Here is a 55,503-nt window from a genome sequence, read left to right on the forward strand (position 1 = left end):
CGCAGCGGTCGTGGGAGAGAAATTGCGCAACCTGTGACCCAACGGTTACGCCGCCGGCCACTACTGTCGTCAGGCATGTCCGCGTTGAGTCCCGACCAGATCAGCGCCATCGACGCCGCCCACCTCTGGCACCCGTACAGCACGATCGGCGCCGAGACCCTGCGCCCCGCGGTGGTGCTGGGCGCCCGCGGCGCGTATCTGACGCTGGCCGGCGACGACGCGGAACACGACGTGCTCGACGCGATGAGTTCCTGGTGGGCGGCGATCCACGGCCACGGCCACCGGGCCCTGGATGAAGCGGCCACCGCACAGCTGGCCACCATGAGCCACGTGATGTTCGGCGGGCTCACCCATGAGCCGGCCGCCCGGCTGGCCAAGCTGCTGGTCGAGATCACCCCGGCCGGGCTGGACACGGTGTTCTTCTCCGATTCCGGGTCGGTGTCGGTGGAGGTCGCAGTCAAGATGGCGCTGCAGTACTGGCGCGCTCGCGGCCGCCCCGCCAAACACCGGCTGATGACCTGGCGCGGTGGTTACCACGGGGACACCTTCACCCCGATGAGCATTTGCGACCCCGACGGCGGCATGCACTCGCTTTGGCGCGACGTCCTGGCAGACCAGGTGTTCGCCCCACAGGTGCCGCGCCACTACGACCCGGCCTACAGCGCCGCCTTCGAGGCCCAACTGGAACAGCACCGCGACGAGGTGGCGGCAGTGGTCGTCGAGCCGGTGGTGCAGGGCGCCGGCGGCATGCGGTTCCACGATCCGCGCTACCTGACCGATCTGCGGGACGCCTGCACCCGCCAGGGCGTGCTGCTGATCTTCGACGAGATCGCCACCGGTTTCGGCCGCACCGGCGAACTGTTCGCCGCCGACCATGCCGGGGTCAGCCCCGACATCATGTGCGTGGGCAAGGCGCTGACCGGCGGCTACCTCAGCCTGGCCGCAACGCTGTGCAGCGCGGAGGTCGCCCACACCATCAGCAGTGGCGAGGCCGGCGCCCTGATGCACGGCCCGACGTTCATGGCCAACCCGCTGGCCTGCGCGGTCTCGGTCGCCAGCACCGAACTGTTGTTGAGCCAGGACTGGCGAGCGGCGGTCGCCGGGATCGGGGCCGGGCTGACCGACGCCCTGGACCCGGCACGGGAGCTGCCCGGCGTCGCCGACGTCCGGATCTGTGGCGCCATCGGGGTCATCGAATGCCGGCAACCGGTGGACCTGGCCGTCGCCACGCCGGTGGCACTGGAGCATGGGGTGTGGCTGCGGCCCTTCCGCAACCTGGTCTACGCGATGCCACCGTATGTGTGTACGCCCGACGAGATCGCCCGCATCGGCGGCGCGATGGTGGCCGTGGCGCATGCCTTAGCCTGAACGGTGTTCAAGTCGCCTCGAGACAGCACAGGGAGCACCGCGTGACCCGCACCGATCTGTCACCACTGGCCTGGCTGGCCGAGGTGGCGAAGCGGCGCCGGCAGGACGGCCTGCGGCGTTCCCTGCGGGTGCGGCCCGTCGTCGCGACCGAGCTGGACCTGGCGTCCAACGACTACCTGGGCCTGGCCACGCACCCCGCCGTCATCGCCGGGGGCATCGAGGCCCTGCAGACCTGGGGTGGCGGCGCCGGCGGGTCGCGGCTGGTGACCGGCAACACCGAACTGCATCAGCGCTTCGAACAGCGGTTGGCCGACTTCGTGGGCGCGCCCGCCGGGCTGGTCTTCTCGTCGGGCTACACCGCCAACCTGGGGGCGGTGGTCAGCCTGTCCGGCCCGGGCGCACTGGTGGTGTCCGACGCCTACTGCCACGCCTCCTTAGTCGACGCGTGCCGGCTGTCCCGGTCCCGGGTCGTCGTCACCGAACACCGCGACGTCGACGCTGTGGCCGCCGCGCTGGCCTCGCGCACCGAAGACCGCGCCGTGGTCCTGACCGAGTCGGTGTTCAGCACCGACGGAGCGCTGGCCCCGCTGCGGCAGCTGCACGAGGTATGCCGTCGCTACGGCGCGCTGCTGATCGTCGACGAGGCGCACGCGCTGGGGGTGCGCGGCACGGGCGGCCGCGGGCTGGTGCACGAATCCGGGCTGGCCGCCGCACCCGACATCGTGATCACCACGACCTTGTCCAAGGCGCTGGGCAGCCAGGGCGGGGCGGTGCTGGGGCCGGTGGAGGTGCGCGACCACCTGATCGACACGGCCCGCTCGTTCATCTTCGACACCGGTCTGGCCCCGGCGGCGCTCGGCTCGGCCTCGGCCGCCCTGGACGTGCTGGTCGCCGAGCCGTCGCGCGCCACCGACGTGCTGCGGAACGCCGCCGTGCTGGCCGAGATCTGCGGGGTGGGCTCGCAGCCGGAGTCCGCCCCCGAATCCGTCCCCGAATCCGCTGTGGTCTCGGTCGTTCTGGGCGACCCCGAGGTGGCGGTGGCGGCCGCGGCCGCGTGCCTGGATGCCGGCGTGCGGGTGGGCTGCTTCCGGCCGCCGACCGTGCCGGCCGGCACGTCGCGGCTGCGGTTGACCGCGCGGGCGTCGCTGACCGATGCCGATCTGGAGCTGGCCCGACGGGTGCTGCAGCAGGTCCTGCGCGATCACCCCGCCGTGGCATCGTCATGACCGTTCTGGTCATCACCGGCACCGGCACCGGGGTGGGCAAGACGATCGCGACCGCGGCACTGGCCTGCGCCGCCCGCCAGGCGGGCCTGGATGTGGCGGTCTGCAAGCCGGTCCAAACCGGCACCGCCGACGGCGACGACGACCTCGCCGAGGTCGGCCGGCTGTCGGGGGCGACCGAACTGTTCGCCGGCGCCCGTTACCCGGCGCCGCTGGCCCCGGCAGCCGCGGCCGAGCAGGCCGGGTTGGCACTGCCGAGCCGCACCGCCCTGGTGACGATGATCCGGGCCGCCGACCGCCCGAACCGGCTGACCCTGGTGGAGGGCGCCGGCGGTCTGCTGGTCGAGCTGGCTGCCGACGGGGTCACCCTGCGCGACGTCGCTGTGGATCTCGGCGCGGCCGTGCTGGTGGTGGTCGGCGCCGAACTGGGCACCCTCAACCACACCGCGTTGACCCTGGAAGCGCTTGGCAACCAAGGGCTGTCGTGTGCCGGATTGGTGATCGGCAGTTGGCCCGAGCGGCCCGATCCGGCGGCCGCCGGCAACCGCGGTGCGCTGACCCGCCACGCGACGGTACGCGCGGTGCTGCCGGCCGGATCCGCGGCACTGGATGCCGCGCAGTTCGCCGCCATGAGCAAAGCCGCGTTCGATCCCGACTGGGTGCGCAGCCTGGCGGGCTGATGGTCCACTCGATCGAGCTGGTCTTCGACGCCGACACCGAGACCGCGGTGCGGCGGAGCTGGAGCGAGCTGGCCGCGGCCGGCCTGCCCGGCCAGGCCCCGACCGCTCGACCGCACGTCACCCTTGTGGTCGCCGAGCGCATCGATCCGGGCGTCGACGCCGCGCTGGCCGCGGCGGCCCAACGCCTGCCCGTGGACGCCCGGCTGGGTGCGACGCTGATCTTCGGCCGCTCGCACGCCGTGCTGGCCCGCCTGGTGGTGCCGACGGCCGAACTGCTGGCCCTGCACGAGCTCGTCTACCGGTTGTCGGCACCGCATCTGGAACCCGGCCCGCTGGCTCACGTGGCACCCGGCCAGTGGACCCCGCACGTCACGCTGGCCCGCCGGGTCGGCCCGGCCCAACTGGGCGCGGCGCAGCGCATCGCCGGCCGCCCCGAGGTCACCGGCCGGTTTGTCGGGTTGCGGCGCTGGGACGGCAACGCCCGCACCGAGACGCCGATCCCGGCGAGCCGGCGCGAAAGCTAGCGCACGGTCAGCCCGGCGCGCATCGCCAGCCCGTCGATCAGCAAGCCCAGCCCGAAGCCGAACGCGGCGCTCGGGTCGGCGTCGCGAGTGATGTCGGCGGCCCCGGCGGAATCCCACTGCAGGCGGGACTGCTCATCGGCGGTGAACCCCAGGACGTAGTAGACGACGGTCCGGCCGACCTGCCCGGCCTGATCGGGCGGCACGCCCGCCGCCGTCGCCGAGTCCGCGAGCAGCGCCAGGATCGCCGTGGCCGCCTGCGACTGACCGGCCGCCATGCTGGCCGACACCAGCTCGGCGCCGTCGGTGTGCGACAGCAATGCGTCGCGCAGGCGTTGGCCCACGGTCTCGATCCGCCACTGCCAGCTGCCCGGTCCGGGGTCTGCGCAGGCCGGCGCCAGCACCCGATCGGCGACCGCGCCGAGCAGTTGCTGCTTGTTGGCGAAATGCCAGTACAGCGCGCTGGGGCTGACGTTGAGCTCGCGCGCCAGCCGGCGCATCGACAGGTCGGCGATGCCGTAGTCGTCCAGGATGGCGGTCGCCGCGGCGACCACGTCAGGTTTGTGCAGCTGCACCCGGCTAGCCTAACCTGAACACCGTTCAAGTCTTGATGGGAGCACGCGTGACCCGCGGCGCCGACGACGCAGAGCGAAGCGATGAGGAGGAGCGGCGCGCATGACCGACGACATCCTGGCGCTGGCCAGGGAGCAAGTACTCGAGCGCGGTGAGGCGTTGCGGCGGGATCAGGTGCTCGAAGTGTTGCAGCTGCCCGACGACCGGCTCGAGGAGCTGCTGTCGCTGGCGCACGACGTCCGGATGCGCTGGTGCGGGCCGGAGGTCGAGGTCGAGGGCATCATCAGCCTGAAAACCGGCGGCTGCCCTGAAGATTGCCACTTCTGTTCGCAGTCGGGCCTGTTCTCGTCGCCGGTGCGCAGCGCCTGGCTGGACATTCCGAGCCTGGTCGAGGCGGCCAAGCAGACCGCCAAGTCCGGGGCCACCGAGTTCTGCATCGTCGCCGCGGTGCGCGGCCCCGACGAGCGGCTGCTGGCCCAGGTCGCCGCGGGAATCGAAGCCATCCGCAACGAGGTCGACATCCAGATCGCCTGCTCGTTGGGCATGTTGACCCAGGAGCAGGTGGATCAACTGGCCGCCATGGGCGTACACCGCTACAACCACAACCTGGAGACCGCCCGGTCGCACTTCTCCAAAGTCGTCACCACCCACACCTGGGAGGAGCGCTGGGAGACCCTGCGCATGGTGGGCGAAGCCGGCATGGAGGTGTGTTGCGGCGGCATCCTCGGGATGGGGGAGACGCTGGAGCAGCGGGCCGAGTTCGCCGCCGACCTGGCCGAACTGAACCCCCACGAGGTCCCGCTGAACTTCCTCAACCCGCGCCCGGGCACCCCGTTCGGCGACCTGGAGGTGCTGCCGGTGGCCGACGCACTGCGGGCAGTCGCCGCATTCCGGCTGGCGCTGCCGCGCACCATGCTGCGGTTCGCCGGCGGCCGGGAGATCACGCTGGGCGACCTGGGCGCCAAGAAGGGGATCCTGGGCGGCATCAACGCGGTCATCGTCGGCAACTACCTGACCACTCTGGGCCGGCCCGCCGAAGCGGACCTGGAACTGCTCAACGACCTGCAGATGCCGATCAAGGCTCTCAACGCCACCCTCTGATGCTCTGCGACCTGCCCGTTGCCCTGAGTGCCGGCGTCTTCAACGTCTACACCGGCGTACGCATCGACGATCCCGCCGGCGGGTCGCTGCCCACCGCGGCGCAGTTGGGCCTGGAGGCGCCGCGCTTCTGCGCCTCCTGCGGGCGCCGGATGATGGTGCAGGTTCGCCCGGACGGCTGGTGGGCCAAGTGCTCGCGGCACGGCCTGGTGGACTCCACCGACCTGGACCCGCAACGGTGATGAGCACCGCCGCTCCGCGGTTGACGCGCAGAGGGGCCGGCCTGAGGCTGGCCGCCGGACTGACGGTCATCGGGTTGCCGGTCGGGGCGGTGTGGGCGTGGATCGCCCCACCGATCCATGGCGTGGTGGCGCTGACGCGCAGCGGCGAACGGGTGCAGGCCTACCTGGGCAGCGAGGCCGAGAACTTCTTCATCGCGCCGGTCCTGCTGATCGGGCTGCTCGCCGCGGTGGCCGTGGTGGCGGCCGCTCTGGCGTGGCAGTGGCGGGCGCATCGGGGACCGGGCATGGTGCTGAACCTGACCGCCGGGCTGATCGGCGGGGCAGCACTGGCGGTGCTCACCGGAGCCGTCCTGGTCCAGCGCCGCTACGGCGCCATCGACATCGAGGCCGCTCCGGTCAGCCCCGAACACCGGGTGCACTACGTGGCCGAGGGGCCGCCGGTGTTCTTCGGGCACACCGCGCTGCAGATCGGCGCCTCACTGCTGCTGCCGGCGGCCACCGCGGCCCTGGTGTACGGCGGATGCGCCATGTGGAGCACCCGCGACGACCTGGGCGGTTATCCGCCCGAACCGCCGGCCGGCCTCAGAGGCGGCGGCGGCCCAGCGCCCCTCCCGTGACGACGCGGGTCGCCACCAGGCCCAGGCGGGCCAGGCCGAGGTAGGTCCTGGGGTTCAGCAGTGCCGGCCACGCGCTGCTGACCGCGGACTGGCGCAGCGGCCGGTCGGCGAACCGGTCGCGCAACCACTCCAGCACCATCGGCACCGACAACGGGTGCAGCGTCGCATGCTCGCTGAGCAGGTCGCGATGGTAGGTGAGCCGCGCGCCGCCGGTCACATAGGCCTCGGCCAAGTGGTCGATGTGCACGACTGAAATCACCTGGTCGTGAACGGCCTGCAACATCAGTAACGGTGGTTTCGGCGCATGGTAGCCAAGCTTGGTGTCGTCGAAGACGTGTTGCACCGCAGGGAGTTCCACCACGTCTTGGAGCGGCTGGTCGATGAACTCCTCGAGTGACTTGTGGCGCATCCGCATGATGGCGCCGAGCGTGGTCATCGATTCCAGTGAACGCAGCAAAGCCTTGCCCTCGGCGGTGGCATGGTCGTCGATCACCTTCTGTAAGTCGGGGTAGACCTTCGCCAAGGTGGCAATCATCACCGCGGGCAAGCCGGAGAAGAACGTCCCGTCCAACCCGAGGAAAGTGTGCCCGAGGTCACCCACCGGCGACCCGAGCACCGCACCCACGATGTTGAGTTCGGGGGCGTAATCGCCGCAGACTTCCGCCGCCCAGCCGGTGGCCAGGCCGCCGCCGGAATAGCCCCACAGGCCCACCGGGGCGTCCGGGGACAGTTCCAGCCGCTCGGTCCCCAGCGCGGCCCGCAGCCCGTCGAGCACGTAGTAGCCGGGCTCCTTCGGCGCCCCCCAGTGGCCGTCGCGGCCCTCATGGTCGGGGACCGATACCGCCCAGCCCTGGGCCAGAATGGCCGCGATCAGCACGATCTCGAGTTGGGTGAACGAGCCGTGACCCCTGGCCCGGCGCCGCAGCGCATACGACGGGAAGCAACGGCCGTCGACGGCGTCGATCGCGCACTGGTAGGACACGATCGGGCAGTGCGGGCCGCGGTCGGCCGGAACCAGCACCGTCGTCACCCCCGCCTGCGCGACGTCGTTACGGTCGGTGGTCCGGTAGAGCAGTTGGGTGGCACGCATCTGTTGCGGGATCAGCCCCAGAAACGCCAGTTCGACGTCGCGCGAGCGCAGCACCGTGCCGGGCGCCGCGTGGGCAAAGCCGGCCGGTGGGTCGTAGAACGGATCGTCGGCCGGCAGCAGGGGGCGAGCGCCGGGTCGTGCCGGCTCGTGCGGAGCCTGCCCGATCCACTCGACAGAACTTTCTCGGGCCAGGCTGTCGAATTCCACTCGGCCATTGTCTCTTAAGAGGGCGTTAAGATTCCAGTCGACTCACCCGGGCGGTCGCAGTGCGGCGAATTCGTCGGTGACCCGTAATTCGGAGTCGGTGAACCGGTAGCGGGCCGCCGGACGGCCCCCGCTGCGCCCGGAGCGGGCGGTGGTGCCGGTGCGGGTGATCACCCCGCGGCGTACCAGCACCCGTTGCAGGTTTGTCGCGTCGACCTGGTAGCCCAGCACCACGCTGTAGATGTCTCGCAAGGTGGACAGAATGAATTCCGTTGGCGCCAGGCCGAATCCGATGTTGGTGTAGGACATTTTGGCGACCAGGCGACTGCGCGCGTGCTCCACCATGGGCCCGTGGTCGAACGCCATCGGCGGTAAGTCGTCCACGGGATGCCAGTGCGTGTCGCTCGGCAGCTCCGGGACGGCGGGGGAGGGCACCAAGCCCAGAAACGTCGACGCGATGGTGCGTACCCCGGGCACCCGGCCGGGGTCGGAGAACACAGCCAGCTGCTCAAGGTGGGCGATCTCACGCAGATCGACCTTTTCGGCGAGCTGGCGGCGGGCCGATGCCGTGACATCCTCATCGGTGCGCAACAGGCCGCCGGGCAACGACCACCGGCCGGACTGCGGCTCGCGGGCGCGTTCCCACAGCAGCACGTTGAGCTGGGGGCGGCGCTGATCCAGGCCGCCAACCTGGAAGACCACGGTGAGCACCTCGTGGGCGGTGCTAGTATGAACCATGTTTTCGATTATAAGTCGAAAACCTGTTTTGAGAGGAGTCACCATGACCACCCTCACCGACACCGGTGTGCAGGCGGGCAGCCTGACCGGCCGCATCGTGAACTCGCCGGCCGGTTACAGCGGTGTCGAACCCGATGCGGAGTGGGTGGCCGAGGTGCTCCGGCTCAAGAAGGAACGCAACGCGACGATCCTGGCCCACAACTACCAACTGCCCGAGATCCAGGACATCGCCGATCACGTCGGGGACTCCTTGGCGCTGGCCCGCATCGCGGCCACCGCTGCCGAGGAGACCATCGTGTTCTGCGGGGTGCACTTCATGGCCGAGACGGCCAAGATCCTCTCCCCGGACAAGACGGTGCTGCTGCCCGACACCCGGGCGGGCTGTTCGCTGGCCGACTCCATCACCGCCGAGGAACTGCAGGCCTGGCGCGACGAGTTCCCGGACGCGGTCGTGGTCTCCTACGTCAACACCACGGCAGCGGTGAAGGCTCTGACCGACTACTGCTGCACGTCGTCGAATGCCGTCGACGTGGTCAACGCGATCGATCCGGACCGCGAGGTGCTCTTCCTGCCCGACCAGTTCCTGGGCCAGCACGTCAAGCGCGTCACCGGCCGCGACAACATCCGCATCTGGGCCGGTGAATGCCACGTGCACGCCGCCATCAACGGCGACGAGCTTGAGGCGATGGCGCGGGCCAACCCCGAGGCCGAGCTGTTCGTGCACCCCGAGTGCGGGTGTGCGACGTCGTCGCTGTACCTGGTCGGCGAAGGTCATTTCCCCGCCGAGCAGGTCAAGATCCTCTCGACCGGCGGCATGCTCGAAGAGGCCGCGCGTACCGGGGCCACCAAGGTGCTGGTCGCCACCGAGATCGGCATGATTCACCAGCTGCGCAAGGCCGCGCCGCAGGTGGATTTCGAGGCGGTCAACCGCAAGGCGGCCTGCAAGTACATGAAGATGATCACCCCGGCCGCGCTGCTGCGCTGCCTGACCGAGGGTGCCGACGAGATCCATGTCGACCCCGAGACGGCACGGCTGGCCGCGCGTAGCGTGCAGCGGATGATCGCGATCGGACACTCCGTCCCGGTCAGCAAGTGACCCCTGGTCCCAGCTGGCAGCAGCGGGCCGATGTCGTCGTCATCGGCACCGGTGTCGGTGGGCTGGCGGCCGCTCGCGCCGCCCACCGGGCCGGGCGCGACGTCGTGGTGCTCAGCAAATCCGCCGCCGGCGCGGCCGCCACGGCGACCCACTACGCCCAGGGCGGGATCGCGGTGGTGCTGCCCGACACCGACGACTCGGTGGCCGCCCACGTCGCCGACACCGTGGCCGCCGGCGGCGGATTGTGCGACCGCGACGCGGTGACCTCCATCGTGGCCGACGGGTATCGCGCCGTCCGCGACCTGGCCGCCGCCGGTGCACAGTTCGACCGGGCGCGAGACGGCCATTGGGCGCTCACCCGCGAAGGGGGGCACTCGCGGCGCCGCATCATCCACGCCGGCGGCGACGCGACCGGTGCCGAGGTGCAGCGCGCACTGGATCAGGCGGCGGCCGCACTGGACGTTCGCGGCGGCCAGGTGGTGCTGCAGATCCTGCGCGACGCCGATCAGGTCACCGGTGTGCTGGTGGCCAACGCCGACGGGATCGGCGTGATCCACGCCCCCTCGGTGGTGCTGGCCACCGGCGGTCTGGGCCACCTGTACCGGGCGACCACCAACCCCGGCGGGGCGACCGGCGACGGCGTGGCCCTGGCGCTGTGGGCCGGGGTGGCTGTCAGCGACCTGGAATTCATCCAATTCCATCCCACGATGCTGTTCTCGGGCGACGGCGCCGGACGCCGGCCGCTGATCACCGAGGCGGTGCGGGGGGAGGGCGCGCGACTGGTCGACGCCCGCGGTGCGGCGATCACCGACGGCGTGCACCCGATGGGGGATCTGGCGCCCCGCGACGTGGTGGCGGCAGCCGTCGACGCCCGCCTGCGCGAGACCGGTGACCGGTGCGTCTTCCTCGACGCTCGCGGGATCGCCGGCTTCCCAGACCGCTTTCCGACCGTCACCGCGGCCTGCCGCGAGGCCGGTATCGACCCTGTCCGGCAACCGATTCCGGTGGTCCCCGGCGCCCACTACAGCTGCGGAGGGGTGCTCACCGACGTCACCGGCCGTACGGAGCTGCCGGGTCTTTTCGCCGCCGGGGAGGTCGGCCGTACCGGCATGCACGGAGCCAACCGGCTGGCGTCCAACAGCCTGCTGGAAGGGCTGGTGGTGGGCGCCCGCGCCGGTGCCGCCGCCGCGGCGCACTGCGCCGCTGCGGGGCCGGCCCGGGCTGTGTTCCCCGAACCCGCCCTGCACCCGGTGCTGCCCCGGCAGCGGCTGCAGGAGGCGATGTCCCGCGATGCCTCGGTGGTCCGCGACACGTCCGGGCTGACGCGGCTGCAGCAGCTGCTGGCCGACGCCGCCCGGCGCCACGTCGCCGACCGGTCCGGAGTCGAGGAAGCCGCCCTGACCGTGGCCGCCCAGGTGATCGCGGCGGCGGCAGCGGCCCGCACCGAGAGCCGCGGCTGCCACCACCGAGCGCAGTATCCGGCCGCCGACCCCGGCCAGGCCAGCAGTTCCACGATCCGCCTGCGCGACGGCAGTGTCGCGCTCGAAACCCCCGCGGGAGTCTGATGCTTTCCGAGACCGAGCTCGACGAGGCGCGGCAGATCATCGTGCGCGCCCTCGACGAGGATCTGCGCTACGGGCCCGACGTCACCACCGCTGCGACGGTGCCCGCCGGCGTGAAGGCCGAGGCGGCGATGGTCACCCGGGTGCCCGGAGTGATCGCCGGGCTCGACGTGGCGCTACTGGTCCTCGACGAGGTCCTCGGCGCCGACGGTTACCAGGTGGTGCAGCGGGTGGCCGACGGCACCCGGGTCGACGCCGGCGCGCCGGTACTGAGCCTGCGGGCCGACACCCGCGGCCTGCTGACCGCTGAACGCACCATGCTCAACCTGGTCTGCCACCTGTCCGGGATCGCGACCGCGACCGCGGCGTGGGTCGACGCCGTGGACGGGACGTCGGCTCGTGTGCGGGACACCCGCAAGACGCTGCCGGGGCTGCGGGTGCTGCAGAAGTACGCGGTGCGCGTCGGCGGCGGGGTGAACCACCGGATGGGGCTGGGCGACGCCGCCCTGATCAAGGACAACCACGTCGCGGCGGCCGGATCGGTGGCCGCGGCGCTGCGGGCGGTGCGCGAGGCCGCTCCCGACGTGCCCTGCGAGGTCGAGGTGGACTCGCTCGAGCAGTTCGACGAAGTGCTCGCCGAGGGGCCCGAACTGGTGCTGCTGGACAACTTCGAGGTATGGCAGACCCAGATGGCGGTGCAGCGGCGGGACTCCCGCGCCCCCGGGGTGCTGCTGGAGTCGTCCGGCGGACTGACCCTGGAAACCGCCGGCGCGTACGCCGCCACCGGCGTCGACTATTTGGCCGTGGGTGCCCTCACCCATTCGGTGCGGGTGCTCGACATCGGCTTAGACATGTAAGTCATGTAGCGGCCGGTCAGCCGATATCGGTGACCAGCACCGCCACCTTGCGGTTCTGCAGTCGCAGCAGCGCCGGCAGCGAGGCGTCACCGGAGCCGGCGGGCACGATCCGCGGGTTCACCAGGTGCACCTGATGCCGGAACAGCTGCACATCGGCCTCGCCTGCGGCCAGCACGTTCTTCACCCAGTCGGTCTTGCCGTGGCCCAGCGCGATCGCCAGCGTGTCGCCCTTGCGGTAGGTCGTCACCACCGTCTGGTAGACCTTGCCGGACTTGCGGCCGCGATGGGTGATCACCGACGTGCCGGGGATGAACTTCGCCAGTGGCTTGACCACCGGATTGACGTACTTGATCTGCAGCCGATCCATCCAGGCGGGGAACACCGCCGGCAGCGTGGACGGGCCGGCGGCACCCTTGTCGACAGCCATGGCAACTCCGTTCTCCCTGGGGGCGACCACGACGCCGCCATCGGTGCTCGCCGACGCCGCAACTGCGCACCACCCTAGCCGCGCGGCCCGGGCAGCGGGGGTGATCCCGGCGCGGCGATATTGACTTGAGGCCCTCTGGGACAATGGACGGCGTGAACACCGGCCTGATGGCACGCATCGACCTGCGCGGCCCCGACCAGTCGGACCCGTCCTCGCGACTCTCAAGGGCCCGGCTGCGTTCCGTGCTGCCCCGCGGCGCTGCCGACGTGGAGGCGGTGCTGCCGCGCGTGCGCCCGATCGTCGAGGCGGTCGCGCAGCGCGGAGCCGCGGCGGCGCTGGAATTCGGCGAATCCTTCGACCGGGTGCGGCCCGGAACGGTCCGGGTGCCCGATGCCGCGCTGGCGGGCGCCCTGGCCGAGCTGGACCCGGCGGTACGGGCCGCTCTGGAGGTGGCGATCAGCCGGGCCCGTGCGGTCCACGCCGACCAGCGGCGCAGCGACACCGCCACCACGCTGGCCCCGGGCGCCACCGTCACGCAGCGGTGGATTCCCGTCGAACGGGTCGGCCTGTACGTGCCCGGCGGCAACGCGGTCTACCCGTCCAGCGTGGTGATGAACGTCGTCCCGGCCCAGATCGCCGGGGTCGACTCGCTGGTGATCGCCAGCCCGCCCCAGGCCGCCTTCGACGGCCTGCCGCACCCCACGATTCTGGCCGCGGCCCGGCTGCTCGGTGTCGACGAGGTCTGGGCGGTCGGCGGCGCGCAGGCCGTGGCGCTGCTGGCCTACGGCGGCACCGACACCGACGACGGCGAACTGGCCCCGGTCGACATGATCACCGGTCCCGGCAACATCTACGTCACCGCCGCCAAAAGACTGTGCCGGTCGCAGGTGGGTATCGACGCCGAGGCCGGTCCCACCGAGATCGCGATTCTCGCCGACCACACCGCCAACCCGGCACACCTGGCCGCCGACCTGATCAGTCAGGCCGAGCACGACGAGATGGCGGCCAGTGTGCTGGTCGCCACCAGCGCCGAACTGGCCGACGCCACCGCCCGGGAGGTCACCGCGCAACTGCAGACCACGGTGCACCGCGACCGGGTCAGCACAGCGCTGTCCGGTCCGCAGTCGGCGATCGTGCTGGTCGACGATCTGGACGCCGGTATCGAGGTGGTGAACGCCTACGCCGCCGAGCACCTGGAGATTCAGACCGCCGACCCGGCGGCCGTCGCCGGCCGCATCCGCTCGGCCGGCGCGATCTTCCTCGGACCGTATTCGCCGGTCAGCCTGGGCGACTACTGCGCCGGCTCCAACCACGTGCTGCCCACTGCCGGCAGCGCCCGTTACTCCAGTGGTCTGTCGGTGCAGACCTTCCTGCGCGGCGTGCACCTGGTGGACTACACCGAGGCCGCGCTCAAGGACGTCAGCGGACACGTGATCGCGCTGGCCACCGCGGAGGACCTGCCCTCGCACGGCGAGGCGGTCCGGCGGAGGTTCGAGCAGTGAGCGCCACCGAGTCGCGACCCGGTGGACAGATCGGCCTGGCGGACCTGCCGCTGCGCGAGGACTTGCGTGGCAAGTCCCCTTACGGCGCACCGCAGCTCGATGTTCCGGTGCGGCTCAACACCAACGAGAACCCGCACCCGCCCAGTGCGGCATTGGTCGACGACGTAGCGCGCTCGGTGCGCGAGGTCGCCGCTGAGCTGCACCGCTATCCCGATCGTGACGCCGTCGCGCTGCGCGCCGACCTGGCCGACTACCTGACCACCCAGACCGGGGTGGCGGTGGGGCCGGACAACGTGTGGGCGGCCAACGGCTCCAACGAGATCCTGCAGCAGTTGCTGCAGGCGTTCGGGGGGCCGGGCCGCAGCGCCATCGGATTCGTGCCGTCGTACTCGATGCACCCGATCATCGCCGACGGCACCCTGACCCGTTGGCTGGCCGTGCACCGCGCGTCTGACTTCGGGCTCGACGTGGCCGTGGCGACCGCCGCCGTCGCCGAGCACCAGCCCGACGTGGTGTTCATCGCGTCCCCGAACAACCCTTCCGGGCAAAGTGTTTCGCTGGAGGACTTGCGGGCGCTGCTGGATGCAGCGCCCGGGATCGTGATCGTGGACGAGGCCTACGGCGAGTTCTCCTCACAGCCCAGCGCGATCGCGCTGATCGCCGACTACCCGGCCAAGCTGATCGTCACCCGCACGATGAGCAAGGCGTTCGCGTTCGCCGGTGGCCGGCTCGGTTACCTGATCGCGGCCCCGGCGGTGATCGATGCGATGTTGCTGGTGCGGCTGCCGTATCACCTGTCGGTGGTCACCCAGGCGGCCGCCCGTGCCGCGCTGCGACATGCCGACGACACCCTCGGCAGCGTCGCGCAATTGATATCCGAGCGGGAACGCGTCTCGGGGGCGCTGTCGGACATGGGCTTTCGGGTGATCCCCAGCGATGCCAACTTCGTGCTGTTCGGCGAGTTCGCCGATGCCCCGGCGACCTGGCAGCGCTACCTGGACGCCGGTATCCTCATCCGCGATGTAGGCATCCCCGGATACCTGCGGGCCACCACCGGGCTTCCGGAGGAGAACGACGCGCTGCTCGCCGCCAGCCAACGGCTTGCGGCCACCGAACTCACCCGGCAACCGGTACCGATCGCCGGAGCGGCGGAACCGGGCGCGGCCGGCGGCCACCAGCACAAAGGAGCATCATGACCGGCAATCGCCGCGCCCGGGTAGAACGTGCCACCCGTGAATCAGACATCACGGTCGAACTCGATCTCGACGGCACCGGTGTCGTGGACATCGACACCGGAGTGCCGTTCTTCGACCACATGCTGACCGCACTGGGCGCGCACGCCAGTTTCGACCTGACGGTGCGCGCCCACGGCGACACCGAGATCGAAGCGCACCACACCGTCGAGGACACCGCGATCGTGCTCGGGCAGGCGCTGGGCGAGGCGTTGGGCGACAAGGTGGGCATCCGCCGCTTCGGCGATGCCTTCATCCCGATGGACGAGACCCTGGCACACGCTGCCGTCGACGTGTCGGGGCGGCCCTACTGCGTGCACACCGGAGAGCCGGATCACTTGGCGCACACCATGATCGCCGGAACGCAGGCGCCGTACCACACCGTCATCAACCGGCACGTGTTCGAGACGCTGGCATCCAATGCCCGCATCGCGCTGCACGTGCGGGTGCTCTACGGCCGCGACCCGCACCACATCACCGAAGCCCAGTACAAAGCCGTCGCGCGTGCGCTGCGCCAGGCCGTGGAACCCGACCCCCGGGTGACCGGGGTGCCTTCCACCAAAGGCGCCCTGTGAGCGGATCTGCCAAACCCAGGGTGGTGATCCTGGACTACGGATCCGGGAACCTGCGCTCAGCCCAGCGGGCTCTGCAGCGCGTCGGTGCGCAGGTCGAGGTGACCGCCGACGCCGGCGCCGCCGCCGCAGCCGACGGCCTGCTGGTGCCGGGCGTCGGGGCGTATGCGGCGTGCATGGCGGGCCTGCGCAACGTCAACGGCGACAAGATCATCGTCGAACGCGTGCAGTCCGGGCGGCCGGTGCTCGGGGTGTGCGTCGGGATGCAGATCCTGTTCGCCCACGGCGTCGAGTTCGGGGTCGACACCACCGGATGCGGGCAATGGCCGGGTGCGGTCACCCGGCTCGACGCCCCGGTGATCCCGCACATGGGCTGGAACGTCGTCGACGCCGCGCCGGGCAGCACGCTGTTCGCCGGCCTGGACTCCGACACCCGGTTCTACTTCGTGCACTCCTACGCCGCGCAGCGCTGGGAGGGCCGTCCGGAGGCTTTGGTGACCTGGGCGACCCATCAGGTACCGTTCGTGGCGGCTGTCGAGGATGGGCCGTTGGCCGCCACCCAGTTTCACCCCGAAAAGAGTGGGGATGCCGGGGCGACACTGTTGAGCAACTGGGTGGAGGCACTGTGAGTACGACTGCGAACAAGGCACTGGTTCTGTTGCCGGCCGTCGATGTGGTCGACGGGCGCGCCGTGCGTCTGGTGCAGGGCAAGGCCGGCAGCGAGACCGAGTACGGCTCGGCGCTCGACGCCGCGCTGGGCTGGCAGCGCGACGGCGCGGAATGGATCCACCTGGTCGATCTCGATGCCGCCTTCGGGCGCGGTTCCAACCGCGAGCTGCTGGCCGATGTGGTGGGCCGCCTCGATGTCAAGGTGGAACTGTCCGGCGGGATCCGCGACGACGAGTCGCTGGCGGCGGCGTTGGCCACCGGCTGCGCCCGGGTGAACCTCGGTACGGCGGCCTTGGAGAACCCGCAGTGGTGCGCGCGGGCGATCGCCGAGCACGGCGAGAAGGTCGCGGTGGGACTCGACGTGCAGATCGACCCCAGTCACCCCGACGGCATCCACCGGCTGCGCGGCCGGGGCTGGGAGACCGACGGCGGGGACCTGTGGCCGGTCCTGGAACGGCTTGACCGCGAAGGGTGTTCACGCTACGTCGTCACCGACGTGACCAAGGACGGCACCCTGGGCGGGCCCAACCTGGAGCTGCTCGGTGCGGTCGCCGACCGCACCGACGCGCCGGTGATCGCCTCCGGCGGCGTCTCGAGCCTGGATGACCTGCGCGCTATCGCCACGCTGGTGAACCGCGGTGTGGAGGGCGCTATCGTCGGCAAGGCCCTCTACGCGGGCCGGTTCACGCTGCCCGAGGCGTTGTCCACGGTGCAGGAGTAGGCCGCCATGGCGCTGGACACCGCGGATCTTCAGGCGCTGGTCGCAGCGGCGTCGGAGATCCTCGATGTCGCAGCCGAGCCGTTTCTGGCCGGCCATCGAGCTGGATCGGCAGTGCGCAAGGGCGGCAACGACTTTGCGACCGAGGTTGACCTCGCCCTGGAACGACAGATCACCGATGCACTGGTCGCAGCGACCGGAATCGGAGTGCACGGCGAGGAATTCGGCGGCCCGCCAATCGATTCCCCGCTGGTGTGGGTGCTCGATCCCATCGACGGGACGTTCAACTACGCCGCCGGCTCACCGATGGCCGCCATACTGCTGGGTCTGCTCCGCGACGGGGAGCCGGTCGCCGGGCTGACCTGGCTGCCGTTCGCCGGTCAGCGCTACACCGCGGTGGCGGGCGGCCCGCTGATCCGCAACGGGGTGGCGCAACCACCACTGGAGCCCGCCGACCTGGCTCACTCGTTGGTCGGTATCGGCACATTCAACGTCGAATGGCGGGGCCGCTTTCCCGGCCGCTACCGGCTGGCCGTGCTCGAGGGACTGACCAGGGTGACATCGCGGACGCGGATGCACGGCGCCACCGGAATCGACCTGGCCTATGTCGCCGACGGCACACTCGGCGGTGCGATCAGTTTCGGCCACCACATCTGGGACCACGCCGCCGGCGTGGCCATGGTGCGGGCGGCGGGCGGCACCGTCACCGACCTGTCCGGGGCCCCGTGGACGGCGTTGTCGGACTCGGCGCTGGTCGCCGCGCCGGGGGCACACGAGCAGATTCTCGACATCCTCAAGCGAGTCGGCGCACCGGGGGACTACTGACATGGAACAACAACCCAGCGGTTCAGCGAGGCTCGACGCAGGAGAGGCGAAGCTGGGACCGATGCATAAGCACAGCGGTTCAGCGAGGCTCGACGCAGGAGAGGTGAAGCTGGGACCGATGCATAAGCACAGTGATGTGGCCGTACGGGTCATTCCGTGTCTGGACGTCGACGGCGGCCGGGTCGTCAAAGGGGTGAACTTCGCCAACCTGCGCGACGCCGGCGACCCGGTCGAGCTGGCCGCGGCCTATGACGCCGCAGGCGCCGACGAGCTGACCTTCCTCGACGTGACGGCGTCGTCGTCGGGCCGGGCGACCATGCTCGAGGTGGTCGCGCGCACCGCCGATCAGGTCTTCATCCCGCTCACCGTCGGCGGCGGGGTACGCACGGTCGCCGACGTCGACGTGCTGTTGCGGGCCGGAGCGGACAAGGTTTCGGTGAACACCGCCGCGATCGCCCGCCCGGAACTACTTGCCGAGCTGTCGCGGCAGTTCGGTTCCCAGTGCATCGTGCTGTCGGTCGATGCGCGCACCGTGCCGGCCGGTTCGGCTCCCACCGCGTCCGGATGGGAAGTCACCACCCACGGCGGCCGGCAGGGCACCGGTATCGACGCCGTCGAATGGGCGGTCCGCGGTGTCGAGTTGGGGGTCGGGGAGATCCTGCTGAATTCGATGGATGCCGATGGCACCAAGGCCGGATTCGACCTGGCGATGTTGCGCGCGGTCCGGGCGGCGGTGAGCGTGCCGGTGATCGCCAGCGGGGGAGCCGGCGCGGTGGAGCATTTCGCCCCGGCGGTCGCCGCCGGCGCCGATGCGGTGCTGGCGGCCAGTGTGTTTCATTTCGGCGAGATCACCATCCCGGAGGTGAAGGCGGCGATGGCTGCGGAGGGAATCGTGGTGCGATGACCCACCAGCTCGACCCGGCCATCGCGGCCCGCCTCAAGCGAAACCCCGAGGGCCTGATCGCCGCGGTGGTCCAGGAGCGGGGCAGTGGCGACGTGCTCATGGTCGCCTGGATGGACGACGAGGCGCTGGCGCGCACGCTGGCCACGCGTGAGGCCACGTACTTCTCGCGGTCGCGCCAGCAGCAGTGGATCAAGGGCGCGACCTCCGGGCACACCCAGTACGTGCACTCGGTACGGCTGGACTGCGACGGCGACACCGTGCTGCTGACCGTCGATCAGACCGGCGGCGCCTGCCACACCGGCGATCACAGCTGTTTCGACGCCGACCAGTTGCTCGCACCCTAGGGCGACGTGCGCGCAACCCTGGCCGGCGCTGCCGCCGCGGCAACGGCGGCGCTCGCGGGGCGCCGCTACCTGCGGATGCGCCCGGCCCTCGCCGGCGTCGCACCCGAGCTTCGCAGTCCGTTGCTGCCGTATGTAACGGTGACCTACCGCGCATGCACGCTGCCGTTCCTGCGGGCGGTCTACCGGATCAAGCGGCCGGCCGGTCCCGGCGTCACCGTGACGACCCACCGCGTCGGCGCTGCCGGTATGCGGGTGTTGGTGGCGACACCCCGCAGCGTCCGCCGGCCCGGGCCCGCCGTCCTGATGCTGCACGGCGGCGGGATGATCGTGGGTTCTGCCCGCCTGGAATTGAGCACCTACGGGCGGCTGGCCCGCGAGCTGGACGCGGTGATCGTGGCACCGGACTATCGGCTGGCCCCGGAAAGCCCCTTCCCGGCTGCCCTGGACGACGCCATGGCGACCCTGGGCTGGATGCGCGAGCGGGCCGTCACACTGGGAATCGACCCCGATCGCATCGCGGTGGCCGGCTACAGCGCCGGCGGTGGTCTCGCGGCGGCCGTCGCCCAGCGTTGTCACGACGAGGGCCTCGCACTGCGGGCCCAGGCCCTGGTCTACCCGATGCTCGACGACCGCACAGTACTGCGCGACAGCGGTCGGCGGGGACGGCTGGTCTGGACGCCGGAGTCCAACCGCTTCGCCTGGACCGCCTATCTGGGCCGGGCGCCGCGGATGACCGACGCACCGCCCTACGCCGCGCCGGCCCGGCGCGCGAACCTGTCCGGTCTGGCACCGGCCTGGATCGGGGTGGGCGAACTGGACCTCTTCTACGCCGAGGACCTCGCCTACGCGCACACACTGCGCGCCTGCGGCGTGCCGTGCGAACTTCTCACCGTGGCGGGGATGTACCACGCGGCAGACGGCTATGCGCCCAGATCAGCGGTGGCCGCCGCGTTCACGTCCAGCCTGCGTGACCACCTCAGGACGTATCTGTGACAGCCGGATTCGTTCGCACACCGCGGCGTCTTCGACAGTCCCGCAGATCCATTCGGTACCGGCTGCGGAGCGGTATGCTGGCCGACTGTGACTTCCGACGAGCCTGACGACCGGTACCTGTTGGAGCACAGCCCTCCCATCCGGGGGGTGGAGCTGGACCGGGTGTCGCTGCAGATCGACTCGCACTACGCACAGGGCACCGTCAGCGACATCGAAGCGCACATGCCGCGGGACGGATCGCGGATCATCGCGCTGACGAACCAGTTGAGCGAATCGCAAGCGAATCTGGAATCCGCCTCGGCGCAGTTCACCGAGTTGGCCTCCGCGATTCCGGGCGACATCGTGGATCTCAGCGATCGACTGTCCGGCATTCTCAACGGCGCGATGGCCGAAGCCGAGGACATCCGCGCAGAGGCGCAGCGCTTCGCCGACGAGCTGCGCACGGCGGCCCAGAGCGAGGCTGCGGCCGTTCTCGCCGACGCCGAGGCGCAGCGCCGTGAGGCAGCCGAACTGCGGGCCGAGCTGGAAACACAACACAAACACCTGCGGGCGCAGGCCGCGCATCTGCGGCGGCAGGCCGTGCTGAGCGCGGCCGAAATCATGAAGGAGGCCGAAAGCCACGCCTCGGCGATCCTGACCGAGATGAACCAGGCGATCACCAGCCACGTCGCGGACGCGCAACGGCGCCTGGCCGAACTCATCGATGCGCGCGCGAAGATCGTCGACCAGATTGAGCGGTCGACATCGCAGGCCAATCGCGCCAAACAAGTTAATGCCGAAACTCAAGTTAATGCCGCGCGGCAGGTGGATCGCGAATCGGCATTGTCGGCCAGAGAAACCTGGTTTCGGGAAAATCGCCCGCGCTGAAGTACTGCTTCGGCCATTTATTTTTTCGGTGACACCTCCGCACCCGTCTGCTACGCTTCGTCGCGCGGCGGCTTGTCTGCGGCGGCTGACCAGTCCTGATGTGCGCTTTTACCGGAGTTGACCCAGGCGCGGCCGACCATCGAGTCTTGCCGAGAGGAGGAGTCGGTTCCGGTGCCCAATATTCCGCCATTCCAAACGCAGATGCGCGGTTTCGATCGCACTGCGGTGGCGGATTACCTCGCGCGCCTACACGACGAAATTGACTATTTGCGCGACCGGGCGAAATCGCTCAACGCCGTGCGGACGCAGGCGGAATCCGATCGCGAACAACTCATTGCCGAGCTGGCGCGGCTGCAGAAAGACGTCGTGCACAGGGCCGCCGATGCCGACTGCCGGCGCGGCGAACTCGGCGCCGAGATACAGAACCTGCGCAGCCGGCTCGCTGAGGCCACCGGTGCCGAGAATCCAGCGGTCGAAGCACCCGAGCGGCTGACGGTGATGATGCGGATGGCCGCCGAGGAGGCGCGGCACGTCAAGGAACTGGCTTGTCGGGAGGCCGAAGCGCTGACCCGGGATCTGCGCGAGAAGCTGGTCGCCGCCCGCTGCGAGCGGGCCGCCGCCGGCGAAGAACTGGCCGGGGTGGAGTCGGCGGCCCGAACACGGCAGATCAAGATCCTGGACATCGCGACCGCCGAAGCGCAGCAGATCCTGCGATGGGCGCGCGAGGAGCGCACTCGCATCGCCGAACAGACCGCCGAGGCCCAACAGCGCCGCCGGGCGTTGTACCGCAGGCTGGCCGAGGAGGACGAACGCCGCCGCCTGGCGTCCAACGAGGCCCTCGACAACCAGATCAAGCGGTCCTGGGAAGACGACGAACGCAATCGCCGTCGGTCGCGGCGGAAGCTGGAGCGCAAGCTGCAGGCCGCCTGGGAGCAGGTCGAGGCCAACATCGCCGCGCTCGACAAGCAGGCGCGGGCGCAAGCGGCGGCCCTGATCGCCGACGCCGAGCGCCAAGCCGAGGCGCTGCGCGAACGGGCACACGCCGACGTGGAGCTGCTGCGCGTCGAGCGTGCCGCAATCCGCGCCGACCTCGACGAGATCCAGAAGTGGATCGGCGCTGCCGGTAGCGAAACCCAAGGTGTTCGTCCACCGTAAGTCCGGTGACATGCCCGCGGGGTTCTGATACGCTCCGTCGCACGGTGACTTGAGTCAGCACATCCAGTTGGCTTCGGGCACAAGCCAACTCGGTTGAATTCTGGCTAACCATCGACCGAAGACCCACCCCCTCAGGTGCTTAGGAGTATGCCGGTGGCGCTGGAGATTCCCGACTTCGAAACACAGATGCGCGGTTTCGATCGCAATGAGGTCTCCGACTACATCGGCAGGCTGCACCACGAGATCAGCGTGCTGCAGGAACGCAACAAATCCCTCGAGGCGAGCAAGTCGAAGACGCTCATCGACCGCGAACAACTTGCCGCCGAAGTCGCCCGGCTGCAAAACGACGTGGTGCGCATGACCGCCGAGGCCGAGAACGAGCGGCAGCGCCTCACGGCCGAACTGGCCCAGCTGCGATCGCAGTTCGAGCAGGTCGCCGGTCCGGTCGACTCCGTCGAGGGCATGTCCGATCGGATCGCGCGGATGATGCGCATCGCCTCCGAGGAGGCGCGGCGCACCAAGGAACTGGCACGCCAGGACGCCGAGGCCCTCACCGCCGAGCTGCGCGAGCAGTTGGAGGCCGCCAGTCACGACCGGGCTGCCGCCAGTGCGGCACTCGCCGAGTTCCAGGCGTCCACCCACGCCCGCCGGACGAAGATCCTCGAGGCCGCGACCCAGGAGGCGGAGCAGATCCTGCGCATCGCCCACGAGGAGCGCAGCCGCATCGCCCAGGAGATCGAAGAAGCCGAGCGCAGTCGCCGCGAGGTGTACCAGCGGCTGGCCGAGGACGACGAACGCAATCGCCGGGCCGCGCAGGAGGCCCTCGACGAGCAGATCAAGCTGGCCTGGGAAGAGGACGAGCGCAACCGCCGCGAGGCCCAGCAGCGCCTGGACCAGAAGATGAAGGCGGCGTGGGAGCAGGCCGAGGCCAACATCGCCAAGCTGGACAAGGAGGCCCGCCTGGAGGCGTCCTCACTGATCGCCAACACCAAACGCGAGGCCAAACTGCTGCGCGACCGCACGCAGGCCGAGGTGGAGCAACTCAGCCGCGAACGGACCGGCATCGTCACCCACCTCAGCGAGATCAGAAATTGGATCGACACCGCGGTCGGCGAGGCCCGGGCAGCGGGCAGCCCAGCCGAGGCGAGCGAGCCCGAATCCGAGGCACCGGCGCACACCGGCGGATAGGCGGGGTAGATCGCCGCCGGCCCGCTGCGCCCGGCTGCGCCGCGCTGGCGACCGGCGGGGTAGATCGCGCTGTTAGGCCGGCCGGCGCGCCCGCAGCGCCTCCAGCGCCTTATCGGCGTGGGTGTCCATGGAGAACTCGCTGGCGATCACAGCCAGCACGGTGCGGTCGGTGTCGATGACGAACGTGGTCCGCTTCACCGGCAACAACTTGCCCAGCAGGCCGCGCTTGACCCCGAACTGCGCCGCCACGGTGCCGTCGGCGTCGGACAACAGCGGGTAATCGAACCCCTGCTGGTCGGCGAACTTGGCCTGCTTGGCGACCGCGTCGGCGCTGATGCCCACCCGGGTGGCCCCGACGGCGGCGAACTCGCCGGCCAGGTCGCGGAAGTGACAGGCTTCCTTGGTGCAGCCCGGCGTCATGGCCGCCGGATAGAAGAACAGCACCACCGGCCCCGCGGCCAGCAGCTCACTGAGGGTGCGCAGCGCCCCGGTCTGGTCGGGGAGCGCGAAGTCGGCCACGGTGTCACCGGTTTTCATGCCGGCCACGCTACTCCCGCTGTCGGCGTCGCGACGGCGATCACCGGGGCCGATTCCGGCAGGCCGCTGCGCCGCCGCGCCGGCAATCACCATGGTCTGGGAAGATGTGCGCGTGCAAACCACAAGCACTTCGAGGGTCGGTGTCACATCCCGGGCGGACTTCCGGGCCCTGGCGGCTGAGCACCGGGTGGTCCCGGTGACCCGCAAGGTGCTGGCCGACGCCGAGACGCCGCTCTCGGCGTATCGCAAGCTGGCCGCCAACCGCCCCGGCACGTTTCTGCTCGAATCGGCCGAGAACGGCCGGTCGTGGTCGCGGTGGTCGTTCATCGGCGCCGGCACCACCTCGGCGTTGACGGTGCGCGACGGGGAGGCGGTGTGGCTGGGCGCGGTGCCGCAGGACGCGCCCACCGGAGGCGACCCCCTGCAGGCCCTGCGCCAGACGCTGGCCCTGCTGGAGACGGCGACCATCCCCGGGCTGCCGCCGCTGTCGAGCGGACTGGTCGGCTTCTTCACCTACGACCTGGTGCGCCGCCTCGAACGACTGCCCGAACTCGCGGTCGATGACCTGGGGCTGCCCGACATGCTGCTGCTGCTGGCCAGCGACATGGCCGCCGTGGACCACCACGAGGGCACCATCACCCTGATCGCCAACGCGGTCAACTGGAACGGCACCGACGAGCATGTCGACGAGGCCTACGACGACGCGGTCGCCCGCCTGGAGGTGATGACGGCGGCGTTGAGCCAGCCGCTGGAGTCCAGTGTCGCGACCTTCGACCGGCCCGACCCGGACTACCGCGGGCAGCGGACCCCCGAGGAGTACGGGGCGATCGTCGAGCGACTGGTCGGCGAGATCGAAGCCGGCGAGGCGTTTCAGGTGGTTCCCTCGCAGCGTTTCGAGATGACGACGACGGCCGACCCGCTCGATGTCTACCGGATGCTGCGGGTGTCCAATCCCAGCCCCTACATGTACCTGCTGCAGGTGCCCGACGGCGACGGGGAACTGGCCTTCTCGATCGTGGGCTCGAGCCCCGAGGCGCTGGTGACCGTCCAGGAGGGCCGCGCGACCACCCACCCGATCGCCGGAACCCGGTGGCGGGGGGCGACCGAGGAGGAAGACCAGCTGCTGGCCAAGGGGCTCCTGGAGGACGAGAAGGAGCTCGCCGAACACCTGATGCTGGTCGATCTGGGCCGCAACGACCTGGGCCGGGTGTGCGTTCCGGGGACGGTACGGGTCTCCGATTACAGCCACATCGAGCGCTACAGCCACGTCATGCACCTGGTGTCCACGGTCACCGGGGAACTCGCCGAGGACCGGACCGCGCTGGACGCGGTGACCGCCTGTTTCCCCGCCGGCACCCTGTCCGGGGCCCCCAAGGTCAGAGCGATGGAGCTGATCGAGGAAGTCGAGAAGACCCGGCGCGGGCTCTACGGCGGCGTGGTCGGTTACCTGGATTTCGCCGGCAACGCCGACTTCGCCATCGCGATCCGTACCGCGCTGATGCGCTCCGGCACCGCCTACGTTCAGGCCGGTGGCGGCGTGGTCGCCGACTCCAACGGCCCCTACGAATACACCGAGGCCTCCAACAAGGCCCGCGCCGTGCTGGCCGCGATCGCCGCCGCGCAGACGCTGGGCGCGCCCGGGACCGATGGCTGACGGCCGCGAACCTCACCAGGCCCGCACTCTTCGCGGGGCGCAACTGCTGCTGGTGGCCGCCGCCGGCGGGTTGTGGGGCGCCTCCCGGCTGCCGTGGGTGCTGATTCGCTCGTTCGACGGGCTCGGCCAGCCCAGGCAGCTCACCGTCACCGGGGCGTCCTGGTCCACCGCGCTGGTGCCGATGGCCCTGTTGTGCCTGGCGGCTGCGGTGGCCGCGATGGCGGTGCGCGGCTGGCAGCTGCGGGTCCTTGCGGTGGTGTTGGCCGCGGTGAGCCTGGCGTGCGGCTATCTGGGCCTGAGCATGTGGGCGGCCCGCGACATCACCGTGCGGGCGCTGGACATCGCCGAGGTGCCGCTGACCTCTCTGCTGGGCACCGAGCGGCGCCTGACCGGAGCGGTGTTGAGCCTGGTTGCGGCCGGGTGCGTGCTGGTAGCAGCCGTGTTGCTGATGCGCACCGCCGCGCAAGGCGCCGGCCGCGTCAGCAAGTATTCCGCTCCTGCGGCGCGCCGTGCTGCCACCCGGGATCTGCCCGCCGGACCGGCTGGTGCGCAGGTGTCGGAACGAATGATGTGGGACGCCCTCGACGAAGGGCGCGACCCCACCGGGGATCCGGAGGAGCGGCCACCGGGACCGGACGGCGAGGGTCGGTGACAGCTCGGGCAGCGACGATCGCTACCCTTCTTGGAAGTGTTCGACGAAGCCCACCGGACGCGGGAGAGGAAGCGGCAGGCATGACTTCGGCATCCGTTCTCGACTCCATCATCGAGGGAGTTTGCGCCGACCTTGCCGTCCGTGAGGCCGCCGTCCCACTGGCGGAAGTCAAAGCCGCGGCTGAGGCGATGCCCCCGCCACTGGACGTGATGGCTGCGCTGCGTGAGCCCGGCATCGCGGTGATCGCGGAGGTGAAGCGGGCCAGTCCCTCCAAGGGGCAGCTGGCTCCCATCGCCGACCCGGCGGATCTGGCCAGCACGTATGCCGACGGCGGCGCCCGCGCGATCAGTGTGCTGACCGAGCAGCGCCGGTTCAACGGCTCGCTGGCGGACTTGGACGCGGTGCGGGCCGCGGTGTCGGTTCCGGTGCTGCGCAAAGACTTCATCGTGCGCCCGTACCAGATTCACGAGGCCCGCGCGCACGGCGCGGACATGCTGCTGCTGATCGTGGCGGCGCTCGGCCAGCAGGCCCTGGAATCCCTGCTGGACCGTACCGAGTCGCTCGGCATGACCGCCCTGGTCGAGGTGCACACCGAAGAGGAGGCCGACCGCGCACTGACCGCCGGCGCCAAGGTGATCGGTGTCAACGCCCGCGACCTCAACACGCTGGAAGTCGACCGCGACTGCTTCGCACGCATCGCGCCCGGACTGCCCACCGAGGTGGTCAAGATCGCCGAGTCCGGCGTCCGCGGCACCGCGGACCTGTTGGCCTACGCCGGTGCCGGCGCGGATGCGGTCCTGGTCGGCGAGGGGCTGGTCACCAGCGGCGACCCGCGAGCAGCTGTTGCCGATTTGGTCAGTGCGGGTAAGCATCCGTCCTGCCCGAAGTCGGCTCGCTAAATGTCAGAGACCCCGCACCCGAGTCTTCCGCGCGCCAGTGCCGGAGTGGCTGAACCCACCCGCCACGAGCCCGACGCCCGCGGGCATTTCGGTGTCTACGGCGGTCGCTACGTCGCCGAAGCGCTGATGGCGGTCATCGAAGAGGTCACCGCCGCCTACGACAAGGTGCGCAATGACCGCGAGTTCCTCGACACCCTCGACGACCTGCAGACGCACTACACCGGCCGACCCTCGCCGCTGTATGAGGCGCAGCGCCTGACGGCCCATGCCGGCGGCGCCCGCATCTTCTTGAAGCGCGAAGACCTCAACCACACCGGTTCGCACAAGATCAACAACGTGCTCGGCCAGGCGCTGCTGGCGCGACACATGGGCAAGACCCGGGTGATCGCCGAGACCGGTGCCGGCCAGCACGGCGTGGCCACCGCGACCGCCTGCGCCCTGCTCGGCCTGGAGTGCGTGATCTACATGGGTGCGGTCGACACCCGCCGCCAGGCGCTCAACGTCGCCAGGATGCGGCTGCTGGGCGCAACGGTGGTGTCCGTCGAATCCGGTTCGCAGACCCTCAAAGACGCCATCAACGAGGCGTTCCGGGACTGGGTCACCAATGCCGATCGCACCTACTACTGCTTCGGCACCGCGGCCGGTCCGCACCCGTTCCCGACCATGGTGCGGGACTTCCAGCGGATCGTCGGCCTGGAGACGCGCGTTCAGATCCAGCAGATGGCGGGCCGGTTGCCCGACGCCGTGGTGGCGTGCGTGGGTGGCGGCTCCAACGCCATCGGCATCTTCCACGCCTTCCTCGACGATCCGGCGGTTCGGCTGATCGGGTTCGAAGCCGGCGGCGACGGTGTGGACACCGGCCGGCACGCCGCAACCTTCGCCGGCGGATCGCCGGGCGCCTTCCAGGGCTCGTTCTCCTACCTGCTGCAAGACGACGACGGTCAGACCATCGAGTCGCATTCCATCTCGGCGGGCCTGGACTATCCCGGTGTGGGCCCCGAACACGCCTGGCTGCGCGAGACCGGGCGCGCCGAATACCGCCCGATCACCGACTCCGAAGCCATGGACGCCTTCGCCGTCCTGTGCCGCACCGAGGGAATCATTCCCGCAATCGAATCGGCACACGCGATCGCCGGCGCACTCAAACTGGCGGCCGAGTTGGGGCCCGGAAAGATCATCGTGGCCAACGTGTCCGGCCGCGGCGACAAGGACGTGGAAACGGCGGCCAAGTGGTTCGGGCTGTTCGACCAGACGGGGGACGCGTCGTGACCGACCACGCCGGCGACCGGTTGGCCCCGATGTTCGCGGCCTGCCGGGCCGAGGGCCGTGCCGCACTGATCGGCTATCTGCCGACCGGCTACCCGGATGTGGCGGGATCGATCGCCGCGATGACCGCTTTGGTCGAATCCGGTTGCGACCTCGTCGAAGTCGGCGTGCCGTACTCCGATCCGGGGATGGACGGCCCGACCATCGCGCGCGCCACGGAGACCGCGCTGCAAGGCGGTGTGCGCGTACGCGACACACTGCGCGCCGTCGAGGCGATCACCGCCGCCGGGGGGCGTGCCGTGGTGATGACCTACTGGAACCCGGTGCTGCGCTACGGGGTCGACGCGTTCGCCCGCGACCTGGCCTCAGCCGGGGGACTGGGCCTGATCACCCCCGACCTGATCGTCGACGAAGCCGACGACTGGCTGGCCGCCTCCGAACAGCACGCGCTGGACCGGATCTTCCTGGTGGCGCCGTCCTCGACGCCGCAACGACTTTCCGAGACGGTGAAGGCGACCCGCGGATTCGTCTACGCCGCCTCCACGATGGGCGTCACCGGTGCCCGCAACACGGTGTCCAACGCGGCACCGGAGTTGGTGGCCAGGGTGCGTGAGGTCTCCGGCATTCCCGTCGGTGTCGGGCTGGGCGTGCGATCGGGCGCTCAGGCCGCCGAGATCGGCGCCTACACCGACGGTGTCATCGTCGGCTCGGCGCTGGTGACCGCACTGAGCGAGGGCCTGAGCGCCCTGCGGACATTGACAACAGAGCTGACTTCGGGAGTGCGCCAAGGAGTTACCACGCGATGACGTTGGATTGGCTGACCTATTTCCCCAGTCCTGCGCGCGGAGTGTGGCATCTCGGTCCGGTTCCGATCCGGGCTTACGCCCTGTGCATCATCCTGGGCATCGTCGTCGCCCTGCTGATCGGGGATCGCCGGTGGCGGGCCCGGGGCGGTGAGCCGGGCGTCATCTATGACATCGCCCTGTGGGCGGTGCCGTTCGGACTGATCGGCGGGCGGCTCTATCACCTGATGACCGACTGGCGAACCTATTTCGGCGAGGGTGGCGTCGGATGGGAAGCGACGCCACGGATCTGGGACGGCGGTCTGGGGATCTGGGGCGCGGTGGCGCTCGGCGGGGTGGGCGCCTGGATCGGTTGCCGCCGCCGGGGGATCTCCCTGCCGGCCTTCGGTGACGCGATCGCCCCGGGGATCGTCTTGGCGCAGGCCATCGGCCGCGTCGGGAACTACTTCAATCAGGAGCTCTACGGCCGTGAGACCACGCTGCCGTGGGGGCTGGAGATCTTCTGGCGCGAAGACGCCTCGGGCGTGCGGGATCCGCACCTGCTCGACGGCGTGTCCACCGGCGAGCTGTACAAGATCGTCCAGCCGACGTTCCTCTACGAATTGCTGTGGAACCTCGTGGTGTTCCTCGTGCTGATCTACGCCGACCGGCGGTTCCGAATGGGGCACGGCCGGTTGTTCGCGCTGTACGTCGCGGGGTACTGCATCGGCCGGTTCGGCATCGAACTGCTCCGCGACGACGCCGCGACACATATCGCCGGAATCCGGGTCAACTCGTTCACCTCGACGTTCGTCTTCATCGGCGCGGTGGTGTACATCCTGCTCGCGACCAAGGGACGCGAAGATCCCGAAGCGATTCGCAGCGCCTGGCAATCACGGGAGGCCGGCGGCCACGACGCCGAAACGCCGGAGGAGCCGGCGCCCGAAACACCGGAGGAGCCGGCGCCCGAAACACCGGAGGAGCCGGATGCGCCCGAGGCGGCGGCCGGTGCCGGCTCGGTGGTCGCAGTGCCGGAAAGGCTTAGTGGCCAGGCCGACTCGGCCGAGCCCGAGGCCGTCGAGGACCCGTCGGGCGAGCAGGAGGAGGCGCAGTTCGCCGGCTCCGCAGCGCAGCAGGACACCGAGGCCGACACCGACACCGGAGACGCCGATGCCGACCGGGCGGTATCGGACGCCGAGGCCGCTGAGGCCGACGAACCCGAGGCCGACGAACTCGAGGCCGACGAACTCGAGGCCGCCGAGGTCGCCGAATCCGAGCCGGTCGACGAGCAGCCCGGCCCCGATGACACCGGGGAGGAGTCCGCCGAGACGCCACCCGAGTCGCCCGAGCCAACCCCCGTCGACCCCGAGGCCGAAACCGGCGATGCCGGTGACGCGGACCCGGACGATTCCGACGGTGCGGAAGTGCAGAGCGCCGAGCACCCCGACGCCGGCGAACAGCCCGACGACGCAGCCACCGACGACGCCGCTGAGCAGCGCTGACCTCAGGCCAGACGCCCTAGCCGCCACTTCTGGCATGCTGCATAGATGACTGTCCCGCCGTGGCCTCCGGCCGGGCCGCACGGCGACTGGCCCCCGCCGGGCTACCCGCCGCCGTATCAGGGCCATCCCGACATGTGGGCGCCCTACGGGCGTTCGCCGGCGACCGGCCTGCCCTACTCGCCGAAGTCCAAAGTGACCGCGGCGTTGCTGCAGCTGCTCGGGTTCTTCGGCTTCCTGGGCTTCGGGCGGATGTACCTGGGCCAGACCGGCCTGGGTTTGGTGCAGCTGACGGTCGGGCTGCTGGCCACCGTCACCACCTACGGCCTCGGGATCATCGTGCCCTTCCTGTGGGGCGTCATCGACGCGGTCCTGATGCTGAGCGGGCGGGTGCGCGACAGGCAAGGCCGGCCGCTGCGCTAGCCCGGTTGAGTGCTCGCACCGCTGCGTCACACGGATTTTCGCTTTCTGCAACCATTCCTGAGGAAGGCGCCTCAGTCTGTCCGACTATGCTGGCGCCGTGAATAGACGCAGCAAGATCGTCTGCACTCTCGGCCCGGCGACCCACTCCGCGGAGATGGTCCGGGCTCTGGTCGACGCGGGCATGGACGTGGCCCGCCTGAACTTCAGCCACGGCGACCACAAAGACCACCAGGCTTCCTACGAGCGGGTGCGTGCCGCCTCGGATGCGACCGGGCGGGCCGTGGGGGTGCTCGCCGATCTGCAGGGGCCCAAGATCCGGTTGGGGCGTTTTGCCGACGGCCCCACCTACTGGGCGACCGGTGAGACGGTGCGCATCACCGTCGCCGACTGCCCCGGCGACCACGACCGGGTGTCCACCACCTACAAGAAGCTGGCTGTTGACGCCGCCCCGGGCGACCGCGTCCTGGTCGACGACGGCAAGGTCGGGCTGGTGGTGGAGAGCATCGACGGCGACGACGTGCTGTGCCGGGTCACCGACGGCGGTCCGGTCAGCAACCACAAGGGCATGTCGCTGCCGGGCATGAAGGTCTCCGCGCCGGCGCTGTCGGAGAAAGACATCGAAGACCTCGAGTTCGCGCTGCAGCTCGGTGTCGACATGGTGGCGTTGTCGTTCGTGCGCTCGCCGTCGGACGTCGAGCTGGTGCACGAGGTGATGGACCGGGTCGGCCGCCGGGTCCCGGTGATCGCCAAACTGGAAAAGCCGGAAGCCATCGAGAACCTCGAGGCGGTGGTGCTGGCCTTCGACGCCATCATGGTGGCTCGCGGCGACCTCGGCGTGGAGCTGGCGCTCGAAGAGGTGCCCCTGGTGCAGAAGCGTGCCATCCAGGTGGCACGCGAGAACGCCCGGCCGGTGATCGTGGCCACCCAGATGCTGGAGTCGATGATCGAGAACTTCCGGCCCACCCGGGCCGAAGCCTCCGACGTCGCCAACGCGGTGCTCGACGGCGCGGACGCGTTGATGCTCTCCGGCGAGACCGCGGTGGGCAAGCACGCCCTGGACGCCGTGCGGACCATGAGCCGGATCATCTGCGCAGTGGAACAGAACTCCACGGCGGTACCGCCGCTGACCCACATGCCGCGCACCAAGCGGGGCGTGATCTCCTTCGCGGCCCGCGAGATCGGCGAACGCCTGGACGCCAAGGCACTGGTGGCGTTCACCCAATCAGGCGACACGGTGCGCCGACTGGCCCGGTTGCACACCCCGCTGCCGCTGCTGGCGTTCACCGCCCTGCCCAAGATCCGCAGCCAGTTGGCGATGACGTGGGGGACCGAGACCTTCATCGTTCCGCAGGCACACACGACCGACGGCATGATCCGTCAGGTGGACAAGGCGCTGCTGGATCTGGGCCGCTACGAGCGCGGTGATCTGGTGGTCATCGTCGCGGGCGCTCCGCCGGGGACTGAGGGATCGACCAACATGATCCACGTGCACCGCATCGGGGAGGACGACGTCTAGTGCCGCCCGAGCCGAATACGGATCTCGAAGAACTCCTGGCGGTACTGGACCTCAAGCTTGGCGACGAGGACTGCTTCGTCGGATCGCATCCCAGCAAGACGCCGTTGCGGACCTTCGGTGGGCAGCTGATGGCCCAGTCAATGGTGGCGGCCAGCCGCACCGTGGCCGCGCACCTGCCGCCCGGCACGCTGTCGGTCCACTTCATCAACGGTGGCGACCCGGCCCGCGACATCGAGTTCCGGGTGCACCGGCTGCGCGACGAACGCCGGTTCGCCAATCGCCGGGTGGACGCTCTGCAGGGCGATACCCTGCTCGCCACCTCGATGGTCTCCTATCTGTCCGGGGGCAGCGGTCTGGAGCACAGTGTCGAGGCGCCGGCGGTCGCCGAGCCCGAAACACTGCCCCGGCTGGATGAATTGCTCGACGGTTATGAAGAGGTCGTGCCGGGCTTCGTCAACGCGCCGCACCCGATCGAGTGGCGCTACACCAACGACCCGGCTTGGGTGATGCGCGACAAGGGCGGTCGCCTTGCCCACAACCGCGTCTGGGTCAAGGCGGACGGGCCGATCCCGGACGATCCGGTGCTACACACCGCGATGCTGGTCTACTCGTCGGACACCACGGTCCTGGATTCGATCATCACCACCCACGGCCTGTCGTGGGGCTTCGATCGGATCTTTGCGGCCAGCGCCAACCACACCGTGTGGTTTCACCGGCCGATCCGGTTCGACGACTGGGTGCTCTACGCGACGTCGTCACCGGTGGCCGCCGATTCCCGCGGGCTGGGCTCCGGGCACTTCTTCGACCGCTCCGGGCAGCTGCTGGCCACCGTCACGCAGGAAGGCGTGCTGAAGTACTTCCCGAAGGTCAAGCGCTAGGTTAGGCCGGCATCAGGCCGGTGTCCGATTCCTCCTGCACCATCGGGGCGTCGGCGCCGCTGCCGAAGGTGTTCTCGAAGTGCTCTTTGAACCGCTCGGTGCATTGCTGCTGGGCCTCGGCATCCGAACCGGCCTTCGTCATGCACGCCACGTAGTCGCCGCCGCCTGCGGTGCGCCAGATGCCGACGTAGATGAAGATGCAGCCGATCCCGGCGGCCACTGCCAAGGCGCCCAGCACGATCCCGGCGAGGGCGACGCCGCCGTTGTCGGCTTCGCCGCGCTTGGCCCGGCCCCGGCCGACGATGCCGAGTACCACCGCCACCAGGCCCAGGGCCACCCCGCCGATCACCGACAGCGCCGTCACGATGCCGGCGATCGCCACGATCAGGGCGGCGATACCTGCGCCGTTCCTGGGTGCCGGGGGCGCCCCGGGCGGGGGGTAGCCGGGGTACTGGCCGGGCGCCGGATACGGGTACGGGTAGCCCGGCGAGGGATAGCTATCGACGGCCGGCGGCCAGGACGGCTGAGACTCGGGCGACAGCGACGGCGTGCCGGACTCGGGCATTGAGCGGACTCCACATCAGAGCATCAGGCAGGTGTGACAACGGATCAGGTCTCAGGGTACCCGCGACGGCGCCCGGGCGGCGGTCGCGGACGGTCGGCCGCCGATTACCCGACCGAGAAGGTGGTGGCGAGTTCGCGAGATGCGCTGCGAATCTTGAAGCCGGTGATGATCTCGGTGATGCCGATGACGATCAGCCAGCTGCCGACGACCACCGCCAGCACCCACAACGAGGCGAACGGCGACGCCAACGTCACCAGACCGGCCAGCAGGCTGACCACGCCCATGAAGATCTGCCAGCCGCGGCCGGGCAGCGCCGGGTCGCTGATGGCCGCCACCACCGTCGCCACTCCGCGGAAGATGAACCCGACCGCGATCCAGATGGCCAGCAGCAGCACCGCCAGCGCCTCTTCGTCAGAGTTGAAATGCCGGAAGCACAGGACGGCCAGAATCACCGACGCGGTGCCGCTGAGAAACAGCAACACCCTTCCGCCTGCCGACATGATGGGAAGGCTGAAAGCGAAGATCAGTTGCGCAACCCCGGTGACCACCAGGTACACACCGAACAGCACGGCAGCAACCAGAATGGACCGGCCAGGCCAGACCAAGACCAGCACGCCCAGAATAAGGGCCAATACACCAGAGACCAGCGTCGACTTCCACAAGTTCGGCAGCAGGCTCGGAACCGACGTTTCCATATCCGAAGTCTGGCACAGTTAGGGCGTTCTGGCCGGGGTATCGCACCGCCCGAGCGCTCAGGACGCCGGCGTGGTTTCCCGGGCGTAAATCTCGGCCAGGAACTGCTCGACGGCGATCGCCGTGTGACCGGCCCGCGGCGAACCGAAAATGTCGAAGGCGTGCTCTGCCCGAGGCAGCTCGGCATACACCACCGGGTTCGCGCTGACCTCGCGCAGCCGGGCGGCGAAAGCGCGGCCCTGCTCCACCGGCACCAGCGAATCGTTGCGCCCGTGCAGGAGGAAGAACGGCGGCGCCTCGGCAGAGATGTAGGTCATCGGGGAGGCGTCGCGATAGGTGTCGGGGAAACGCCGCCAGCTCTGCTTGAACACGTAGGCACCGACCGTCGGAGTCAACAGCGGGTGCAGCCCGGTCTCGCCGGTGAAGTCGTAGACCCCGTAGAACGGGACCGCCGCACGCACGCTGGTGTCGGCGTCGGCGAAGCCCGGCTGAAACCGCGGGTCGTTGGGAGTCAGTGCGGTCAGGGCACACAGGTGACCGCCTGCCGAGCCGCCGGTCAGCGCGATCCAGTCCGGGTCGCCGCCGTAGTCGGCGATGTTCGCCTTGGTCCAGGCCAGCGCCCGCTTGACATCGACGATGTGGTCGGGCCAGGTGGAGCGCGGACTCAACCGGTAGTTGATCGACACGCACACCCAGCCCCGCTCCACCAGGTGTGCCATCAGCGGATGTGCTTGGCCGCGTTTGCTTCCCACCATCCATGCGCCCCCGTGCACCTGCACCAGGACCGGCGCGCGACCGTCGCGGGGCAGGTCGCGGTGCCGCCACACATCCAGGGTGTTACGACCGCCGAATTCGCCGTAGGGGATGTCGGAGTCGGTGGCGTAATCGCGATAAACCCGCATCATCCGCACCACGCCGGGCGCCTTGGCGATCTCGCCGTCGGGACCCGGCCGCTGCCACAGGTCCCGGCTGTCGGTACGCCGCCGGGTCCCGAGCCCGGCGTCCAGCGCCGCGGTCAGGGGCTTATCGGCGGTGCGCCCGGCATGGTGCAGCCCCAGCAGGCCCAGCCAGGACAATGCCGAGAGCAGCCAGCCGGCCCGCCGGGCCTGCGGCGACAGCCACCGCGACAGCGCCGCCAGCACCGCGGACTGACCGGCGATGAGTTGCAGGGGCAGCTCCGAGGTGATCAGCCCGAAGCCGAACGCGTACAACGAGGGATAGCCACGCCGGGTCAGCGGACGGTAACCGTTGACGGTGTTGGCCAGACCGGCCAGCGAGCCGAGCACGGCCAAAAGCCTTGTCATTGCGCTCCTCAGTTGTGGGACGACCTGATCCGGCACCCTACCGAAACCGATCGAACCGCCGGCTCAGCGTGCCGGTGTCACCGACAGGGAGCGGCCGGCCGGACCGTGCGCGGCGCGGGGGAGGACGCCGACCAGAAACCATGTCCGCATCACTCCCTTGCCTTTGACGTCCACGTCGCCGCGCTCCTCGAGCACGAAGACGTCGCTCAGGCGATCTTTGACCTCTTGGGGCACCTGGATGCGGTTGGGCACACCGGTCGACTCCATCCGCGAGGCCAGGTTCACCGCGTCGCCCCAGACGTCGTAGAAGAACCGGCGGTTGCCCACCACACCGGCCACCACCGGTCCGGTGGCCAGCCCGATCCGCAGCGATACCGGGCGGCCCAGCGGGTCGCGCAGGTCGGCGATGATGGCGGCGATGTCGAGGGCCAGCCGAGCCAGCGCATGCAGGTGGTCCGGTCGCGGATCGGGAACCCCGCTGACCACCATGTAGGAGTCGCCGCTGGTCTTGATCTTCTCGAGGCCATGCTGGTCGACCAGGCGGTCCAGGCCGCTGTAAAGCTCGTTGAGGAAGCCGACCAGCTGGCCCGGGTCGGTCTGGCTGGCCCGCCGGGTGAAGTCGGCGATGTCGGCGAACAGTACCGAGGCGTCCGGGTAGCTGTCGGCGATGACGTCGACCGCCGGATTTTTGAGCCGGTCGGCGACAGCCGTGGGCAAGATGTTGGCCAGCAGGGCTTCGGAACGCTCGTATTCGGCTTCCATCGCCGCTTCGGCGCGGGCGATCTCGCGCAGCGCGAACCAGACGGTGGCAACCACCATGAAGCACGCCGAGACGACCACCATGACGTAGGACAGATTGTGCAGCCAGGCCGGCTGTTGCAGCTTGTCGGCGGGCACCAGGAAGTGCAGGGCGATGGTCAGCGACGCCCCGACCCCGGCCACCGCGGCCGCCAGCTTGATCCGGTCCACGCCGAGGATGAGCACGCTGATCGATGCGGCGGCCAGGAAATAGAACTGGATGCCCGAGCCGGTGCCCACCACCCAGCAGACCACGGCGGTCGTCAGGTAGGCGATCCCGACGAAGGTCAGGGGCGCGATGAGCTCGCCGAAGCGGTACAGCAGCGGGGTCAGGGCCAGGGCGGTCGCGGCCACCAGGTTGATCAGCGCGATCCCCCAGTGGCCGGGCGCGGCCCAGAGCTCCAGCAGGCCCCAGCCGGCACTGATCATCGCGGCCATCCCGGCGGACAGCTTCAGGATGCGCAGCCGCTGCGACAGCCGCCCCGCGTAATGCCGGGTACGGGCCGGCACGCAGTGGGTACGGCGGTAGGGCGTCTGCGCCTCGGCGGGCACCGCGAGGAACCGCTTGACGGACACGAGTTCCAGCCTAATCGGGCCAACCGCCCAGTTGGCGGTTTCGCCTGGTCGCAGGCCTGCCTCTAGGGTCAGCGTTCATGGTGTTGCGTTCCGTCGCGCTGTTCGTCTTAGCCGCCGTCGCCGAGATCGGCGGCGCCTGGCTGGTGTGGCAGGGGGTGCGGGAACAGCGCGGTCTGCTGTGGGCCGGCGCCGGGGTGATCGCCCTGGGTCTGTACGGCTTCGTCGCGACGTTGCAGCCCGACGCGCAGTTCGGCCGGATCCTGGCCGCCTACGGCGGAGTGTTCATCGCGGGATCACTTGTGTGGGGCATGGCGTTCGACGGGTTCCGGCCCGATCGCGCCGACGTCGCCGGTGCGCTGATCTGTCTGATCGGGGTAGCCGTGATCATGTACTCACCCCGCTGAGGTTCAGCCGACGGCTTCGATCCCGGACGGCGAGATCGTGAAGCCGCGTTCGGAGGGGCTGACGGTGCAGGTCACCCCCTCGGCTTCCGACCGGCAGCTGAACGGCCCGGCCTCCGCGCTCTGCCCGAAGCGCAGTATCGGTTGGTCGAACGGGGGATCGGACAAACAGTCGACGCTGTCGCGGCAGATCGACAACTCCCCATCGGTGTTCATCGATACGTGCTGTGCGGGCTGCACCGACATGCAATATGCCGAATCGGGCAGATCCGCCCGCCGGTAATCGATTTCGCAGTTGATTCCGGCGGGTGTTCCGAAGAATGGCACAAAGGGCAGATGGCACGATTCGCAGTCGTCGTCTCCCGGCCCATCGGAATCGACCTGCAGGGGAGCGCTGGGCAACAGGTTGCCACCCACGCCGCCGTCGCGGCCCGACACCGGGTCATCGACGTAGACGCGCGCTTTTGCCGGGGTCTGGTCGGTGTGCCCGTGATCGTGCATGGAGGCCCCGAAGACGACGCCGACTGCCACGCCCAGCAGCGCGATCAGAACACCCACCAATGACGTCCTCAATGGCCCTCCTCGGTTGCCCCGATCGCGGCGTCTTTCGAATACTAAATTCAGCGATACCGATGGGTGCCGACAATGGCGAACCGACTGGTGTTGATGAGCGCGACGCGCGGCGTGAGTCAATCCGGCAGGCCGGGGGATTGCTTCACCGGTGACGTCATGTTCGGGCTCGACGGCGCGGGCCACACACGTCAGAATTTCCTCTTCGTAATCACCCGGGCACCAGGTAGAGTCGAGTCTGCGGGACGTCCCCCCGTACCACGGGGGATTGGCGTCCCGCATTTCTCTTCGGGTAGCTCGATCTTGGTCAGAACTTTGGCACCGGGGCACTCGTCGCCTGTCCAGTAGGAATAGGCGGTCATGCCGCCTCCACATCAGCACGTCGCCGATGTCGTCGGCGGTGTTGTGTCGGCTTCGAAGAGGGCTCACCCCTGATGCAGCAAGGGATGAGATTGGTGCCAAAAAAGCCTGTCGATAAGCCCGTGAACTGCAGGAATGCCGGTGGTGTTGATGGTGCCCTCGGTGAGATTCGAACTCACACTGCACGGGTTTTGAATCCGTTTCCTCTGCCAGTTGGGATACGAGGGCCAGCGCCGTTGCGCGGATTCCCACCTTAGACGATGCCCCGCCCGCTTGCCCCCACCGGCAGCCACGACAGAATAGGGGCATGACCGACAGCACGCCCGACAGCAGCGAACGTCCAGCCCGGCGCGTGCTGATCGCCGAAGACGAGGCGCTCATCCGGCTGGATCTCGCCGAGATGCTGCGCGAAGAGGGCTACGAGGTGGTGGGCGAGGCCGGCGACGGCCAGGAGGCCGTGGAGCTGGCTGAGCTGCTGCGCCCGGACCTGGTGATCCTCGACGTGAAGATGCCGCGTCGCGACGGCATCGACGCGGCGTCGGAGATCGCCGCCAAACGCATTGCCCCGATCGTCATCCTGACCGCGTTCAGCCAGCGCGACCTGGTGGAACGGGCCCGCGACGCCGGGGCGATGGCCTATCTGGTCAAACCGTTCACGGCCGGCGACCTGGTCCCGGCCATCGAGCTGGCGGTCAGCCGGGCCGAGGAGATCACCGCCCTGGAACGCGAGGTCGGCACCCTGGCCGAGCAGCTGGAGACGCGCAAGCTGGTCGAGCGGGCCAAAGGTGTGCTGCAGACGGTGCACGGCCTGACCGAACCCGAGGCGTTCAAGTGGATTCAGCGTGCCGCGATGGATAAGCGCACCACCATGCGCCAAGTGGCCGAAGTGGTCCTGGAAAACGTCCAGGCCCCGGCCAACCCGCCCGCCTGAGCGGCACGCCCAGCCTGTCTGACCCCGTTGCGCAGGCACAACCAGTACGCTCGATGACGTGCAGCGCAGAATCATGGGGATTGAGACCGAGTTCGGTGTCACCTGCACCTTCCATGGCCATCGACGCCTCTCACCGGATGAGGTCGCGCGTTACCTGTTCCGCCGGGTCGTGTCGTGGGGCCGCAGCTCGAACGTGTTCCTGCGCAACGGGGCTCGCCTGTATCTCGACGTGGGTAGTCATCCCGAGTACGCCACCGCGGAGTGCGACAACCTGACCCAGCTGGTCACGCACGACCGCGCCGGCGAACGGGTGCTCGAAGACCTGCTCATCGACGCCGAGCAGCGGCTGGCCGACGAGGGTATCGGCGGCGACATCTACCTGTTCAAGAACAACACCGACTCCGCCGGCAACTCCTACGGTTGCCATGAGAACTACCTCATCGTGCGAGCGGGGGAGTTCTCCCGGATCTCGGACGTGCTGCTGCCGTTCCTGGTGACCCGGCAGCTGATCTGCGGCGCGGGCAAGGTGCTGCAGACCCCCAAGGCCGCCACGTTCTGCCTGTCCCAGCGCGCCGAGCACATCTGGGAAGGCGTTTCCAGCGCCACTACCCGGTCCCGGCCCATCATCAACACCCGCGACGAACCGCACGCCGATGCCGAGAAGTACCGGCGCCTGCACGTCATCGTCGGCGACTCCAACATGTCCGAGACCTCGACCCTGCTCAAAGTGGGCAGTGCGGCGCTGGTGCTGGAGATGATCGAAGCCGGAGTGTCCTTCCGGGACTTCTCGCTGGACAACCCGATCCGGGCCATCCGGGAGGTCAGCCATGACGTCACCGGCCGGCGCCCGGTCAGGTTGGCCGGCGGCCGCCAGGCCGGTGCGCTGGACATCCAGCGCGAGTACTACGGGCGGGCCGTGGAGTACGTGCAGACCCGGGCGGCCAACAACCCGCAGCTCGACCAGGTGATCGACTTGTGGGGCCGCCAGCTCGACGCCGTCGAGACCCAGGACTTCGCCAAGGTGGACACCGAAATCGACTGGGTGATCAAGCGAAAGCTGTTCCAGCGCTACCAGGATCGCTACAGCATGGAACTGTCGGATCCGAAGATCGCCCAACTGGACCTGGCCTATCACGACATCAAGCGCGGGCGCGGGGTGTTCGACCTGCTGCAGCGCAAGGGCTTGGCCGCGCGCGTGACCACCGACGAGGAAGTCGACGAGGCCGTCGACACCCCGCCGCAGACCACTCGCGCCAAGTTGCGTGGCGAATTCATCAGTGCTGCACAGGCAGCGGGCCGCGACTTCACCGTCGACTGGGTACATCTGAAGCTCAACGACCAGGCGCAGCGCACCGTGCTGTGCAAAGACCCCTTCCGGTCTGTCGACGAGCGGGTCAAGCGCCTGATCGCCAGCATGTGAGGCGGCCACCACCCACCACCGGGCCGCGCTCGTCGCACTTCTGAACTACCGAACGCCCCTCGAGGCTTATCCTCTCTTGTCATGGCGACCGCCAAAGTCGAGCGACTCCTCAATCTGGTCATCGCGTTGCTGGCCACCCGCAGCTACCTCACCGCCGAGAAGATCCGGGCCACCGTGGCGGGCTACCGCGACAGCCCCAGCGACGAGGCGTTCTCGCGGATGTTCGAGCGGGACAAGAACGAGCTTCGCGACCTGGGCATACCGCTGGAGACCGGCAAGGCCTCGGCGTTCGACACCGTCGAGGGATACCGCATCAACCCCGACACCTACGCACTTGCGCCCATCGACCTGACCCGCGACGAAGCCGCCGCGGTCGCCGTGGCGGTTCAGCTGTGGCAGTCGCCGGAACTGCGCGCCAATGCCGAGGGCGCGGTGGCCAAACTGCGCGCCGCCGGTGTCGAAGTGGACCAGGGCCGCGCCGACGTGCTGGTCGCGGCGCCGTCGGCCCTGCCGGGAATCCATCGATCCGAACCGGCACTGGGCGCCCTGATGGACGCCGTCCAGGCCGGCCAGGCGGTGCAGTTCGAGCACCGCCCCTCACCGGTGGAGCCCTACACCGTCCGCACGGTCGAGCCGTGGGGTGTGGTCACCCACGCCGGCCGCTGGTACCTGGTGGGCCACGACCGCGACCGCGACGCGGTCCGCACCTTCCGGTTGTCGAGAATCGCCCCGCAGGTGCGGCCGATCGGTCCGGTCGATGCCGTCACCCGGCCCGACGACGCGGACCTGCGCGCGATCGTCGCCGACGCCGTGGGCGATGCGCCCAGCGGACTGCAGGCGCGCATCTGGGTCGCCGACGGTCGCGCCGTCGCGCTGCGCCGGACCGGCACCGTGTTGGCGCGCCAGGCGCTGGGCGGCCGCGACGGCGACATCATCGGCGTCGACATCGGCACCCACGACCGGCTGGCCCGCGAGATCGCCGGATACGGGGCCGACGCGGTGGTCCTGGACCCGCCGACGCTGCGCGACGACGTCGTGGCGCGGCTTCGTGCCCACTTGGGAGAGGTGCCGGTATGACGCAGCTGTCGAAACGCCTGGTCCGGCTGCTCAACATGGTGCCGTATCTGAAGGCCCGCCCCGGGATCAGCAAGGCGCAGGCCGCCGCCGAGCTCGGCGTGAGCCTGAGCCAGCTGCAGAGCGACCTGGAGCAGTTGGTCGTGTGCGGCCTGCCGGGATACGACCCCGGTGAGCTGATCGACGTGACGTTCTACGACGACCGCCTGGACGTTTTCGAGTCCGCGGGAGTGGATCGGCCGCTGCGGCTGACATCCCGGGAGGCGACGGCCATGTTGATGGCCCTGCGCGCCCTGGTGGACATGCCCGGCATCGTCGACCCCCAGGCGGCCCGCAGCGCCATCGCCAAGATCGAGGAGGCCGCCGGGGCTGCGGCTCCGGCGGCGCCGGCCGCCGCCGCCCACGACGAGTCCGCCGCCGATGTGGTCCGCGACGCCGTGCGGCGTCAGCGCGTCCTGGCCATCGACTACTACGCAGCCTCCCGGGACAGCCTGTCGCACCGGACCGTGGATCCCATCCGGGTCGTGCTGATCGGCGCGCACAGCTATCTGGAGGCGTGGTGCCGGGAGGCCGAGGGGGTGCGGCTGTTCCGTTTCGACCGCATCGACGGCGCCCAGCTGCGCGACGAGCCTTCCGCACCGCCGGAACCGGCCCGGAAGGCCGAGACCGACACCTCGCTGTTCGACGCCGACCCGGCGCTGCCGGTGGCCGTGGTGCGCGTGGCGCCGTCGGCGGCGTGGATGTTCGAGTACTACCCCATGCAGACTCTCGCGGAGCTGCCCGACGGCTGGCGTGAGGCGCAGTTGACCTACGCCTCCGAGGACTGGCTGACCCGGCTGCTGCTCGGCATGGGCGACGAGGTGCAGGTGATGGCGCCGCAGTCCCTGGCTGCCGCGGTGCGCGACGCCGCGCTGGCGGCCGTGGACGCCTACGCTGCGACCGGCGCCGACACCGCATAGCGGCTGGGGCGCGCACACCGCGGGCCGACCTGCGGTCCTGCGGTAGCATCGTGGCGACGTCTGGAGGTAACCAAAGTGAACGCTTTAGGACCGTCGCACCTGGCGATCCTCGCCGTCGCCGTGATCATTCTGTTCGGCGCCAAGCGACTGCCCGATGCGGCACGCTCGCTCGGTAAGTCGCTGCGCATCTTCAAGTCCGAGGTCCGCGAGCTGCAGAACGAGAGCAAGCCGGATTCGACCACCTCGACCACCGTCGCGTCCGAGCGGGTCGACCCGCCGGCGGCCGGCGGCCCGTCGGCGTAGCCCGGTCCCGCCGTCGCGGCGACCGCGTCCCCTTCGACTGTGCGCACACTCGGTGTTCTGCGGCGGCTGGATCCGCGTCAGCGCCGCAGCCGGACCAACCCCGACGGGACGATGTCGCTCGTCGATCACCTGCGGGAACTGCGCACCCGGCTGCTGATTTCGCTGGCCGCGATCGTGGTCACCACGATCGTGGGGTTCATCTGGTACACCCAGCCGCTCTTCGGCCTGGAAAGCCTCGGCGAGTGGCTGCGCCACCCGTACTGCGAGCTGCCGGCCTCCTCGCGGGCGGCGATCGGGCCCGACGGGCAATGCCGGCTGTTGGCCACCGCGCCGTTCGATCAGTTCATGCTGCGGCTCAAGGTCGGGCTGGCCGCAGGGATCGTGCTGGCCTGTCCGGTCTGGTTCTACCAGCTGTGGGCCTTCATCACCCCGGGCCTCTACCGCAAGGAGCGGCGCTTCGCGGTGGCCTTCGTGGTGTCGGCAGCCGTGCTGTTCGTCACCGGCGCCATCCTGGCCTACCTGGTGCTGTCCAAAGCCCTCGGTTTTCTACTGACCGTCGGCAGCGACGTTCAGGTGACCGCCCTGTCGGGCGACCGCTATTTCGGCTTCCTGCTGAACCTGCTGGTGGTGTTCGGGATCAGCTTCGAGTTTCCGCTGTTGATCGTGATGCTCAACATGGTGGGCGTGGTGAGCTACGAGCGCCTCAAGGAATGGCGGCGCGGGCTGATCTTCGCGATGTTCGTGTTCGCCGCCTTCTTCACCCCGGGCTCCGACCCGTTCTCGATGATCGTGCTGGGCTGCACCTTGAGCCTGTTGCAGGAATTCGCCATCCAGATCGCCCGGTTGCACGACCGGCGCAAGGCGCGGCGGGAGGCGGCCACCGGGCTGGCCGACGACGAGGTCTCACCCATCGAAGCGCCCACCCCGGTCGCCGCGCCGCATGACTAGCCCGCCTGAGACGTCGGTGCCCTCCGAGCTGAGCCGGTTCGCCGCCGAGCTGCCCTTCGGTCTCGACGGCTTCCAGCGCCGGGCCTGTGAGGCCCTGCAAGACGGTCGGGGCGTGCTGGTGTGCGCCCCCACCGGCGCCGGCAAGACCGTCGTCGGCGAGTTCGCGGTGCACCTGGCCCTGGCCGGCGGCGGCAAGTGCTTCTACACCACGCCGATCAAGGCGCTGAGCAACCAGAAGCACACCGACCTGGTGGCCCGCTACGGCAAGGACCGGGTGGGGCTGTTGACCGGCGATCTGTCGATCAACGCAGGCGCGCCGGTCGTGGTGATGACCACCGAGGTGCTGCGCAACATGCTGTACGCGGATTCGCCCGCCCTGCAGGGCCTGTCCCATGTCGTCATGGACGAGGTGCACTTCCTGGCCGACCGGATGCGCGGCGCGGTGTGGGAGGAAGTCATCCTGCACCTGCCCGAAGAGGTCCGCCTGGTCAGCCTGTCGGCGACGGTCAGCAACGCCGAGGAGTTCGGCGGCTGGATTCAGACCGTGCGCGGCGACACCACCGTCGTGGTCGACGAGCACCGCCCGGTTCCGTTGTGGCAGCACATGATGGTCGGCAAGCGACTGTTCGATCTGTTCGAATCGCCGCCCGATGCCACGGCGCCGGCGTCGAGTGGCCGGCCCCGGGTCAACCCCACGTTGCTGCGCCACATCGCCCATCGCCGGGAGGCCGACCGGCTCACCGACTGGGGCAGCACGCGCCGGCACCGGGGTGCGGGATCGGGCCGGCCGGACCGCTCGTCCTACCGGATGCCCATGCGCCCGGATGTCATCGCGGTGCTGAACTCCGCGGGTCTGCTGCCGGTGATCACGTTCGTGTTCTCCCGGGCCGGCTGCGACGCCGCGGTCAAGCAGTGCCTGCGTTCGCCACTGCGGCTCACCACCGAGTCCGAGCGGGCCCGGATCGCCGAGGTGATCGACCACCGCTGTGGCGACCTGGCCGACGACGACCTGGATGTGCTGGGCTACTACGAATGGCGGGAGGGGCTGCTGCGCGGCCTGGCCGGCCACCATGCCGGGCTGCTGCCGGTGTTTCGCCATACCGTCGAAGAGCTGTTCGCCGCAGGCCTGGTCAAGGCTGTCTTCGCCACCGAAACGCTGGCACTGGGCATCAACATGCCGGCCCGCACCGTGGTGCTCGAACGACTGGTGAAGTTCAACGGCGAGCAGCACGCCGCGCTGACACCGGGGGAGTACACCCAACTGACCGGCCGGGCCGGCCGGCGCGGCATCGACATCGAAGGCCATGCGGTGGTGATGTGGCATCCCACCGACAGCACCACCGACCCCGACCAGGTCGCCGGGCTGGCCTCCACCCGTACCTTCCCGCTGCGCAGCTCGTTCGCGCCGTCGTACAACATGACCATCAATCTGGTCCAGCACATGGGACCCGAACAGGCCCACCAGCTGCTGGAGCAGTCGTTCGCACAATTCCAGGCCGACCGGTCCGTGGTCGGTCTGGTGCGCAGCGCGGAGCGTGGCGAGCGAACCCTGGACGAGATCGCGGCCGAGTTCGGCGGACGTGACTCAGCAGTGCTCGAGTACGCCAGGCTGCGGGCGAAGATCTCCGAACGCGAACGCGCCGCGGCGCGCGCGTCGCGTCTGCAGCGGCGGCGGGCGGCCAGTGACGCGTTGGCGGCGCTGCGCCGCGGCGACATCATCAACCTCAGCCACGGCCGCCGCGGCGGACTGGCGGTGGTGCTGGCGGCCGACCGCGACTCCGACGAACCGCGCCCCCTGGTGCTCACCGAACATCGCTGGGCGGGCCGGATCTCCTCGGCGGACTATTCCGGCGCCGTCGCGCCGATCGGCACGATGAGCCTGCCCAAGCGGGTGGAGCATCGCCAGCCGCGGGTCCGCCGCGACCTGGCCTCGGCGCTGCGCTCGGCTGCCGCCGCACTGCCCGTGCCCACCGGGCGCGGGCGCCGGGGCGCCGGGGCCGAGGATTCACCGGTGGATCCGGAACTGGCGGCCCTGCGCCAGCGGATGCGCGACCATCCGGTGCACCAGATGCCGGATCGCGACGCCAAGGTGCGTGCCGCGGAACGCTACCTGCGGGTGGAGGCCGACAACGCGCAGCTGCGCCGGAAGGTCGAGGCCGCCACCAATTCGCTGGCGCGCACCTTCGACCGGATCGTCGGGCTGTTGACCGAGCGCGGATTCATCGGTCCGCCCGGCGACGCCCCGGAGCCGGACGGCGGTGACCCCGATCAGCCGGCATCGCCCGCCCCGCAGGTCACCGACGACGGCCGGATGCTGGCCAGGATTTACAGCGAGAGCGACCTTTTGGTGGCCGAATGTCTGCGGACCGGGGCCTGGCACGGCCTCAAGCCCGCCGAGTTGGCGGCGGTGGTCTCGGCGGTGCTCTATGAGACTCGCGGTGCGGACGGGCCGGGCGGACCACCCAGCCTGCAGGCGCCCACCGAGCCGGTGCGACGGGCCTTACAGCAGACCCGCAAGCTGTCGGCGGCGTTGCGGGCCGACGAACGCCGCCACGGCATCAATCCCACCCGGGAACCCGATGACGGGTTCGTCGCCGCGGTCTACCGCTGGGCCCGCACCGGGGATCTGGCGTCGGCGCTGGCGGCCAGCGACAGCTCGGGCGGGCCGGGCAGCGCTTCGCCGTTGTCGGCGGGGGACTTCGTCCGCTGGTGCCGCCAGGTGCTCGACCTGCTGGACCAGTTGCGCAACGCCGCGCCCAACCCGGAACTGCGGGCCACCGCAAAACAGGCGATCGACACGGTTTTACGCGGGGTCGTTGCCGTTGACGCCGGGTAGGCTTGTCCGGGCGCTACGGTGGAGAGCCGGCGGTGATCAGCACCCGCTACGTGAGAGGACTTGAGGAACAACGATGAGCGGACCGCAGGGATACGACCCCACGCAACCGTGGCAGCCTCCGCAGCCTGGCCAGCCCGAGGACCAGCCGGGTACCGGGCAGGGTCCCGCAACCGGCGCCGAGCAGCAGTGGCAGCCTCCGGCCTACACGCCGCAGCAGTACCCGCAATACCCTCAGCAGGGCTATCCGGCAGCGCCGCAGCAGTATCCCGGCTACCCGCAGCCCGAACAGTACGGTCAGCCGGCTCCGGCTCCGACTCCGTACGGCCAGCCCGGTCCCTACGGTCAGCCGGCCCCCTACGGTCAGTACGGCCAGCCCGGCCAGTACGGTCAGCCGGCCGCTCCCTACGGTCAGTACCCGCAGCAGCCGGGCCAGTTCCCCGCGCCGGGGACCGCCACCAAGCGCCCGTCCGCGGTGGTCGGCAGCACGCTCGTCGCGTCCGTCGCCGTCGCAGTGCTGGTGCTGCTGGTGCTGGGTTTCTGGAAGCCCGGTTTCTTCGTGACCACCAAGCTCGACATCGACAAGGCCCAGGAGGGCGTGCAGCAGATCCTGGCCGACCAGACCAACGGCTACGGCGCGAAGAACGTCAAGGACGTTCGCTGCAACAACGGACAGAGCCCGGTGGTCAAGCAGGGCGACACCTTCACCTGCGAGGTCAGCATCGACGGCACCAAGCGCCAGGTGACCGTCACCTTCCAGGACAACTCGGGCACCTACGAGGTCGGTCGGCCCAAGTAGCGGCAACGGGCCGTTCAGTCCGGTAACGCGTCGAGCGCCCGCTGCAGGCGGGCGATCGAGGATCCCACCCCCAGGTGCTCCGCCAGTTCGGCGACTCGCGCCGGGTCGGCGGCCGCCCGCGGCAGGATGTCCGAGGGCGTGGACAGCGTGACCGGGGCATCGGTGGCCACCCGTACCACCGGTGCTGCGGCGGCGATGTAGTCCCGCGCCGCCTGCAGCTTGGCCCGAACCCCCCTGGCCATGGCGGACTGCGCGTCGTCGGCCGCGGCCAGCACCGCTTCCAGCGATCCGTACTGGGTCAACAACCCAGCCGCGGTCTTCTCACCGATGCCGGGCACCCCGGGCAGCCCGTCGGAGGGATCTCCGCGCAGCAGGGCCATCTCGGCGTAGGCGGCCCCGGCGCGGCCGGCCGGCAAACCGTATTGCTGTGCCACCTCGTTCGGGCCGAACAGGGTCGCCCGGGCCAATCCGCGGCCCAGGTAGAGCACCGAGACCTCGACGGGCTCGACGGCCACCACCTGCAGGAGGTCGCGGTCGCCGCTGACGACGACCACCGGGGCGTTTCGCTCGGCCGCCGCCAAGGTGCCCAGCACATCGTCGGCTTCGTAGTGCGGCGCGCCGCCGGTGGCGATCCCGAACGCGTCCAGCAACTCGCCGATCATCTCCACCTGCGGGCTCAGCTCGTCGGGAACCTCCTCGACATCGGGCGTGTCGGCGTCGCCGGGGACTTCTTCGGCCACCCGATGGGCCTTGTAGGAGTCGATCAGGTCCACCCGCCACTGCGGCCGCCAGTCCAGATCCAGACAGACCACCAGCCGCGCGGGCTGCTGGCGGGTGATCAGGGTGGCCACCGAGTCGAAGAAGCCACGCACCGCGTTCACCGGCCGCCCGTCGGGTGAAGTGATCGAGGACGGTACCCCGAAGTAGGAACGGAACCACATACTGGCACCGTCGAGCAGCAGCACGGGAGCAGTCATGCGTGCCAGCCTATTTGCCGCCGGTTAGCCTGATGTGCGTGACTTCCCGGTTCGACAGCAGCGTCTATGCCCACCGATTGGCCGCCGCGGCTGCTGCCGCCGCCGATGCCGGTCTGGCCGGCCTGGTGATCACCCCCGGTTACGACCTGCGCTACCTGATCGGGTCGCGGGCTCAGACTTTCGAGCGCCTGACCGCCCTGGTGCTCCCGGCGTCCGGTCCGCCCACCATCGTGGTGCCGCGCTTGGAACTGGCGGCGCTCCGCGAGTCCGCGGTGGCCGATCTGGGCGTGGCGGTGCGTGATTGGGTCGACGGCCAGGACCCCTACCGGATGGTCGGCGAAGCGCTGGGTGCGGCAGCCTCGGGCGCGGTGGTCGCGGTCACCGATTCGATGCCGGCCCTGCACCTGCTGCCGCTGGCCGACGTGCTCGGCGCCACCCCCATCCTGGCGACCGCAGTCCTTCGTGAGCTGCGAATGGTCAAGGACCCCAGTGAGATCGATGCCCTGCGCAAGGCCGGTGCGGCGATCGACCGGGTGCACGCCCGGGTGCCGGAGTTCTTGGTGCCCGGCCGCACCGAAGCCGATGTCGCCGCTGACATCGCCGACGCGATTCTGGCCGAAGGGCATTCGGAGGTGGCTTTCGTGATCGTGGGCTCGGGCCCCAACGGCGCCGACCCGCACCATGAGTGCTCGGACCGGGAACTTCAAGCCGGCGATATCGTCGTCATCGACATCGGCGGTCCGGTCGAGCCGGGTTACCATTCCGACTCGACCAGGACCTACAGCATCGGTGAGCCTGATCCCGTTGTCGCACAAAACTATTCGATGCTACAGCAGGCGCAGCGCGCCGCGGTGGCCAGTGTTCGCCCGGGAGTGAGTGCCGAGCAGGTCGACGCCGCGGCGCGCGACGTACTGGCCGAGGCCGGCCTGGCGGAATATTTTGTGCACCGCACCGGACACGGCATCGGCCTCTCGGTGCACGAAGAGCCCTACATCGTCGCCGGCAATGCCGAGCAGCTCCGGCCGGGCATGGCGTTCTCGGTCGAACCGGGAATCTATTTTCCCGGCGCGTGGGGTGCCCGTATCGAAGACATCGTGATCGTCACCGCCGACGGGGTGGAGCCCCTGAACCACCGGCCGCATGACCTGGTGGTGGTCCCGGTGCGGTCGCCGCAGGGCTAGCGGGTGCCGCGGTCGAGCAGGTCGGAAGAACCCAGGACTCGCTCCACCTGGACTTCGATCACCACGCGTTGCGGGTTCACCCGCGGTGTGCGGTACCGCTGGGCATACCGCAGTTCGGCGTCGCGAACCGCGGCCGGCGTGTCGTTGACGGTCGCGCTGCCTTCCAGGGACAGCCAGCGCGCGCCGTCCACCTGGCTCAGCACGGCGATCCCGGCACGTTCGGCGTTGAGGGCCTTCTGCGAACCCCCGGTGGTGATCACCCGGGCGATGTGGGTCTTCGGATCGAAGGTGAAGCCCACGGCCACCACGTGCGGCGAGTTGTCGGTCCGCAGGGTAGTCAGCATCGCCAGGTGACGTTCGGTGAGAAACGCCAACGCATCGCTGGTCAGTCGGGTAGTCGCGTTCGCCATCGTCGCCCACGCTAGCGCAGGTGATAATCACAGCCGTGAACGACACGGTGGACGGGCCGGTGGTGATTTTCGGGGGCCGCAGTGAGATCGGCACCGAGCTGGCGAAGCGGCTCGCGCCGGGGGCCGAGGTGGTGCTGGCGGCCCGATCCAGCGACCGGCTCGACGCCGAGATCGCCGCGGTGCGTGCGGCGGGGGCGGTCGCGGTGCATCCGGTGGAGTTCGACGCCGACGATCTGGCCGGGCACGGCCCGCTGGTGCAGTCGCTGATCGCCGAACACGGCCCGATCGGCACCGCCGTGCTGGCCTTCGGGATCCTGGGGGATCAGGCCCGCGCGGAGTCCGACGCCGCACATGCGGTGGCTGTCGTGCACACCGACTTCGTCGCCCAGATCAGCCTGCTCACCCACCTGGCCTCGGCGATGCGCGCCGCCGGCCGGGGCCGCATCGTGGTGTTCTCCTCGGTGGCGGGTGTGCGGGTACGCCGGGCCAACTATGTCTACGGTTCGGCCAAGGCCGGCCTCGACGGCTTTGCCGGCGGGTTGGCCGATGCACTGCACGGCACGGGGGTGCACCTGCTGGTTGTGCGCCCGGGATTCGTCGTCGGCCGGATGACGGCCGGGATGCATCCGGCGCCGCTGGCCAGCACGGCGCCCCAGGTGGCAGACGCGGCGGTCCGGGCGCTGCGCAAGGGCCGACGCACGGTGTGGGTGCCGTGGGCGCTGCGGCCGTTGTTCGCCGGGCTGCGACTGCTCCCGCAGACGGTGTGGCGCAGAATGCCGCGTTAATGCAGCGCAGGCCGGTACCGTGCGGTACGTAGGATATGTCGGAGTCCGACGTTGCCGGCCTGGGGGAAATCGCGCAAAATCGCGATACACTTTTCTGTTCTTTTCCCCCTTGAACAGACTAGAGTGTAAAAACATGGACGATCGTAAGAAAGATCCGTCGGTCGTGTTGCCCTACCTGGTCGGTAGGCCGCTGCCGGCGACGGAGGTATATGAGGCCTTTGGCTATCGCAAGTCGGCCTATTACAAGGCGGCCCACGAAGGGCGTCTGATCACCGCTGACAACCTGATCCGGGTTGCCACCCACTTCGGGCTGAACGCGGTGGATCTGCTGGTCCGCTACGGACTGATCACCTTCGATGCCGTCGCCGACTTCATGGACGGCGAGGCCCCGGCCAAATCCGGGAAATCCGAGGTGCCCAGGTTCGCCGACCTGCACCCGATCCCCAGCAGCCCGGTGCTCTAGCGACCCGGCGCGCCGCGGGTCCGGCACGAGCCGCCCGCGCCCCGGCTACGGGCGTGGGAGCTGCTCGGGGGGTAGGTTCGCGGTCATGGCACCCACCTTCGCCGAGATCGCCAAGTCCGAATATCTGCTCCTGACCACCTTCACCAAAGACGGCCGCCCCAAGCCGACGCCGGTATGGGCCGCGCCCGACGGCGACCGCCTGTTGGTCATCACCCAGGAATCCTCCTGGAAGGTCAAGCGGATTCGTAACAACCCGCGCGTCACCCTGGCGGAATGCGATGTCCGTGGCCGGCCCAAGGGCGAGGCCGTCGAGGCCGTTGCCACCGTCTTGGACAAGTCGCACACCGGTAAGGTCTACGACGCGATCGGCAGGCGCTACAAGCTCCTCGGCCGGGTCTTCATCCTCTTCAGCAAGTTGCGAGGTGGCATGCGGACCAATGTCGGCTTGGCACTGACCCCAGCAGGCGCCTCCGCGTAGCCGGCGACAACCTGCCCTATATAGTGGACTGAGTTCATCTAAACTAAGTCCGGTGGACCGGACATCGACGGTGAGGACTTCTATGGCCGGCTACACGGGAGAGCAGATTCTCGGCGACATCGTCACCGCCGATCCGTCGACCACCCGCATCCTGAGCCGTTTCGGAATCGACTTCTGCTGCCATGGCCGGCGTCGCCTGGCCGACGCGTGCGCCGCCGACGGAGTCGATGCCGGAGAACTGCTGGCGGCGCTCAACGCCGTCGAGCCGGGTCGGCCGGCAGACTGGGCCGGCTACGACGATGTGTCGCTGATCGCCCACATCGTCAGCACCCACCACCGGTTCCTGTGGGACGAGTTTCCGCGGCTGACCGAGTTGGTCGACAAAGTGGCGCGGGTGCACGGCCCCCGGCACGGCGAGCTGATCGGAGTCCGCGAGGCCTTCCATAGGCTGCGCGACGAGATGGAGTCGCACCTGCGTCGCGAGGAGACCCTGCTGTTTCCCCAGATCAGCTTGCACGCCGGGCGTCCGGACCAGGCCCTGCCCGACGACGTGCGCGCCGAACTGTCCGGCAACCAGGACGAACACGATCGGTGCGGTGCTCTGCTGGCCGAACTGCGTGCTCTCACCGACGGCTACGCGGTCCCGGCGGACGCCTGCGCCAGCTACACCGCGATGCTGGCCGGCCTGGCCGACTTGGAGTCCGACATCCACCTGCACGTGCACAAGGAGAACAACGTGCTGTTCCCGCGGGTGCTGGCCGCGGCCGGCGATCGCGTCTGAGCTCTCAGGCGCCGGGCCGCAGGTGCTCGGCGAAGAAGGCGAACACCCGGTTCCAGGCGTCGGCCGTCGCGGCCTCGTTGTATCCGTACCCGGCGATGCGCAGCAGCGGCTGGGCCGGCAGTCGATTGGCGAAGCTGTGCCCGGCGTCGCGGTACACCTTGATGTCATGGGGGATGTCGTGTTGCTCTGCCACGGCGCGCAACCGGTCGTCGGCACCGACACCCATCCGGTCGCGCCCGCCGAAGCTGGCGACGATCGGGCAGGCGCCGGACAGCGTCTGCTCGAGGTCGCGGGGCAGCGGTACTCCGTAGAACGGAGCGCACGCTCCGAATCCCTTGGGTGCCATGACCAGAGCGAAGTGGCCGCCCATGCAGAAACCGGCGATGCCCACCGTGCCGGAGCACTCCGGCATCGCCAGCAGGTGGTCCCGGGCGGCCAGGATGTCGTCGAGAGCGCGGCCGCGCTGGGTGAGCAGTTCGCGAAACACCCGGGTGATACAGCGCGCCCGTCCGCCCCGGGAGTACAGGTACGGCGACAGCGCCAGATAGCCCGCGGCGGCGACCCGCCGGGAAACGGCCCGCCGATCCCTGCTTTGACCGATCGCATCGTGGACGATCACCACACCGGGCCACGGCCCGGATCCCTCCGGAACGTCCAGTAGGGCCTGCACAGGTCCGCCGGGTGCCTCGACATCGATCGTTGTCATCGCATCAGTATTGCTGGCACCGTATGCCGGCGCGGCGGGTTGGAACCCCCCGGCCGTCTCCGACGTTGGACAGACATGATGAGCGCTGTGCTGCGGATCTGCGGTCTCTACGTCCTGGTCGAGCTTGCGGTGATCGCCGCGATGATCTGGGCGTTCGGCTTCGGCTGGACGGCATTGCTGCTGGCGGCCACCGGCTTGGCCGGACTGGTGCTGGCCACCGCGCAGGTCAAGCGCCAGCTCCGCCGGCTGCGCCGGCCCGCCGTTCCGGGCGTGCTCGCCGACAGCGGGCTGGTGACCGCCGGCACCATGCTGGTGCTGGTCCCGGGGCCGGTGACCACGCTGGCCGGCATGCTGCTGCTGGCGCCCCCGACCCGGGCGGCCGCGCGCCCGCTGCTGGGCACGGTGGCAGCCACGGCCCTGGGCCGGCACGCCCCGCTGGTGGCCGCGGCCACGGTCGGGCGGCAGTGGTACCACAGCCGGCGCACCGGCGACTACATCGACGGCGAGTACATCGACGCCGAATTCGTCGACGTCACCGACACCGGCCGGCGGGCCCTTCCGGTCGCCTGATCCGCCGGCCACCTCAACCCGTACGTTCTACGACGTGAGCGTTGTGAACGGCAGTCCCACCTCCTTGCTGCTCGGCGGGCGGATCCACAGTCCGAGTCACCCGGAGGCCACCGCGATGGCAGTCCGCGGCGACCTGGTGGTCTGGCTGGGCAGTGACGAGCTCGGCCGGGAACAGTTTCCGCAGGCCGAGGTGGTCGAACTCGACGGTGCATTGGTCACCCCGGCCTTCGTCGACAGCCACGTGCACCTCACCGAGACCGGGCTGTGCCATGTCGGGCTGGACCTTCGGCCGGCGACCTCCGCGCAGCACTGCCTGCAACTGATCGCCGACTACGCCGCCGCCCATCCCGACGAGCCGATCCGCGGACACGGCTGGGACGAATCCGGCTGGCCGGACGCCCAGGTCCCCGACACCGCCGCCATCGACGCCGCGGTGGGGGACCGGCCGGCCTACCTGTCGCGCGCCGACGTCCACTCGGCGCTGGCCTCCACCGCGTTGCGCAACCTGGTGCCATCGAGCTCGGCAGATCCGGCTGCGCCGCTGACCGGTGATGCCCACCACCGAGTCCGGGCCGCGGCGGGACGGTTGCTCACCGCCGTACAACGCACCGAAGCCCGGACGGCGGCGCTGGCTGCCGCCGCCGCGGCAGGGATCGTCGCGGTTCACGAGTGCGCCGGCCCGGACATCGGCGGCGCCGACGACTGGCGCGAGTTGCGAGCCGTGTGCGACAACGGCAGCGGCGTCGAAGTCATCGGCTACTGGGGCGAAGCGGTCAGCAGTGCCGATCAGGCGCGCGAGCTGATCGCCGACACCGGCGCCCACGGCCTCGGCGGCGACCTTTTCGTCGACGGCGCCCTGGGCTCGCACACCGCCTGGCTGCATGAGCCCTACGCCGATGCCCCCGGCTGCACCGGGGTGCGCCATCTGGACGCCGACGCGGTCACCGCCCACCTGCGGGCCTGTACCGAAGCCGGCGTCACCGCCGGATTCCACGTCATCGGCGACGCCGCGGTGTCCTCGGTGGTGATCGCGCTGGAGCAGGTGGTGGACCAGTACGGCGTGGCCGCGGTCGCCCGATGCGGGCATCGGCTGGAGCACCTGGAGATGGTCAGCGCCGAGCAGGCCGCCAAGCTGGGCGCCTGGGGCGTGATCGCGAGCATGCAGCCGGCTTTCGACGCCCGCTGGGGCGGTGCGGACGGCATGTACGCCCAGCGCCTGGGCGCCGAGCGAGCCGCCGGGCTGAACC

General features: G+C 69.9%; 60 protein-coding genes and 1 tRNA gene (1 of these 61 cut by a window edge). 47 read left to right on the plus strand and 14 right to left on the minus strand.

What is annotated here, in order from left to right:
* The first annotated feature begins 75 nt into the window (after positions 1-75).
* From AWC02_RS18745 to AWC02_RS18760, 4 genes are read left to right on the plus strand one after another with little or no spacing between them, the layout of a single operon-like run.
* Complete coding sequence (locus AWC02_RS18745) at positions 76-1,368, plus strand: adenosylmethionine--8-amino-7-oxononanoate transaminase (protein ID WP_109561072.1); 1,293 nt, start codon at positions 76-78, stop codon at positions 1,366-1,368.
* A gap of 41 nt (positions 1,369-1,409) precedes the next feature.
* Entirely contained in the window at positions 1,410-2,594 is a 1,185-nt protein-coding gene (locus AWC02_RS18750; RefSeq protein ID WP_085130207.1) for an 8-amino-7-oxononanoate synthase, read from the plus strand.
* Entirely contained in the window at positions 2,591-3,271 is a 681-nt protein-coding gene (bioD, locus tag AWC02_RS18755) for a dethiobiotin synthase (protein ID WP_085130208.1), read from the plus strand. Before AWC02_RS18750 ends, bioD begins: the two co-directional genes overlap by 4 nt.
* Positions 3,271-3,795, plus strand: coding sequence for a 2'-5' RNA ligase family protein (locus tag AWC02_RS18760; protein WP_085130209.1), 525 nt, complete (start codon positions 3,271-3,273; stop codon positions 3,793-3,795). Before bioD ends, AWC02_RS18760 begins: the two co-directional genes overlap by 1 nt.
* On the opposite strand, the gene AWC02_RS18765 is transcribed toward AWC02_RS18760, so the two are convergent.
* On the minus strand, positions 3,792-4,367 hold the full coding sequence (locus AWC02_RS18765) for a TetR/AcrR family transcriptional regulator C-terminal domain-containing protein (protein WP_085130210.1): 576 nt from the start codon (positions 4,365-4,367) through the stop codon (positions 3,792-3,794). The genes AWC02_RS18760 and AWC02_RS18765 overlap by 4 nt on opposite strands.
* A 100-nt stretch (positions 4,368-4,467) precedes the next feature.
* On the opposite strand from AWC02_RS18765, the gene bioB reads away from it, so the two are divergent.
* The 3 genes from bioB to AWC02_RS18780 are packed head-to-tail and all read left to right on the plus strand — an operon-like array spanning position 4,468 to position 6,322.
* On the plus strand, positions 4,468-5,466 hold the full coding sequence (bioB, locus tag AWC02_RS18770) for a biotin synthase BioB (protein ID WP_085130211.1): 999 nt from the start codon (positions 4,468-4,470) through the stop codon (positions 5,464-5,466).
* Positions 5,466-5,705 carry a biotin synthase auxiliary protein BsaP gene (bsaP, locus tag AWC02_RS18775; RefSeq protein WP_085130212.1) on the plus strand — a complete coding sequence of 80 codons (240 nt, stop codon included), beginning with the start codon at positions 5,466-5,468 and terminating at the stop codon, positions 5,703-5,705. The genes bioB and bsaP overlap by 1 nt, the downstream gene beginning before the upstream one ends.
* Positions 5,705-6,322 carry a DUF2567 domain-containing protein gene (locus AWC02_RS18780; protein ID WP_085130213.1) on the plus strand — a complete coding sequence of 206 codons (618 nt, stop codon included), beginning with the start codon at positions 5,705-5,707 and terminating at the stop codon, positions 6,320-6,322. Before bsaP ends, AWC02_RS18780 begins: the two co-directional genes overlap by 1 nt.
* Here the strand turns inward: AWC02_RS18780 and AWC02_RS18785 are convergent.
* Both AWC02_RS18785 and AWC02_RS18790 read right to left on the minus strand, forming a co-directional pair.
* The gene (locus AWC02_RS18785; protein ID WP_085130214.1) at positions 6,288-7,619 is read right to left on the minus strand and encodes a lipase family protein; all 1,332 of its coding nucleotides are present in this window, start codon (positions 7,617-7,619) and stop codon (positions 6,288-6,290) included. The two genes, AWC02_RS18780 and AWC02_RS18785, sit on opposite strands and share 35 nt — an antisense overlap.
* 42 nt (positions 7,620-7,661) lie before the next feature.
* Positions 7,662-8,354 (minus strand): NUDIX hydrolase, encoded by a 693-nt coding sequence (locus tag AWC02_RS18790; protein ID WP_085130215.1) that lies wholly within the window; start codon positions 8,352-8,354, stop codon positions 7,662-7,664.
* A gap of 43 nt (positions 8,355-8,397) precedes the next feature.
* Between AWC02_RS18790 and nadA the strand changes: the two genes are divergently transcribed.
* From nadA to nadC, 3 genes are read left to right on the plus strand one after another with little or no spacing between them, the layout of a single operon-like run.
* Complete coding sequence (gene nadA / locus AWC02_RS18795) at positions 8,398-9,450, plus strand: quinolinate synthase NadA (RefSeq protein WP_046319731.1); 1,053 nt, start codon at positions 8,398-8,400, stop codon at positions 9,448-9,450.
* Positions 9,447-11,015 carry an L-aspartate oxidase gene (locus tag AWC02_RS18800; RefSeq protein WP_085130216.1) on the plus strand — a complete coding sequence of 523 codons (1,569 nt, stop codon included), beginning with the start codon at positions 9,447-9,449 and terminating at the stop codon, positions 11,013-11,015. The genes nadA and AWC02_RS18800 overlap by 4 nt, the downstream gene beginning before the upstream one ends.
* Positions 11,015-11,869, plus strand: coding sequence for a carboxylating nicotinate-nucleotide diphosphorylase (gene nadC / locus AWC02_RS18805; RefSeq protein ID WP_085130217.1), 855 nt, complete (start codon positions 11,015-11,017; stop codon positions 11,867-11,869). Before AWC02_RS18800 ends, nadC begins: the two co-directional genes overlap by 1 nt.
* Positions 11,870-11,885: 16 nt before the next feature.
* Here the strand turns inward: nadC and AWC02_RS18810 are convergent, their stop codons facing one another.
* The gene (locus AWC02_RS18810) at positions 11,886-12,296 is read right to left on the minus strand and encodes a nitroreductase family deazaflavin-dependent oxidoreductase (protein WP_085130218.1); all 411 of its coding nucleotides are present in this window, start codon (positions 12,294-12,296) and stop codon (positions 11,886-11,888) included.
* 143 nt (positions 12,297-12,439) lie between these two features.
* Here AWC02_RS18810 and hisD point away from each other — a divergent pair, with 143 nt between their 5' ends.
* The 12 genes from hisD (at position 12,440) to AWC02_RS18870 (ending at position 23,265) form a co-directional block, all read left to right on the plus strand.
* A complete protein-coding gene (hisD, locus tag AWC02_RS18815) occupies positions 12,440-13,798 on the plus strand; it encodes a histidinol dehydrogenase (RefSeq protein WP_085130219.1) in 1,359 nt (452 codons plus the stop codon).
* On the plus strand, positions 13,795-14,994 hold the full coding sequence (locus tag AWC02_RS18820) for a histidinol-phosphate transaminase (protein WP_085130220.1): 1,200 nt from the start codon (positions 13,795-13,797) through the stop codon (positions 14,992-14,994). Before hisD ends, AWC02_RS18820 begins: the two co-directional genes overlap by 4 nt.
* Positions 14,991-15,605 (plus strand): imidazoleglycerol-phosphate dehydratase HisB, encoded by a 615-nt coding sequence (gene hisB / locus AWC02_RS18825; protein WP_085130221.1) that lies wholly within the window; start codon positions 14,991-14,993, stop codon positions 15,603-15,605. Before AWC02_RS18820 ends, hisB begins: the two co-directional genes overlap by 4 nt.
* Positions 15,602-16,231 (plus strand): imidazole glycerol phosphate synthase subunit HisH, encoded by a 630-nt coding sequence (gene hisH / locus AWC02_RS18830; protein ID WP_085130222.1) that lies wholly within the window; start codon positions 15,602-15,604, stop codon positions 16,229-16,231. Before hisB ends, hisH begins: the two co-directional genes overlap by 4 nt.
* A gap of 20 nt (positions 16,232-16,251) precedes the next feature.
* Positions 16,252-16,992 (plus strand): bifunctional 1-(5-phosphoribosyl)-5-((5-phosphoribosylamino)methylideneamino)imidazole-4-carboxamide isomerase/phosphoribosylanthranilate isomerase PriA, encoded by a 741-nt coding sequence (gene priA, locus AWC02_RS18835; protein WP_046319749.1) that lies wholly within the window; start codon positions 16,252-16,254, stop codon positions 16,990-16,992.
* Positions 16,993-16,998: 6 nt separating this feature from the next.
* On the plus strand, positions 16,999-17,814 hold the full coding sequence (locus tag AWC02_RS18840; protein WP_085130223.1) for an inositol monophosphatase family protein: 816 nt from the start codon (positions 16,999-17,001) through the stop codon (positions 17,812-17,814).
* A 118-nt stretch (positions 17,815-17,932) separates the two neighbouring features.
* Positions 17,933-18,718 (plus strand): imidazole glycerol phosphate synthase subunit HisF, encoded by a 786-nt coding sequence (gene hisF, locus AWC02_RS18845; protein ID WP_085130283.1) that lies wholly within the window; start codon positions 17,933-17,935, stop codon positions 18,716-18,718.
* Positions 18,715-19,062, plus strand: a complete 348-nt coding sequence (gene hisI / locus AWC02_RS18850; protein WP_085130224.1) for a phosphoribosyl-AMP cyclohydrolase — start codon at positions 18,715-18,717, stop codon at positions 19,060-19,062. The genes hisF and hisI overlap by 4 nt, the downstream gene beginning before the upstream one ends.
* 6 nt (positions 19,063-19,068) lie before the next feature.
* Positions 19,069-20,055, plus strand: a complete 987-nt coding sequence (locus AWC02_RS18855; protein ID WP_237160536.1) for an alpha/beta hydrolase — start codon at positions 19,069-19,071, stop codon at positions 20,053-20,055.
* Positions 20,056-20,142: 87 nt separating this feature from the next.
* A complete protein-coding gene (locus AWC02_RS18860; RefSeq protein ID WP_085130225.1) occupies positions 20,143-20,922 on the plus strand; it encodes a coiled-coil domain-containing protein in 780 nt (259 codons plus the stop codon).
* Between the two features lie 201 nt (positions 20,923-21,123).
* A complete protein-coding gene (locus AWC02_RS18865) occupies positions 21,124-22,077 on the plus strand; it encodes a coiled-coil domain-containing protein (protein ID WP_085130226.1) in 954 nt (317 codons plus the stop codon).
* 147 nt (positions 22,078-22,224) lie between these two features.
* Complete coding sequence (locus tag AWC02_RS18870) at positions 22,225-23,265, plus strand: coiled-coil domain-containing protein (RefSeq protein ID WP_237160537.1); 1,041 nt, start codon at positions 22,225-22,227, stop codon at positions 23,263-23,265.
* 72 nt (positions 23,266-23,337) lie between these two features.
* Here AWC02_RS18870 and AWC02_RS18875 read toward each other — a convergent pair whose 3' ends face one another.
* A complete protein-coding gene (locus tag AWC02_RS18875) occupies positions 23,338-23,802 on the minus strand; it encodes a peroxiredoxin (protein WP_085130287.1) in 465 nt (154 codons plus the stop codon).
* A 91-nt stretch (positions 23,803-23,893) separates the two neighbouring features.
* On the opposite strand from AWC02_RS18875, the gene AWC02_RS18880 reads away from it, so the two are divergent.
* The 9 genes from AWC02_RS18880 to AWC02_RS18920 all read left to right on the plus strand — a co-directional run bounded on the left by AWC02_RS18880 (position 23,894) and on the right by AWC02_RS18920 (position 33,371).
* Positions 23,894-25,456, plus strand: coding sequence for an anthranilate synthase component I (locus AWC02_RS18880; protein WP_207568092.1), 1,563 nt, complete (start codon positions 23,894-23,896; stop codon positions 25,454-25,456).
* Complete coding sequence (locus AWC02_RS18885) at positions 25,449-26,108, plus strand: TIGR02234 family membrane protein (protein ID WP_085130227.1); 660 nt, start codon at positions 25,449-25,451, stop codon at positions 26,106-26,108. Before AWC02_RS18880 ends, AWC02_RS18885 begins: the two co-directional genes overlap by 8 nt.
* A gap of 80 nt (positions 26,109-26,188) precedes the next feature.
* Entirely contained in the window at positions 26,189-27,007 is an 819-nt protein-coding gene (trpC, locus tag AWC02_RS18890; protein ID WP_085130228.1) for an indole-3-glycerol phosphate synthase TrpC, read from the plus strand.
* A complete protein-coding gene (gene trpB, locus AWC02_RS18895; protein ID WP_085130229.1) occupies positions 27,008-28,276 on the plus strand; it encodes a tryptophan synthase subunit beta in 1,269 nt (422 codons plus the stop codon).
* A gap of 29 nt (positions 28,277-28,305) precedes the next feature.
* Entirely contained in the window at positions 28,306-29,079 is a 774-nt protein-coding gene (gene trpA / locus AWC02_RS18900; RefSeq protein ID WP_237160542.1) for a tryptophan synthase subunit alpha, read from the plus strand.
* Positions 29,076-30,557: a prolipoprotein diacylglyceryl transferase gene (gene lgt, locus AWC02_RS18905; RefSeq protein ID WP_085130231.1), complete on the plus strand. Its 1,482-nt coding sequence runs from the start codon at positions 29,076-29,078 to the stop codon at positions 30,555-30,557. The genes trpA and lgt overlap by 4 nt, the downstream gene beginning before the upstream one ends.
* Before the next feature lie 45 nt (positions 30,558-30,602).
* A complete protein-coding gene (locus AWC02_RS18910; RefSeq protein WP_085130232.1) occupies positions 30,603-30,977 on the plus strand; it encodes an NINE protein in 375 nt (124 codons plus the stop codon).
* Between the two features lie 97 nt (positions 30,978-31,074).
* Positions 31,075-32,493, plus strand: coding sequence for a pyruvate kinase (pyk, locus tag AWC02_RS18915; protein WP_085130233.1), 1,419 nt, complete (start codon positions 31,075-31,077; stop codon positions 32,491-32,493).
* Positions 32,493-33,371: an acyl-CoA thioesterase II gene (locus AWC02_RS18920; RefSeq protein WP_085130234.1), complete on the plus strand. Its 879-nt coding sequence runs from the start codon at positions 32,493-32,495 to the stop codon at positions 33,369-33,371. Before pyk ends, AWC02_RS18920 begins: the two co-directional genes overlap by 1 nt.
* 1 nt (position 33,372) lies before the next feature.
* Here the strand turns inward: AWC02_RS18920 and AWC02_RS18925 are convergent, their stop codons facing one another.
* The 4 genes from AWC02_RS18925 to AWC02_RS18940 form a co-directional block, all read right to left on the minus strand.
* Positions 33,373-33,936 carry a DUF4190 domain-containing protein gene (locus AWC02_RS18925; RefSeq protein WP_085130235.1) on the minus strand — a complete coding sequence of 188 codons (564 nt, stop codon included), beginning with the start codon at positions 33,934-33,936 and terminating at the stop codon, positions 33,373-33,375.
* A gap of 104 nt (positions 33,937-34,040) precedes the next feature.
* A complete protein-coding gene (locus tag AWC02_RS18930; protein ID WP_085130236.1) occupies positions 34,041-34,649 on the minus strand; it encodes an HdeD family acid-resistance protein in 609 nt (202 codons plus the stop codon).
* Positions 34,650-34,688: 39 nt separating this feature from the next.
* Entirely contained in the window at positions 34,689-35,933 is a 1,245-nt protein-coding gene (locus AWC02_RS18935; protein WP_085130237.1) for an alpha/beta hydrolase, read from the minus strand.
* A gap of 63 nt (positions 35,934-35,996) precedes the next feature.
* Positions 35,997-37,307 (minus strand): adenylate/guanylate cyclase domain-containing protein, encoded by a 1,311-nt coding sequence (locus tag AWC02_RS18940; RefSeq protein WP_085130238.1) that lies wholly within the window; start codon positions 37,305-37,307, stop codon positions 35,997-35,999.
* A gap of 77 nt (positions 37,308-37,384) precedes the next feature.
* Between AWC02_RS18940 and AWC02_RS18945 the strand changes: the two genes are divergently transcribed.
* Positions 37,385-37,711 carry a YnfA family protein gene (locus AWC02_RS18945; protein WP_085130239.1) on the plus strand — a complete coding sequence of 109 codons (327 nt, stop codon included), beginning with the start codon at positions 37,385-37,387 and terminating at the stop codon, positions 37,709-37,711.
* Between the two features lie 3 nt (positions 37,712-37,714).
* Here the strand turns inward: AWC02_RS18945 and AWC02_RS18950 are convergent, their stop codons facing one another.
* The gene (locus AWC02_RS18950; protein ID WP_109561075.1) at positions 37,715-38,266 is read right to left on the minus strand and encodes a hypothetical protein; all 552 of its coding nucleotides are present in this window, start codon (positions 38,264-38,266) and stop codon (positions 37,715-37,717) included.
* A gap of 523 nt (positions 38,267-38,789) precedes the next feature.
* Positions 38,790-38,866, minus strand: a tRNA-Leu gene (locus AWC02_RS18955).
* A 79-nt stretch (positions 38,867-38,945) separates the two neighbouring features.
* On the opposite strand from AWC02_RS18955, the gene AWC02_RS18960 reads away from it, so the two are divergent.
* From AWC02_RS18960 to AWC02_RS18995, 8 genes are all read left to right on the plus strand, one after another.
* A complete protein-coding gene (locus tag AWC02_RS18960) occupies positions 38,946-39,569 on the plus strand; it encodes an ANTAR domain-containing response regulator (protein ID WP_085130240.1) in 624 nt (207 codons plus the stop codon).
* Between the two features lie 58 nt (positions 39,570-39,627).
* Positions 39,628-40,989: a Pup--protein ligase gene (gene pafA / locus AWC02_RS18965; RefSeq protein WP_109561076.1), complete on the plus strand. Its 1,362-nt coding sequence runs from the start codon at positions 39,628-39,630 to the stop codon at positions 40,987-40,989.
* A gap of 81 nt (positions 40,990-41,070) precedes the next feature.
* On the plus strand, positions 41,071-42,066 hold the full coding sequence (locus AWC02_RS18970; RefSeq protein ID WP_085130242.1) for a helix-turn-helix transcriptional regulator: 996 nt from the start codon (positions 41,071-41,073) through the stop codon (positions 42,064-42,066).
* The gene (locus AWC02_RS18975) at positions 42,063-43,022 is read left to right on the plus strand and encodes a helix-turn-helix transcriptional regulator (RefSeq protein WP_085130243.1); all 960 of its coding nucleotides are present in this window, start codon (positions 42,063-42,065) and stop codon (positions 43,020-43,022) included. Before AWC02_RS18970 ends, AWC02_RS18975 begins: the two co-directional genes overlap by 4 nt.
* Positions 43,023-43,097: 75 nt before the next feature.
* On the plus strand, positions 43,098-43,325 hold the full coding sequence (gene tatA, locus AWC02_RS18980) for a Sec-independent protein translocase subunit TatA (RefSeq protein WP_085130244.1): 228 nt from the start codon (positions 43,098-43,100) through the stop codon (positions 43,323-43,325).
* A gap of 39 nt (positions 43,326-43,364) precedes the next feature.
* Entirely contained in the window at positions 43,365-44,273 is a 909-nt protein-coding gene (gene tatC / locus AWC02_RS18985; RefSeq protein ID WP_085130245.1) for a twin-arginine translocase subunit TatC, read from the plus strand.
* Positions 44,266-47,109 (plus strand): DEAD/DEAH box helicase, encoded by a 2,844-nt coding sequence (locus tag AWC02_RS18990; protein ID WP_085130246.1) that lies wholly within the window; start codon positions 44,266-44,268, stop codon positions 47,107-47,109. The genes tatC and AWC02_RS18990 overlap by 8 nt, the downstream gene beginning before the upstream one ends.
* 73 nt (positions 47,110-47,182) lie before the next feature.
* The gene (locus tag AWC02_RS18995; RefSeq protein WP_085130247.1) at positions 47,183-47,905 is read left to right on the plus strand and encodes a DUF4333 domain-containing protein; all 723 of its coding nucleotides are present in this window, start codon (positions 47,183-47,185) and stop codon (positions 47,903-47,905) included.
* 14 nt (positions 47,906-47,919) lie between these two features.
* Here the strand turns inward: AWC02_RS18995 and AWC02_RS19000 are convergent, their stop codons facing one another.
* Positions 47,920-48,882, minus strand: coding sequence for a 5'-3' exonuclease (locus AWC02_RS19000; protein WP_085130248.1), 963 nt, complete (start codon positions 48,880-48,882; stop codon positions 47,920-47,922).
* A gap of 32 nt (positions 48,883-48,914) precedes the next feature.
* Here AWC02_RS19000 and AWC02_RS19005 point away from each other — a divergent pair, with 32 nt between their 5' ends.
* Positions 48,915-50,063: a M24 family metallopeptidase gene (locus tag AWC02_RS19005; protein WP_085130249.1), complete on the plus strand. Its 1,149-nt coding sequence runs from the start codon at positions 48,915-48,917 to the stop codon at positions 50,061-50,063.
* Here the strand turns inward: AWC02_RS19005 and AWC02_RS19010 are convergent.
* The gene (locus AWC02_RS19010) at positions 50,060-50,473 is read right to left on the minus strand and encodes a F420-dependent biliverdin reductase (RefSeq protein ID WP_046320062.1); all 414 of its coding nucleotides are present in this window, start codon (positions 50,471-50,473) and stop codon (positions 50,060-50,062) included. The genes AWC02_RS19005 and AWC02_RS19010 overlap by 4 nt on opposite strands.
* Positions 50,474-50,508: 35 nt before the next feature.
* Between AWC02_RS19010 and AWC02_RS19015 the strand changes: the two genes are divergently transcribed.
* The 4 genes from AWC02_RS19015 to ric all read left to right on the plus strand — a co-directional run bounded on the left by AWC02_RS19015 (position 50,509) and on the right by ric (position 52,980).
* Entirely contained in the window at positions 50,509-51,258 is a 750-nt protein-coding gene (locus tag AWC02_RS19015; RefSeq protein WP_085130250.1) for a decaprenylphospho-beta-D-erythro-pentofuranosid-2-ulose 2-reductase, read from the plus strand.
* A 133-nt stretch (positions 51,259-51,391) separates the two neighbouring features.
* On the plus strand, positions 51,392-51,721 hold the full coding sequence (locus AWC02_RS19020; RefSeq protein ID WP_085130251.1) for a hypothetical protein: 330 nt from the start codon (positions 51,392-51,394) through the stop codon (positions 51,719-51,721).
* 85 nt (positions 51,722-51,806) lie between these two features.
* Positions 51,807-52,199 carry a PPOX class F420-dependent oxidoreductase gene (locus AWC02_RS19025; RefSeq protein ID WP_085130252.1) on the plus strand — a complete coding sequence of 131 codons (393 nt, stop codon included), beginning with the start codon at positions 51,807-51,809 and terminating at the stop codon, positions 52,197-52,199.
* An 82-nt stretch (positions 52,200-52,281) separates the two neighbouring features.
* The gene (ric, locus tag AWC02_RS19030) at positions 52,282-52,980 is read left to right on the plus strand and encodes an iron-sulfur cluster repair di-iron protein (protein ID WP_085130253.1); all 699 of its coding nucleotides are present in this window, start codon (positions 52,282-52,284) and stop codon (positions 52,978-52,980) included.
* Between the two features lie 4 nt (positions 52,981-52,984).
* Here ric and AWC02_RS19035 read toward each other — a convergent pair whose 3' ends face one another.
* A complete protein-coding gene (locus AWC02_RS19035) occupies positions 52,985-53,686 on the minus strand; it encodes a dienelactone hydrolase family protein (RefSeq protein ID WP_085130254.1) in 702 nt (233 codons plus the stop codon).
* 78 nt (positions 53,687-53,764) lie between these two features.
* Between AWC02_RS19035 and AWC02_RS19040 the strand changes: the two genes are divergently transcribed.
* Both AWC02_RS19040 and AWC02_RS19045 read left to right on the plus strand, forming a co-directional pair.
* On the plus strand, positions 53,765-54,256 hold the full coding sequence (locus tag AWC02_RS19040) for an FxsA family protein (RefSeq protein ID WP_085130289.1): 492 nt from the start codon (positions 53,765-53,767) through the stop codon (positions 54,254-54,256).
* A gap of 115 nt (positions 54,257-54,371) precedes the next feature.
* Positions 54,372-55,503: the 5' portion of an amidohydrolase gene (locus AWC02_RS19045; protein WP_085130290.1), read on the plus strand. Its footprint extends 395 nt past the window's final position; only the first 1,132 of its 1,527 coding nucleotides appear in the window; it begins with the start codon at positions 54,372-54,374; its stop codon lies beyond the right edge, outside the window.

Source organism: Mycolicibacter engbaekii (assembly GCF_002101585.1).
Classification (GTDB): domain Bacteria; phylum Actinomycetota; class Actinomycetes; order Mycobacteriales; family Mycobacteriaceae; genus Mycobacterium; species Mycobacterium engbaekii.

Coding starts and splice junctions, on each gene's coding strand:
- AWC02_RS18745 (WP_109561072.1), top strand. CDS start 76: ATGTCCGCGTTGAGTCCCGACCAGATCAGCGCCATCGACGCCGCCCAC.
- bioD (WP_085130208.1), top strand. CDS start 2,591: ATGACCGTTCTGGTCATCACCGGCACCGGCACCGGGGTGGGCAAGACG.
- AWC02_RS18760 (WP_085130209.1), top strand. CDS start 3,271: ATGGTCCACTCGATCGAGCTGGTCTTCGACGCCGACACCGAGACCGCG.
- bioB (WP_085130211.1), top strand. CDS start 4,468: ATGACCGACGACATCCTGGCGCTGGCCAGGGAGCAAGTACTCGAGCGC.
- bsaP (WP_085130212.1), top strand. CDS start 5,466: ATGCTCTGCGACCTGCCCGTTGCCCTGAGTGCCGGCGTCTTCAACGTC.
- AWC02_RS18780 (WP_085130213.1), top strand. CDS start 5,705: ATGAGCACCGCCGCTCCGCGGTTGACGCGCAGAGGGGCCGGCCTGAGG.
- AWC02_RS18790 (WP_085130215.1), bottom strand. CDS start 8,354: ATGGTTCATACTAGCACCGCCCACGAGGTGCTCACCGTGGTCTTCCAG.
- nadA (WP_046319731.1), top strand. CDS start 8,398: ATGACCACCCTCACCGACACCGGTGTGCAGGCGGGCAGCCTGACCGGC.
- nadC (WP_085130217.1), top strand. CDS start 11,015: ATGCTTTCCGAGACCGAGCTCGACGAGGCGCGGCAGATCATCGTGCGC.
- AWC02_RS18810 (WP_085130218.1), bottom strand. CDS start 12,296: ATGGCTGTCGACAAGGGTGCCGCCGGCCCGTCCACGCTGCCGGCGGTG.
- hisD (WP_085130219.1), top strand. CDS start 12,440: ATGGACGGCGTGAACACCGGCCTGATGGCACGCATCGACCTGCGCGGC.
- hisB (WP_085130221.1), top strand. CDS start 14,991: ATGACCGGCAATCGCCGCGCCCGGGTAGAACGTGCCACCCGTGAATCA.
- AWC02_RS18840 (WP_085130223.1), top strand. CDS start 16,999: ATGGCGCTGGACACCGCGGATCTTCAGGCGCTGGTCGCAGCGGCGTCG.
- hisF (WP_085130283.1), top strand. CDS start 17,933: ATGCATAAGCACAGTGATGTGGCCGTACGGGTCATTCCGTGTCTGGAC.
- hisI (WP_085130224.1), top strand. CDS start 18,715: ATGACCCACCAGCTCGACCCGGCCATCGCGGCCCGCCTCAAGCGAAAC.
- AWC02_RS18865 (WP_085130226.1), top strand. CDS start 21,124: ATGCGCGGTTTCGATCGCACTGCGGTGGCGGATTACCTCGCGCGCCTA.
- AWC02_RS18870 (WP_237160537.1), top strand. CDS start 22,225: ATGCCGGTGGCGCTGGAGATTCCCGACTTCGAAACACAGATGCGCGGT.
- AWC02_RS18875 (WP_085130287.1), bottom strand. CDS start 23,802: ATGAAAACCGGTGACACCGTGGCCGACTTCGCGCTCCCCGACCAGACC.
- AWC02_RS18880 (WP_207568092.1), top strand. CDS start 23,894: ATGGTCTGGGAAGATGTGCGCGTGCAAACCACAAGCACTTCGAGGGTC.
- AWC02_RS18885 (WP_085130227.1), top strand. CDS start 25,449: ATGGCTGACGGCCGCGAACCTCACCAGGCCCGCACTCTTCGCGGGGCG.
- trpC (WP_085130228.1), top strand. CDS start 26,189: ATGACTTCGGCATCCGTTCTCGACTCCATCATCGAGGGAGTTTGCGCC.
- trpB (WP_085130229.1), top strand. CDS start 27,008: ATGTCAGAGACCCCGCACCCGAGTCTTCCGCGCGCCAGTGCCGGAGTG.
- trpA (WP_237160542.1), top strand. CDS start 28,306: ATGTTCGCGGCCTGCCGGGCCGAGGGCCGTGCCGCACTGATCGGCTAT.
- lgt (WP_085130231.1), top strand. CDS start 29,076: ATGACGTTGGATTGGCTGACCTATTTCCCCAGTCCTGCGCGCGGAGTG.
- AWC02_RS18910 (WP_085130232.1), top strand. CDS start 30,603: ATGACTGTCCCGCCGTGGCCTCCGGCCGGGCCGCACGGCGACTGGCCC.
- AWC02_RS18925 (WP_085130235.1), bottom strand. CDS start 33,936: ATGCCCGAGTCCGGCACGCCGTCGCTGTCGCCCGAGTCTCAGCCGTCC.
- AWC02_RS18935 (WP_085130237.1), bottom strand. CDS start 35,933: ATGACAAGGCTTTTGGCCGTGCTCGGCTCGCTGGCCGGTCTGGCCAAC.
- AWC02_RS18945 (WP_085130239.1), top strand. CDS start 37,385: ATGGTGTTGCGTTCCGTCGCGCTGTTCGTCTTAGCCGCCGTCGCCGAG.
- AWC02_RS18960 (WP_085130240.1), top strand. CDS start 38,946: ATGACCGACAGCACGCCCGACAGCAGCGAACGTCCAGCCCGGCGCGTG.
- AWC02_RS18970 (WP_085130242.1), top strand. CDS start 41,071: ATGGCGACCGCCAAAGTCGAGCGACTCCTCAATCTGGTCATCGCGTTG.
- AWC02_RS18975 (WP_085130243.1), top strand. CDS start 42,063: ATGACGCAGCTGTCGAAACGCCTGGTCCGGCTGCTCAACATGGTGCCG.
- AWC02_RS18990 (WP_085130246.1), top strand. CDS start 44,266: ATGACTAGCCCGCCTGAGACGTCGGTGCCCTCCGAGCTGAGCCGGTTC.
- AWC02_RS18995 (WP_085130247.1), top strand. CDS start 47,183: ATGAGCGGACCGCAGGGATACGACCCCACGCAACCGTGGCAGCCTCCG.
- AWC02_RS19000 (WP_085130248.1), bottom strand. CDS start 48,882: ATGACTGCTCCCGTGCTGCTGCTCGACGGTGCCAGTATGTGGTTCCGT.
- AWC02_RS19005 (WP_085130249.1), top strand. CDS start 48,915: ATGTGCGTGACTTCCCGGTTCGACAGCAGCGTCTATGCCCACCGATTG.
- AWC02_RS19010 (WP_046320062.1), bottom strand. CDS start 50,473: ATGGCGAACGCGACTACCCGACTGACCAGCGATGCGTTGGCGTTTCTC.
- AWC02_RS19020 (WP_085130251.1), top strand. CDS start 51,392: ATGGACGATCGTAAGAAAGATCCGTCGGTCGTGTTGCCCTACCTGGTC.
- AWC02_RS19025 (WP_085130252.1), top strand. CDS start 51,807: ATGGCACCCACCTTCGCCGAGATCGCCAAGTCCGAATATCTGCTCCTG.
- ric (WP_085130253.1), top strand. CDS start 52,282: ATGGCCGGCTACACGGGAGAGCAGATTCTCGGCGACATCGTCACCGCC.
- AWC02_RS19035 (WP_085130254.1), bottom strand. CDS start 53,686: ATGACAACGATCGATGTCGAGGCACCCGGCGGACCTGTGCAGGCCCTA.
- AWC02_RS19040 (WP_085130289.1), top strand. CDS start 53,765: ATGAGCGCTGTGCTGCGGATCTGCGGTCTCTACGTCCTGGTCGAGCTT.